Genomic DNA, 57,671 nt, shown 5'->3' on the forward strand with positions numbered 1-57,671 from the left:
CCTAACAACCTGTATTCGACCCCAGGTAAATTACCGGTCTCACGTAGGGTGGACGGCGCGTGGGCCGCCCATCCTGCGCTTGTCAGTTTCTCGAAAGCTTGCGCGAGTAACAGTCACTCTCGGGCATATCTGATGTCCTCGAGTTAGGAGACCGAAATGGACTTGAGCAAGTTAACTTCAAATGGGCATACGTACGAGGCAACGCTGCTAAAGCAAGGAGGGGCCAGGCCGGGGCAGGCTGCTAGCCGCGAGTTTGAGCAATATCTACATGCGGCATCCGCCGACCAGGCGGCACCGGCGACTCAGCAGCCTGGCGCCGCCCTTCCGCTGCCACACCCGCCTGGATCGGGCGCCGTCGCTATCGGGCGTGCCGTTCCGCTGCCACACCCGCCGGGATCGGGCGCCGTCGCTATCGGGCGTGCCGTTCCGCTGCCACACCCGCCGGGATCGGGCGCCGTCGCTATCGGGCGTGCCGTTCCGCTGCCACACCTGCCGGGATCGGGCGCTGTCGCTGCCGGGCGTGCCGTTCCGCTGCCACACCCGCCTGGATCGGGCGCCGTCGCTATCGGGCGTGCCGTTCCGCTGCCACACCCGCCGGGATCGGGCGCCGTCGCTATCGGGCGTGCCGTTCCGCTGCCACACCTGCCGGGATCGGGCGCTGTCGCTATCGGCCGTGCCGTTCCGCTGCCACACCTGCCGGGATCGGGCGCTGTCGCTGCCGGGCGTGCCGTTCCGCTGCCACACCTGCCGGGATCGGGCGCTGTCGCTGCCGGGCGTGCCGTTCCGCTGCCACACCTGCCGGGATCGGGCGCCGTCGCTAGCGGGCGTGCCGTTCCGCTGCCACACCTGCCGGGATCGGGCGCCGTCGCTAGCGGGCGTGCCGTTCCGCTGCCACACCCGCCTGGGTCGGGCGGTGTCGCTACCGGGCGTGCCCTTCCGCTGCCACACCCGGAATCGGGCGGCGCTGTCGCTGCCGGGCGTGCCGTTCCGCTGCCACACCTGCCGGGATCGGGCGCCGTCGCTAGCGGGCGTGCCGTTCCGCTGCCACACCCGCCTGGGTCGGGCGGTGTCGCTACCGGGCGTGCCGTTCCGCTGCCACACCCGCCTGGGTCGGGCGGTGTCGCTACCGGGCGTGCCCTTCCGCTGCCACACCCGGAATCGGGCGCCGTCGCTACCGGGCGTGCCGTTCCGCTGCCACACCCGCCTGGGTCGGGCGGTGTCGCTACCGGGCGTGCCGTTCCGCTGCCACACCCGCCTGGGTCGGGCGGTGTCGCTACCGGGCGTGCCCTTCCGCTGCCACACCCGGAATCGGGCGCCGTCGCTACCGGGCGTGCCGTTCCGCTGCCACACCCGCCTGGACCTGACGTCAGCGTTAAGGAGCCTGCCGTCGGGCGTGGTCTGCCACACATGCCAGCCCGGCATATTTAGGGGTTAGGCCAATAGAAGGGGTCGCATCTCGGCGGCCCCTTGCTGCTGATCTTGCGTCCAGCTTCTATCCAGCTTTGAGTTTGTTTTCCGGGGTGGGAGGCCCTGCGCAACCGCCGTTTCGAGTCGCTCGGTCTCCCCGTCTCTATGTGTCTGTTTAAGCCTAATCCGGTCGAACCGCCTTGCCCAGTGGTGTGGGGGTCGGCGCCGCGAGGCGTCCCCCTCCCGATCTACGGCCCCAAATGTAGCCGTTCAACACGCATCATTGGAGCGTCTGGTCGTCGCGCATCCTTCCTGTTCGCAAACCGTAGGGATTGATCCTTACGGCCACATCAATCAGATCGAGTTCAAGACGCAGGGTTTCAGGTAGGGTGGAGAACCTTCCGCGGCAGCGCAATGTTTCGGCTGTTGCGGGCGAACTAAAGTTGTGTGAAGCCGGCAAGGCGGTATTGGCGCGGGAGTGGTTCGCCAGTCGCGGCAGAGATGCCGCTTTAGCGAAAGGAGAGAATTCGGGTCGGGGCTCGCAGTCACTTCAGCGGCTGAACTTCAGGTCCGGCTTGTCGCCGTCCCAACCCTGCACACCTCCGGGGGTCTCGCTGAACCGAAGGCATTTGGTGCCCATCCTGCCGGTGATGCACACGGTTTCGCCCATCACGGTCCAATCGACAGTCAACGTGAACGGCATGGGGCCGCTTACGCTGCCGGTGCCGTCTTTCTTGAGAGTGAATTTGAGTGTCTTGCCGTCCGGTGTGTTGACCGACCAGGGGCGTCCGTCGGCAAGTACGGCCGCAGCCTTCCGTGCGGGCAGGAAAGCCTGGCTTTCAGCAGCAAATGAAGGACTTGCGACTAGAAGCGCAAGCAGTAGGGCTCGCAATCTCTTTCTCATTTCGATCTCCTATTTCCGCTCGATTTCCCGACTTGCGAATGACTGGCCAGCGACTGCCCGAAAGCAGACCGGCCGGACAATCTGACGATCCCAGCTATTGTTGCGAGGCAGCTGCCCCCTTGTCGGTCCAATCCGGCGGCAGGCCGAGTTGACCTGCAATCGCTCCCCTAATGCCGGGAGCCGATCCGAATGCCTTGCAGGCCTCATACTTCGGAGCGCCGCCAAGCGAGGCTTTGATCTTCTGCATCGATGGCATCAGCATCGTTTCCTTGAACGGGTCCTTGCCGCCGATCAGCGTGCGGCTGAAATCGGCTCCGAACGCCGAAGAGAGGGAATACGCATCTCCAACGGTGGAGACGCTGGCCTTCGTCGTCAGCATGTTGGCGCCGCGCGACCAGAGCATGGCCGCCTTCTGCGATCCATCGGCGCCGACGGCCTCGGCTTCGACCGCCAGCCCTCCAAGGCCGATCGGAAGCCTCGGCATCGGAATCTGCGCCACCAAGCCGCCAAGCGATGCGACGGTGGAGGTCGCCGCGGCTGCCCGGTTGGTTGCCACTATGTCGGTGACTGCCGCGTGGACGACGAGGTCTGCCGGTTCATTCGGAGCCGCGATCCTGAAGCGGTCGCTCAGGCCGGTGCATAGCGCCCGATCGATTGCGTTGGTTACGAGCGCCAGATCCTTGGGAGCGAATGCGCCGTCACCGCCAGTTCGTACCGTTGTCGGCACGATGCGCACGGTACGCGCGGCAAGAACCGGTGCTGGATCCACGCGCAGCTTCGCCTTTGTCAGGGTGCTTCCGGACGGAGTCATTCCCGTGTAGGAGCTGAGGGACAGACCCTCATGCAGAGGCACGTTCGTGCAGGAGGAAATGAACGAACATGTAATTGCGCAGAGCACCCGCAGGCGCATGTCATGTAGCTGAAACCTGGAGGCCATCTGCAACCTTCCGAACCGGGACCACAGTTCAGCTTCTAGCGACGCGAGAGTTAATGGCGGTAAAGGGAGTGTAAAGTTGGGTAAATCCGGAGACGGGCGACCAGCCGGCCGCTCAATCCTGAGGGCCGGTGTCGTCCGACTGGCGAAATGCCTCGGGTTTGCGCGGAATTTCCAGAGTGATCGACAGGCCGCCCGTATCCGGCAGCGACGCATAAACGCGCCCGCCGTGCCGCTCGATCGCCTGCCTGGTGATCGCGAGCCCCAGACCGTACCCGCCTCTCGGCACTGCATGGCCCCCGCGGGAGAACGGCTGGAAGATGCGCTCGAGTTCGTCGCGCCTGACACCTGGCCCCCGATCCATGACGGAGACCTTGAGCAGATCGGAAGTCGTCTCGCAGAACACGGATATCTGCGAATGCTCGGCGGTGAATTTGACGGCGTTGCGGACTACGTTTTCGAGCGCCCTGTAGATCAATTCGCCTTCGACCTCGGCGAGGAAAACGCCGTCGACGTTCGGCGTGATAGACACCTCTCTCGCCTGTGCTTCGAAGGCGGCATCGCCCAGAATTTCGTTAAGGAGGTTGATCACATCGAGCGCCTGCGTCTTCAAGGGAAGGCCGGATCTGACGGTTAGTCTCGCAAGCGTCAGGACCTCGCCGACCAGAAGATCCAGCCGTTCGACTTCCCGGTCGATTCGGTCAAGCATTGAGCCGAGTTTCGACGGGCTTTGCCTCAGAACTCCGACGACGGCCTGAAGACGCGACAAAGGCGAGCGCAGTTCGTGGGAGACGTCATGAAAGAGCCTCTGCTGTGCATCCTGAAGCTCCTGCAGTCGCGCGGCGGTCGAATCGAAATCATGCGCAAGCGCTGTCACCTCGTCCTTTCGACCCGCCATTTTATCGCCGATACGGACATCGAAGCGACCATGCGCAAGCGCGCTCAGACCATCGCGAAGATGGAGGACGGGGCGTATGAGATATCGGGCAAGCGCCGCCGCTGCGATCGTGCTCGAAATCAGTATGGCTATCCATGGCATGAACGGCGCAAAGCTGTCGAAAACGAAGTTCGGTTGGACTGCCAGGGCCATTGCGTAGCAAATCCCGTCCCTCTCGACGAACCTGGTGTCTGCTGTATCGGCTTCCGAACATGCGCCGGTTTGCGCGAGTTTCGAAATCGTCAGGCCAAGCGGCAATGTCTCTTCGCTCGTGCGAACGAGACGCGTGGCCGCTTGCTCGCCATCCTTTGCCAGCACGCTTGCAGTCAGGTTCAGAACGAGCGCGCGCCGCTCGTCATCCAGTTCCCGCGCGAAGGGAACGGTCTGAAAGAGATTGACGATGATGATTATGGTCGCGACGGTAGCCGCCATCGTCAGCCAGATGATCGTGAAAAACCTCCAGAAAAGCCGCGGCATCGTCAACCCAGAAGAAATTGATAGCCTTGGCCGCGGACGGACTGAATCCAGGACTGTCCGTCTTCCCGCAGTCCGAGCTTCTGGCGAACGCTGCTGATATGGACATCGATACGGCGATCGAACGGCGTCAGCGGCTTTCCGAAGGCACGCTTCGAAATGTCCTGCTTCGCCACGAGTTGTCCCGCGTTGCGGGCGAGGACCTCGAGCAGGCTGAACTCAGTGCCGGTAAGCTCCAGAGGCTGCCCGTCCCATTCGGCGGTTCTGCTGCCTGGATGAATCACCAGCCGTCCTGCTTTTATCGTGTCGTTGGATGGGCCGCTTGCGGGCTGGCTCGCCCGACGAAGGATCGCACGCAATCTGGCTGCAAGCTCTCCCGGTGAGCAGGGCTTCGGCACATAGTCATCGGCACCCAGATTGAGGCCCGATATGCGGTCGACATCATCGCCTCTTGCGGTCAGCATCAATACGGGAACCTGGCTCAGCTTCCTGATCCTCTGGAGCACCTCGATCCCGTTCATCCGGGGCATCATGATGTCGAGCACGATTATGTCGACGGAGTTGCCGGCGGCAGCGGCAATCGCGGCGCGGCCGTCGGAGTCGGTTGCCACCTCGTATCCTTCTTCTGTCAGGTATTCCTGCAGAAGTGTCGTCAGCTCGACATCGTCGTCGATGAGGAGAACCGTGTTCATCTGCCTCGTCCGCCGTTCATTCTTACACCCATACGACACAAACGCTGGTGTGCGACCGGATTTTACCCAGCTTAACACTAACTTGACCGCACTTAACGTTCGTCCGGCTATCTAAGTGCATGGTGTCATCGGCTGAGTTCCAGAGCGGCCTGAGCGCCGTCTGCGCGGCCGGCCGAATGAACGCTTTCGACCTGATGCGGCGTGGGGAGAAGGCGCCGATGACCTGACCCGCTAGGATGGTATCGTTGAGAATACAGGCCACCTCACTCGCCGCCGCCCTTTTCGGAGTGGCGCTCATGCTGCTGCCGTTTCCCAGCGTTGCCGCCGACGAACCCGAGGCGCCCGCCCTCACGGTCTCTCTGGCGGCGCCGGCGCAGCGGGAGTGGCCGGAAACGGCCCCTGCCGGCGGCTGGCTCAAGCCATGGCAGGAAGGGGTCATCGCATCCGAAACGAGCGGCCTTCGCATAACCGACGTTCTCGCCGATGTCGGCTCCGCCGTGAAAAAGGGACAGACGCTCGTCCGGCTCTCGCAGGACAGCGTGCTGGCCGATCTTCGCAAGCAGGAAGCAGCGGTCAGGACCGCCAAGGCAAATCTGGCAAAGGCTACGGCGGATGCCGACCGGGCGCGGCAACTGCGCCCGTCGGGCGCTCTTTCCGATCAGAATATCGTCGAGCGGCTGACCACCGAGGAGACGGCGAAGGCGAGCCTCGAATCGGAAGGAGCCGCCCTCGAAAGCCAGAAGATCAAGCTCGAACTGACGACCGTCACGGCCGTTGACGATGGGCTCATAACCTCGCGCTCCGCCGATCTCGGCACGGTTGTCGCCTCCGGCACCGAATTGTTCCGTATGATCCGGCAGCAGCGCATCGAATGGCAGGCGGAAGTTTCGGCGCGCTACCTTCCGCGTATCTCGGCAGGATTGAACGTCGACATCGACGGGCCGGATGGCCAGCTCATTCAAGGCAAGGTAAGGCTGGTCGGCCCCTCGGTCAGCACCGGCACCGGGCGCGCAATCGTCTACGTTGCCCTTCCGATAGACGTTCATCCGCGCGTCGGATTGTATGTGACCGGCAAAATCGAACTTAAAACCACGGCGGCCCTTACCGTACCCGAAACGGCAATCGTGTTCCGCGACGGGATCAACTACGTCTTCGTGGTCAACAAGAACAAGCGTGCGCAAAGGGTGCGCGTGGAGACGGGCCGCCGCAGTAACGGCGAAGTCGAGATCCTTTCCGGCGTAGATCGGTCGTCGCAGGTCGTGACCTCGGGCGGAGCGTTCCTGTCGGACAACGCTCTCGTGAAAATTGCGGGAGAAGGCTGATGAACTTCTCCACCTGGTCCATCCACAATCCCGTACCGGCGATACTGCTGTTTGCAATGTTGAGCGTCGGCGGGCTGCTGGCATTCAAGAATCTGCCGGTCCAGAACTTCCCCGACATGGACCTTCCAACCATCAGCGTTGTTGCCACGCTCGACGGCGCGGCGCCGACGCAGCTCGAAACGGAGGTTGCCCGTGTCATCGAGGACAATCTCGCGTCGCTGAGCCATCTCGACCACATCACGACGACCGTCACCGACGGGACGGTATCGATCAAGGTGTCCTTCAAGCTGGAAAAAAACAGCGAGGAGGCGCTGAACGAGGTTCGCAATGCCCTCGACAGCGTGAAGGCCGATCTGCCGGCCCAGATGGAATCGCCAAGCGTCACCAAGGTCACCGTGCAGAGCGCCGCGTTGGTGACCTATGCCATCCGTTCGGCCAACCTCAACGAAACCGAGCTTTCCTGGCTTGTCGACAACGACATGACCAACGCGTTGCTCTCGGTGTCCGGCGTAGGACAGCTCAACCGTGTGGGTGGGGTAGATCGCGAGGTTCATGTCGACCTCGATCCGGCGACGATGGCCTCGCTTGGGGTTACGGCAGCCACGGTGTCGGCGCAGTTGAAGTCGGTCCAGGCGGATACTTCAGGCGGTCGCGGCGAAGTCGGCAGCACCCGCCAGACGCTGCGCACGCTCGGCGCCGTGGCCTCGGTCGAAGATCTGAAAGGGCTTCGAATCCCTCTTGCCAATGGCCAGCAGGTTCGTCTCGACGATATCGCATCCGTCAAGGACAGCTATGCGGACCGATCCTCGATGGCCTATTTCGACGGCCAGCCCGTGATCGCAGTCGAGGTCAAGCGTTTCAACGGTTTCTCGGACACCAGCGTTGCCGCCAGCGTCGACGAGGCCATGAAGCAATTCGCGGCCGCGCATCCCAACGTACAGATCGATGAAGCCTACAGCACGGTCGGGCCGATCATCGAAAACTACAACGGTTCCATGCACATGCTGTACGAGGGAGCGATCCTCGCGGTCGTTGTTGTCTGGCTCTTCCTTCGGGACTGGCGTGCGACGATTCTGTCGGCAGTGGCATTGCCGTTGTCGGTCATCCCAACCTTCCTCGCCATGTACCTGGCCGATTTCAACCTCAATATCGTGACGCTGCTCGCCCTGTCGCTTGTTGTCGGCATCCTTGTCGATGACGCCATAGTCGAGATCGAGAACATCGCCCGCCACCTCAAGATGGGCAAGAAACCGGTCGAAGCCGCGCTCGAAGCCGCCAACGAAATCGGCCTGGCGGTTATCGCCACCACCTTTACGCTGGTGGCGGTCTTCCTGCCGACGGCGTTCATGAGCGGTATACCGGGGCTTCTGTTTCGTCAGTTCGGCATCACCGCTGCCGTTGCCGTCCTCGCCTCGCTCGTGGTCGCGCGTCTTCTGACGCCGATGATGGCCGCCTATTTCATGAAAGCGCATCCGGCAGAGGAGAAGGATGGCCGCATCATGCGCGCCTATATGGCGATCGTGAAGGCGGCCCTGAGCCACCGGAAAACCACCGTCGTCTTGACCGCTGTCGTCGTCGCGTTTTCGCTTTCGACTATTCCCTTCCTCAAGACAGGGTTCCTGCCTGCATCCGACAATGCGCGGACCCAGATCACGCTGACCCTGCAGCCCGGCGTGACCATCGGGCAGACGGAGGCAATGACCCGGAAGGCGGCGGACATCGTCGGCAAGCTGGGCGACGTCACCGACGTTTTCTCGTCGATCGGTTCGGCTTCCGTGGGCGGCGGCCCCGATGCCTCCACCACAAGCAGTGTCGGAAGTGCCACGCTGGTCGTGACGCTGACGCCCATCGAAGAGCGGAGCCGCAAGCAGTCCGAGATCGAAAACGACATCCGCCAGGCTTTATCGGTTCTCCCCGGCGTCCGTGTCGAAGTTGGCGGCGGCGGCAACGGAACGAAGCTCGATATCACCCTTGCCAGCGACGACCCGACAGCGCTCGACGGCGTCAGTACACCGCTTGAGGAACAGCTCCGCACGCTTAAAGGTATCGGAGCGGTCACGTCGAGCGCGTCGAGGCAGGCGCCCGAAATCCAGATCATTCCCGATTTCGCGCGTGCGGCCGCACTCGGGGTGACATCCAACGCTGTCGCCGAAGCCGTGCGCGTGGCGACAGGCGGAGACTATTCTTCCGCGCTGCCGAAGCTCAATCTGCCGCAGCGGCAGGTTCCCATCGTCGTCCAGTTCGCGCCAAAAACACGCACGACCCTCGACGACATCAGGAACATCAGGGTCGCGGGCGCCAATGGCAGTGTCGATCTCGGTTCGATCGCCGACCTACGCATCGGCGGCGGTCCCTCCCAGATCGACCGCATCGACAGAATGCGCAACGTGACCTTCTCCGTCGAACTCAACGGCCGCATCCTGGGTGACGTGAACCGCGAGGTAAAGGCGCTGCCGGCTCTCCAGAACCTGCCGGTGGGGGTGACGCTGGTCGACCAAGGCGAGCTTCAGCGCAGTTCGGAACTGTTCCAGAGCTTCAGCCTGGCCATGGCGATTGGCGTGTTCTGCATCTATGCGGTTCTGGTGCTGCTCTTCCACGACTTCCTGCAGCCCTTCACTATCCTGATGGCGCTTCCGCTCTCGCTCGGCGGCGCGTTGCTGCCGCTGGTGCTGACCGGAACCGCTTTCTCCATGTCGGTCGTCATCGGACTGCTGATGCTCATGGGCGTGGTGACGAAGAATTCCATCCTTCTCGTCGAATACGCGATCATGTCGCGCCGCCTGGGGATGTCCCGGTTCGACGCTCTCATCGATGCCTGCCACAAGCGGGCGCGGCCGATTGTCATGACCACCATAGCCATGGCGGCGGGAATGCTTCCGGTCGCGCTCAACCTCGTGGGCGGCGATTCAAGCTTCCGCCAGCCCATGGCCATCGTGGTGATCGGCGGGGTGATGATGTCGACCCTGCTGAGCCTCATCGTCATTCCGGTGATCTTCACCTTCGTCGACGATCTGCTCGAGACGCTCAAGCGGCTCTTAAATCGGCCCGGTCCGCACGACGAAACATCCGGCCAGGAACCCCATGCCTCCGACGGTCGCGAAGTGCTCGCCTTCGAGCGCAGCCCGGCAAAACGCGGGCACGGCTGAAGATGACCGGCTTCGAGGACAGTTCCCGAGGAACACCTCCGGCGGCCGGTCCGGGCGGTGTTTGAATCAATGAGAGGGACCATGCGCAGCGTTGTCGTCATCGTGCTTATCTTCGCGGCGATTGTCCTTGCGTTTTCGCAGGTATGGCTGCCGAAGCTGCTGGGTTGGGGCTCAGGCGTCGTCACCGTTTCGGGACTGTCACAGCCCATGCCCGTTGCGCGGTGACAAGCGGCGGGAAGGTCAGACATCGGCGGCTTTCGTAGAAGAAGTCGAGGGTCGAAGCGGGTTCTGCGTCGGCGATTGCGAGCGGATGCACACGACCGTTCCCGGCGTCGGCTGAAGCCGATGCGGATCCGCAGAAGTAAATACCTGAATAACCGGATCGCAGGACCATCGGCGCATCAAGCGCCGCATTCCTGTCAATGCTCGGCTTCAAATCACCGGCATCAGCCGCGATCATGAGCGCTCACGCTGGGCGCGACAAGTGTCTCGAAGCGTTAATAGCACAACACACGAAGACCAAATCCGTGTGGGTATACCTCGGTTGTTGCGTTGGAAAGCCGCCGAACCCTGCGGGACTCGGCGGCCTCTGCTCGCCTCGCGCTAATGTGATCCGTCCGATCGCCGGCTCAATAGGATATCTCACCATCGAGGATCCTCGCCCTGCGGTAAGGATTATCGCCGACGGCGGACACTGGAGCCGCTACGACTGCTCGCACTGCCGAACCGGCGAGATTGGCTGTCCCAATCGTCGCCATCCTCATTTGACCTGCGAAGGTGGCCTGCCCTGCTTCCAAAGACTGGCCGGCCAAGCCGCGCCCGAGAAGACGAATCATTTCGGGGCTGTCCGCAAACGCATTATGACCGAGCGGATCGCGTGGATCGACAGCGCTCGTGTTGATCACAGTGATGCCGAGCCGCTTGAGATCGGCCGAGTGAGGAGCGAGATCGGCGTCGCCGAGAGCTCCGACGCGATTGACGCCGCCCGAGATCAATCGTGAAATCCCTAGCGCCTTGTCCTCAGTCGAGGTGAAGATCGTGAAATGCGGCAGCTTTGGCCCCATCTCGATGACCTGGCGACGAAACACGTCCACATCGATGTCCGGTGACGCCAGGATGACATTGTTGATTTTGGCTGGAATTGTCCCGTTGCGCATGCCGACGCCACGCAGCGCCTCCGCCGTAAGCCAGGCTCCCATAGAATGGGCGAGTATCGTCACTTCGCCGACGTCGGGGCTTTCGGCGGCCTGAAGGATCATGTCTTCCAAAGCCCGACGCGAATAGTTGGTGCTGTCCTTGTCATAGAGATAGCCGGACACGCTGGCGCGCGAAGGCCAGGTGAAGAGTATAGGCGCTGCATCCGTTCCGGAATCATGAACGATCTGAGCAAAGCGGAAGACCGCATCAGAATAGCTGCTGTTGAAACCGTGGACGAAGATGACGGCCTGCCGTTTGGCGTTCCGGTTCTTGCGAAACCACCGCAGGACATTCTGTTCCGATGCGACTTTGCCGACCTTCAGGACCGCAAAATCCTTCTCGGGATTCGCCGGAACGTGCGAGGGCCACTGGACCTCGCCGACTTTGCGATTTCGATCTGGAGGAATGGAGATAACGATGCTGTTCAATGAGATCGCCGTTCCTCTGTCGCCAGAATAGAGCCGCCCGGGATCCTCGACCGGCTTGCGGGTCGTCGCGACCAGCATGTCGACCTGAGCGGCATCGCCGCCGGGGGCGAGCGCAAGCGGCTTGAGCACGCTCTCTGGCCGCGTCGCGCAGCCAGCCAGGACGCACAGGACAAGTGGCGGCAAAAGCAATGCACGGCACCAGCAGCGAAATGCCGTCACGTCATGCCTCCTCGGCATCGGGGCGAATCCGGAACCAGACGACGTAGAGCGAAGGCAGAAAGAGCAGGGTCAGCACTGTCCCGACGATGATGCCGCCCATCATTGAATAAGCCATCGGACCCCAGAAAATCTGCCGCGATATCGGGATCAGGGCAAGCGTGGCGGCTGCGGCCGTCAGCATGATCGGCCTCATGCGGTGCTCCGTTGCCTCCACGACTGCTTTCCATGGAGACATTCCAGATCCACGCAATTCCTCGATTTGCACGACCAGGATGACCGAATTGCGGATGAGGATGCCGATGAGGGCCAGCACACCCAAAAGGGCGACGAAGCCGAGCGGCGCGTTGCTGAGCAGCAGCGCTGCCACAACGCCAATCAGGGCTAGCGGCGCGACGGAGAAGACGAGGAACAGCCGATGGAAGCTCTGGAGCTGGATCATCAGGAGCGTTGCCATGGCAAACAGCATGACCGGCGCCACCGCCAGGATAGGACCCTGGGACTTGGCGCTTTCCTCCACAGACCCGCCGACCTCGACGGAGTAGCCGGCGGGCAATGTCGTCTTGAACGCCTCGACCTTTTCGGCAAGCGCCGCCACAATGGTTGCTGGCTGCGTCGCATCCTTGATGCCGGCCTTGATCGTGATGGTCGGGATCCGGTCGCGCCGCCAGATCGTCGGCTGTTCGAGTTCGTAACGGAACGTCGCCACGGATGACAGCGGGATGACCTTGCCACTGCTGCTCGACAGTTGAAGATCGAGCAACGTGTCGACGGATCCGCGCTCCTCTGCTTCGGCACGGCCGATCACGTTCACGAGATAGATGTCATCCCTGACCTGCGTCGCGGTTGCTCCCTCGACGATGCTGTTCAGCGCGGTGGCGATATCCTCCGAGGAAACGCCCAATTGTCGCGCCTTGTCCTGCAAGACATCGATCTTCACCACGCGCGCCGGTTCGTTCCAGTCGAAGGCAAGATTGGTCAGCGATGGCTGGGAATCGACGATCGAGCCCAGCTTGCCCGCGAGATCGCGAACCGTCTGGATATCCGGACCCGATACCCGATATTGAACCGGCTTGCCGACCGGAGGACCGATATCGAGCAGTTTCACGTAGGCGTCGGTGCCCGGAAACGTCTGATGCAGGTAATCTTGCAGGTCCTTTCTAAGCTTGTCGCGGACGTCCAGCCCCTTGGTCACAATGATGGTCTGCCCGAAGGTGATGTCGTTCGGCTGCGGATCGAAGGAGAGGATGAAGCGCGGTGCGCCCCTTCCGACATAGGTCGACCAATGATCGATATCGGGATTGCCGGCGAGCTTCTCCTGTTCGAACCGTGCCATCTGCCGGCTGGTTTCGCTGATCGAGCTGTTGTGCGGAAGGTTCCAGTCGACAATCAGTTCCGGCCGATCGGAACTGGGGAAGAACTGTTGCTGGACCAGCGACATGCCTGCAACCGACAAGGCGAAGGCCGCGACCGTCACGGCGATCGTCACCCATCGCCAGCGCAGGCAAAGATGAAGAATGCGGGCGAAGCCGGCTGCAAACCAGCCCTTGTGATCCGCATGCTTTTTCATCGTTTTCGGCAGTATCGTCACGCCGAGCAACGGCGTGAACAGAACCGCGACCACCCAGGAAACGATGAGCGACACGGCAATGACGACGAAAAGCGAGAAGATAAACTCGCCCGCGCTGCTGCTGTTGAAGCCGACCGGGACGAAACTCGCGACAGTGACAAGCGTACCGGTCAGCATCGGAAAGGCGGTCGATGTGTAGACGTGGGTGGCGGCTTTTTCGAGGCTGTCGCCGACCTCGAGCCGGGCTACCATCATCTCCACGGCGATCATGGCGTCGTCGACGAGAAGACCAAGGGCGATGATCAGCGCCCCCAGCGAGATTCGCTGCAGCGAAATGCCTGTGTATTGCATCACCAGGAACGTGATGGCGAGAACCAGCGGAATTGAAATCGCCACCACCAGTCCAGCCCTCATCCCGAGGCTGACGAAGCTGATGGCAAGCACGATGGCGATCGCTTCGAACAAGGCATGCGTGAAGCTCGATACCGCCTCATCGACGACTGCCGGCTGGTCGGACACACGCTCCACCGCCGCGCCGACCGGAAGATCCTGGGTAATTTCGGCGATCATCTTTTCCAGCGCCTTGCCGAAGTCGACGAGATTGCCGCCGGCTTTCATCCCGACAGTCAGGGCGATCGCCGGCTTGCCGTTGAAGCGAAACAGGGTGGTCGGCGGATCGACATAGCCGCGGGTGATGGTTGCGACGTCGGTCAGCGGAAAGAACCTGTCGTTGACCCGCAGGTTGATCGCTCGCAGGCTCTCCTCGGAGATGAAGCGGCCGCCGACACGCAGCGCGATACGTTCCGGTCCCGCCTCGATGAATCCTGATTGGGTGACGGCGTTCTGCGCCTGTAGAGTGGAAATGATCGAAGACCGGTCGATGCCGAGGGCAGCGATCTTGCGGGTCGAGAATTCGAGAAAGATCGCTTCATCCTGCGCCCCTGCGATCTCGACCTTGCCGACATCTGGAACCGCCAGAATCTTCGTGCGGGCGCCCTCGACGAGATCGCGCAATTGCCTCTGGCTCAGCCCATCACCCGTGAAGGCGAAGATGTTGCCGTAGACATCGCCGAAGCGGTCGTTGAAGAAAGGCCCGACGACACCCGAAGGAAATTCAGCCTGGATATCGGCGATCATGTTGCGGACGCGCAGCCAGGTTGGCTCGACATCCCGGGCCTTCGTCGATGGCAGGAGATCGACGAAGACGATCGTCTGGCCGGCCGTGGTCAGGCTGCGGGTATGCTCGACGGATTCGAGTTCCTGCAGCTTCTTTTCGATACGGTCGCTAACCTGCTGCGTAACTTCCTGTGCCGATGCACCCGGCCATTGCGCCTGGATCACCATGGTCTTGATGGTGAAAGATGGATCCTCCTCGCGGCCGAGCCCGACATAGGCAAAGATGCCCGCCAAGGCAAAGGCAATCATGAAATACCAGACAAGGGAGCGATGCTCGAGCGCCCAGTCAGAAAGGTTGAATTTGTTCACTGGGGCAGCTCCTGTGCAGGTCTTATGCTTTGGCCGTCCGCGAGTTCATTGGCGCCGGCGACGGCAACTTCTTCTCCGTTCTGCAGCCCCGACAGGACCCGGACACGAGCAGCCCCGGCGGGCCGGGCTTCGAGCCGGACCGGTCTCAGCGAGATTGTGAGTTTGGCCCGATCGATCACCCAGACATGGTCGGCGCCATCCTGCTCAAGGATTGCGGAGGCCGGCAGCACGATCGCGCTGGTCGTCGCTTCGCTTGCCGCCGTCGCCGTGACGACGGAGCCGAGACGGAAAACCTCGGGTGCCTCGTTCAAGGCGATCTTCAACCTGTGGGTGCGGGTATTGGCGTCGGCTTCCGGGCCGATCTCTCGCAGAACGCCCGCCGTCCGAACCGTGTCGTCAAGCTGAAGAGCGATGTCGAAGCGCGCCCCAGGGCGTAGCGAACCGACCTGGGCTTCGGGCACATCGACGACAACATCACGCCGATCCAGGCCGGCTAACCTCAGGACCGTCTGACCGGCCGTGACCGTCTGACCGACCTGGACCGAAGTGGCGGTCACCACGCCGTCGAATTCGGCTTTCAACCGCGAATATCCAAGCTGCTCGCGTGCCTTGTCGAGACGAGCCTGCGCCTGTCCCACATCTGCCTCGGCCGATTTGAGGCCCTGCTCCGCAACTTCGGAATCGGCAACGCTGCCGGTATTTGCAGACGCGAGATTGCGCTTGCGCTTTTCGGTGGCTGTGGCGTTCTCGAGCTGCGCCTCGGCATTGCGCAGATCAGCCTCGGCGCTCGTGACGGCAAGCTGCAGCGCCAAGGGATCGAGCTCGGCCACAACATCGCCCCTGTGCACCAGATCGCCGACCTCGACGCTGCGCGATATGACGCGGCCCAATGCCCGGAATGCCAGATCTGTTTCAACCCGCGCCTGCACGACGCCGGCGAAACTCAAAACAGCGGGCTGCTCCGGTTTCGCCGTGACGACGTTGACCGCTCGTGGTGGGGCCGCTTTCGCGGCTGGGCTTTGCTCGCAGCCCGAAAGAAGCAACAGCACCAGAACGGCCTGAAGCAAGATAAGGATCGTTATCACCTGAACGAACCGGCTTGAGATGCGTGAACGGAAGCTGGTCATGTCACTTCTCCTGCCAGGCCACAGCCTGGCCTTGCTTGAGAAATTTTCCGCCGTCGGTGACGATCAGATCTTTTGGCGCAATCCCACCGGTCACGATGAAATCGGCTGTTCGATAGCGGGCGACCGCGACCTTGCGAAGCGAGACCGATTTGCTTGCCGCGTCGATGACCCATACGGCCGGCTCACCCCCGGCGGAGGCCATGGCGCTCCACGGCAGGATCACACCTTCCCGAGACGGTGAATGGAATTCACCCACCACCGACGTTCCGAGCGACCATTGCGCCTCTTGCGGCAGCGCCACCTTGACGCGGATGGTCCCGGTGCTCGTATCGATGACTGGAGAGACTTCCCGGATTTTGCCCCGTGCCGTGCGCGCCCGATCACCTACCGGAGCAACCTCGACTTCACTCGTCGGTCGGCCTGGGAGGAAGAAGGCTTCGAACACCTCGAAAGAAGCGTCCCGCGGGCCATCGCGCGCAAGCGTCAGCGCCGGCTGCGCCGCAGAGACCACCTGGCCTGCTTCGACGCTGCGTGAGGTGATGACGCCATCTGCGTCGGCTTTGAGCTCCGTATGGGAAAGAGCATCCTGCGCCGTCGCTAAACTCGCCTGGTCGACCTCCAGAGAGCCCTGCGCTGTCGTCAGCGCCTCTCGCGCCGCATCATAGGTGGACTGAGCGATTGCTCGCGATTTCAGCAACGTCTTGTAGCGTTCGAAGGCAAGCGCCTTCTGCTTGACGGTGGCTTGTGCCGACTGCAGGCCCGCCCGGGCGGAATCGACATCGGCGCGTTGCTCGGTGTCGTCGATGCGCATCAGGACGTCGCCCGCACGCACCCGTGATCCGACATCGACGCGGCGTTCTCTCACCCGGCCGCCGGTCCGGAAAGACAACTCGGATTGAACCCGAGCCTTCACTTCCCCGGTGACCGCGGCGCCCGGCTGGTATTGAGTCAGCGAGGCGGCAATTGCTTGCACCGGCTGCGGTGCCGTTTGGCTTGAGGTATGGTCTTCGCAGCCGACCAGGGCGGCACAGGCGAGACCCAGAATGAGTGCGCGAAATGTGTTCATTGCTCCAGGCACCGTTGCATCAGAGGAAACGGTGGGCTAGATATCGCTGACTGACTAGTTAGTCAATGGATGTTTTGGCCAAAATCGTGTGAGCAGTTCAACGAAGGATGTCAGCTATGGAAAAGAAACTTTCTCGAGCAGAACAGAAAGCGAGGCGCCCGCACGAGATCCTCGATGCGGCGTTCGAGGAGTTTGTCGAAAAGGGATATGCAGCCACGCGCGTCGAAGACGTCGCCGCGCGCCTGGGCGTCACAAAAGGCACGGTCTATCTGTATTTTCCGACGAAGGACGCTTTGTTCGAGGCAACGATGGGACATGTCTCGGCGCCGTTCGAAGACGTCAGAGCTTCTATCGATGCGCTGCGAGGCTCTCAATCCGACCGTTTGCGCCAATTGCTTCTCCTGGGATACGACAAACTCGCCGGCGACAGGAAGACGAGGGAGTTGTTGCGCCTCCAATTGGCTGAGGGATCACGCTTCCCCAACATCATCGACCGGCATTACGGCGAGTTTATCGCACCCCTGCTCGACGCAGTTCGCGCGTTTATCGAGCAAGGCGTGGCTTCGGGCGAGTTTCACCAGAGCGCCGCTGCAAATATGCCGGAAGTGGTGATCAGCTCGGCTGTTCACCTCACGATCTGGAAACTGATCTTCGCAGACAGAAATCCTATCGATGAGGCGGCCTTTATCGAGGCACATATCGATCTCGTCCTAAACGGTTTGCTGCAGCGGAACAGTTGAGGTTTGTGCCAGCTTCAAAGGCTGGGTGATTCCGCTTGAATGGCGACCAGTCCAGTGCAATTACGCAATGGTGTACTTTTTCGTGCGGGTCCGGCACGCCGGCCTGTTATCGAGTCCCGTGGTTGGCTGCGCAATGACTGCCCCAGTTCGTCACGGACGCATTGTCAAAGAACTGAGCGTAGCCAGGAAGCGCCTAAAGGCACAGCATTCCTCCTAGCAGCGACGAGATCGGTCGCAGGCTATCTTTCGAGACCGGTAATTTCCCTGGGGTCGAATACAGGTTGTTAGGCCCGCGTAGTCCATGAGCGCCGCTTTGTTCGGAGGGAAAGCGATGGCGGTGGAATGGACGATCACGATCGAGGGCAGGAACGAGTTCGGTGACGTTTGCCGGAAGGCGGTCCGCATCGACAAGAGCTGGGAACGTCTGTTTGACGGCGACCTCGACCTGTCGATCGAGGACAGCAAAACCATCATGGCGGCGCTGCAGAGCGCGGTCGTGAACCATGAGGCGGAGACGTATTCCCTCTTTCGTCGGGTCTGCCCGGATTGCCACAGGTTTCGGCCGGTCAAGGACTACACGACGCGACGGATCCGGACTGTCTTTGGCATCGTGGAGGTGCGCAATCCTCGTTGGATGCTGTGTCGGGATTGTTACCCAGGCATGGTCGATGCCTTTGCGCCGCTGCGGGAGATCTGCCCGGATCGAGCGACATCCGAGCTGATGGAACTGACGGCGCGGCTGGGGAGCATGACGCCGTACCGGCAGGCTGCGAGAGTGCTTGCCGAATTCCTGCCCGTTGAGCCGACCGAGACGCATGCCACCGTGCGCAAGCGAACCATCAGGATTGGCGAACGGCTCGACGATCAAGTTGCTGAGGAAGAATTGCACGCAAGGGCGCAAACGGACGAACGACGCCAGCTTGAAATGCAGCTTCCCGGCGATCGACGCAAAGAGTTCGTCATTAGCATCGATACTGCGCATGTTCGCAGCGCCGATTCCAATTCCGCGCGCAACTTCGAGCTCGTTGTGGCCCGATGCGGCCGCGGCGGGCGGGGCGAAGGCGGCGGTCGCTATTTCGTGACCGGCAGCACCGACCAACGGGCAATCCGGGATCGCGCCCTTCATGCCCTTCGGGAAGTAGGCTACCGCGGCTTTGGCGATGTGACGGTGATTTCGGACGGCGCCGAAATCCTGAAGCGGCTACCCCGCGCAATGCCGAAGCCGAGGCCCACATCATCGACTGGTTCCACATCGCCATGAAGGTCCAGCCGATGCAGCAGATCGCCGATCATATGGCTCGATCCCGATCGGGTCTCTCTGAAGCGCTTCCCGCAATCGACCTGACATCAGAGCGGTGAAGTGGCGCCTGTGGCATGGGCGGGTCGATCGCGCGATCACCGATCTGGAGCAACTCTTGGAGAGGGTGAAGGCTTCGCAGGGAGACAGCGAGTTCTCCGTCGCCCGACTTCAAAGCCTCGGCTTGCAGCTCCTGACCTATATCCGTTCGAACCGCGGCGCGATCGTCAACTATGGCAAGCGCTACCAAGCCGGCCTTCGCGTCGCAACGACTCTGGCTGAATCGGCGGTGAATTCACTTGTCGGCAGGATGGTCAAGAAACAGCAGATGCGGTGGTCGCTCCACGGTGCTCACATGCTTATGCAGGTCAGGACGGCAGATCTCAACGGCGAGCTTCGCAATCGATTGCGGGCACCGTTCCGACAGCCAGAGCCGAACGTGCCACCACTATTCAAGCCCAAACCGCCTCTCCTGCGCGCCGCCTAACCCCAGAGAAGTTACCGGTCTCTGATCTCCCGCTTCGCCGCACCGTAGGATCGAAGCTTGTCGGTGATCATCACACGCGGCGAACGGCCTTGGCCTTTCAGAAGCTTTCGCATCAAGCGCTTTGCCGCCTTGACATTGCGACGGCTTTGCACCGACGCGTCGAGAACAAACCCGTCCTGATCAACGGCGCGCCAAAGCCAGTGTTTCTTTCCACCGATGGTGATGACAACTTCATCGAGATGCCATGTGTCGCCGAGCTTGCCGGCCGATCGCTTCCGGATATCATTGGCAAAGTGTCTGCCAAATTTCTCAGCCCAAAGTCGCACGGTCTGGTGAGAGACGATGACGCCACGAGCTGCCGGCATATCCTCGACCATCCGCAGGCTGAGCGGAAACCGGAAATAGAGCCAAACGGCATGGGCAATCACCTGCGCCGGAAATCGGTGGCGACGATAATCACGGGAAAATCTGGTCATGCCGCCAGATCCCACATTTTGATCGATGCTGGTTAACGCTACGGTGCCCTCCCAGATCTTGTTTTCACAGCGTTAAGTTTACGGTGCCCGTCAGCTTGTCGAAAGCCAACCCGCCTAGCATGAGTCATCCAGATGACACTGACGGTTAAGCGCCGTCTCGCGTATCCCGTCCCTCGACGATCAGAAAACTCCACTACAGGTGAACGGCTATGGGAATTTGCTTCTCCAAATCCTCCGGATCGACTCGACATGCCACATATGACACGGAAGAGTCGCCGCGAGAATCCACGGCGTCGGCCTTTGAGAGCAGCATATCAGCGCTGAGGGTCTCCCTGGGCACGCCTGCCGACAAGTTGCGATGGGGCGGAGATGCGCCTCTGGAGCAACATCAGATCCAGCAGGCCGCCTACCATATGGGAGCGTGTCTCGTCCATGACGACGTCACGAGCCCGATAAGACTCGCGACAGCGGGGCAAACAGTTCACGACCTCCGCCTGCTGCTCAAGCATGGCCGGGGAAACGTTAAGGTGGACGACATTCCCTCGCACGGCCACAACGGCATCGGATCGTCGGTTGCAATGATGGCACCAGACGGCAACAACAAGGTTGCAGTGGCCGTAGTCATGGGAGCGGCGTGCTGCAATCAGACCGCTCCCCTTTCCGCTATCGTCCACGCCCCACACATGGCGGCCGACGAGCGGAGCATGACCTCTATTGCTTCCGTGTCAATGAAAGAGATAACCGAGGAAGGTGATGAGATCCCAGTCAAGACGGGTCACACCTGGAACGAACTGCGGCGCGGAAGCCGCGACCCGAGGTCGACCGTGGTCATGGATGCCTGGGCCAACGGTCCCGCTGTTCGGTTGAAAGACAGCGCATGGAGCGGAGAGCCGGCCGAGGAAGGTCCTTGGTCGATGGACAAAAGCACCGCCGAATTCCTGAAAAGCCGTCTTGAGGGGTTGATTCCGTTCGTGCATCCGGACACAAATGAATACACTGCCAACAATTTGCGCCGGAGGCAAAACGCACCCGTATCGTGGGAAAAATATGCAGAAGTACAAGTGATCTCACCCGAGTTCGCCGATAGTGTGCGCAACGCATTGTCCCGTGTTCCTGAAGACCAACAAAGGGAAATCGCATCACGGATGATTCAGGAAGCCTACGGAATGGATCCTTCCTCGTGCACGCACCAAGACGCAGTGGAATCAGTTCTAGTGGCCGCCAACCAACTGGACTCGCTGCCCCGGCCTCCTGTCGAGCCGCCGGAATACTGAACGGCAAGAGGATCGAATCGGGCACCGTAAACTTAACGCTGTGAAAACAAGATCTGGGAGTGAGGCTTTGGTTCATTCGGCGTGAGGGCGCGCGATTTGGCGCCATGCTTGCATGGCAGTTGCTCGCAGTTCTCGATGGTGGATGGATGGAATATCGTGGCGGGGAACGTTAAAGAGGTTGGGCGATCGGGTCGTGTACGGAAACGAAACGCTGAAGATGTCGCGCTGACTTGAAGCGCTTCATGATCCTCTCCCGCCGTCGGACGGGTTGATGAGAGTTCTCCGCCCGATTGTTCAGGCCCTTGTGCGAGCGATGCTCGACGCCTGGCATGATCTCCCGCTTCGCTGCACCGTAGGATCGAAGCTTGTCGGTGATCTTCCATGGTGTGTCCCCTTCTTGACGCCCACGCTTCGAGCACCAGCATAGTCATGTTCCGCGACGGCTCGGAGGGCCGTTCCACACCACCACTATTATTCGCGCTATTCAGCCCGGGCATCATCGGCACAGGGCTGGTCGCCGTGCCTGTGCTGGCAGGATCGGCAGCCTATGCCATACGCCACCCGCGGGTGGAAAACCGGACTGGAGCACAAGCCGCGCGAGGCGGTCGGGTTCTACACAGTTATCGGCCTTGCCGTTCTCGTCGGCCTCGCGGTCGGCTTTCGCCAATCGATCCGATACGGGCGCCGCGCCTGCTGATGGCGAGCTCCGCCTCGGAATCCCATGCCAGATGATGTCGGTCGCAGTGGGGAGGCCCGACATTCGCGAGGCGCCCGCACCAAGAACCAGGCGCACGCTTGCGGTCTCGACGCAAACAGGCCGGTGAGCTCGCCTTGATCTACTTTCGGCATGTTAGGCGGGCTCCATCCCGGCGGCAGTGCGACCTCCAGACATCGTGCGAATGTCTACCATATACAGACCAACCTCCACGTGAGGGCCTGTTGTATCGAACAGAGCGACCGCGGAGGCACGTGCGCAACTCTGACACTCATGTTGTCGGTGGCGCATGGCCGAGCTCCGCTGCCTTACGAGGTTGTGCCGTGGTTAGCGCGCTCCAGAAGCGGTGGACTCCGCGCGTCGGCATTTGACGCAAGTCTTCGATGTGCCGAGCGCGGCGAAGCTCGACCTGAAAGAAGGACGGGTGATGGTCGATTCGAAACGTCTGGAGCTTCCAGAAGATGACGGCAGCATATTTGGGCGTGAGCTTCGTGTTGCGCCGGTAGTAGTCGAGCGCGCCCGACAGTATGGGATTGATCTCCTTCGTGGCTAGCTGTTCCAGCGCACGGATGCAGGAATCCAGCTGCATCCGCTGGGTAAGCTTCGCGAGATGCCGCTTCGCCTCCTCCGGCGAAAGGCGCCGACCTTTCTCGAGGACGGCGACGTCGAATTGGAGTAAGCAGTGCGAGCCAACCCAGAGCGTCGCCTCGGTATATGATTGGGGATCTCGAAGTGGTAGCAGAGGTCCTGTTGGCCGCAGAGCTCGCAGGATTCAATCGGTGTCTCGTGGTCCGCCGTGTTTTCGGTGAAGGACCACTCGGTGAATGCGGCAGGCAGGATGTCAGCCAACGAGAGTGGCAGAATACTGTCGCGCACTTCGCTGGCTGTAGCCGCCCACCGCCCATCAGACCCCGTTATTTAAGCTCGCTTACCTTAGCCTATTTCCTAATTAAGCCAAGCTGGCATTGCTTAAATAAGGCCGTTGGCCATAATGGGGCGTACATGGCCGATCCCGAACCCAATCAGCGGCTGGGCCGCTTTGTCGAGACAACCGTTGCTGGCGAGATGGTGCGAGCTTTCGTGCCGCCGCCGCTGCCGCCGGCTCCGTCTATCGATGTGCTCGCGCTGCTGGACCGCCTGAGCATGGCCGAGCGCGCGCTGGGGCGTCTCGACGGCATCACCATGCTCCTGCCGCGCCAGGAGCTCTTCCTCTACATGTATGTAAGGAAGGAGGCGGTTCTCTCTTCCCAGATCGAGGGAACCCAATCCACCCTTTCAGACCTCCTCCGCTTCGAGACCGAGGCGCAGGCGGGCCGTCCGCTCGACGACATCCGCGAAGTCTCGAACTACGTCGATGCGATGATGTATGGACTGGAGCGGCTTGAAGACCTGCCTCTCTCGCTCCGCCTCATCCGCGAAATGCACGCCCGGCTCCTGCAAAGCGGGCGGGGCGGCACGAAAAGCCCTGGCGAGTTTAGGCGTTCGCAGAACTGGATCGGCGGCACCCGCCCGGGCAACGCGCTGTTCGTCCCGCCCCCAACGACGGAATTGGACGCGTGCCTCGACGCCCTTGAGTGCTTCATGCACGAGGAAGGATCTCGGCTGCCGGCGCTGATCAAGGCGGGCCTCCTGCACGTGCAGTTCGAGACGATCCATCCGTTCCTGGACGGCAATGGCCGAATTGGTCGTTTGCTGGTGACACTCTACCTCTGCGTCCACGGCGTGCTGCGGAAGCCGCTGCTCTATCTAAGCCTCTATCTTAAGACCCATCGTGCCGATTATTATCGGTTGCTTCAGGAGGTCCGCGAACACGGCGCCTGGGAGGCCTGGCTCGACTTCTTTCTCACCGGCGTTGCTGACACGGCAAACCAGGCCTTCGACGCGGCAACCCGGATCGTCGAACTGTTCAAGCAAGACCGCGAACGCATAACAGGCGAAAGCGAACGCGCTGGCTCGGCACTACGCATTCACGATCTCCTTCAGCAGAACCCTTATCTCACCGCCAACCTGCTCGTCGAACGAACGGGACTGTCAGCGCCCACGGTCAACGCCGCGCTTGCCGATCTTGAGCGCCTCGGCGTCGTCGAGGAGGTCACCGGCCGGCGGCGCGGCCGGGTCTTCGGCTATCGACGCTACCTCGCCATCCTCAGTGAGGGTACAGATCCTCTGCCTGCGGCGGGCTGACCAGACAATGCCCGACTACGATTTTCATCAGCTCTCGCCGTATGACCTAGAGATAATGGCGCGCGACCTTCTGCAAGCGCACTGGGGTGTGACCATCGAAAGTTTCAAGACCGGAAAAGATGGCGGCATCAATCTTCGGTACGCGCTTGGAACTGCCAAAATCGTTGTCCAGGTTAAGCATCTCCTGAGGACCGGACTCGCCGGGCTGCTGCGCGAGTTGAAAAAGGAAGCTGTCAACGTCAGGCGGCTTCAACCGAGTCGTTATGTCCTCGTGACGTCGGTTCCTCTCGGCGGTCAACAAGGATGCGATTGTCGCGCTCATTGGAGCCGACGTTCTGAAACCAATCGATGTTTCTCGGCCAGGAAGACCCCAACAATCTGCTGGGCCAGCATCCCACGATCGAGGGCAACCACTACAAGCTGTGGCTGACAAGCCGGGCTGTTCCGACCGCGTCTTGCATAACGCCGCCGTGACGCAAAGCGAGTTCAAGGTCCGCCAGGTTCACGACGAGGCGCGCCGCTATTTACAGAGCGGGGCCTATCCCCAGGCGCTGATGATGCTGAACGACCATCGAGTCGTGATCGTCGCCGGACCACCTGGAGTCGGCAAATCGACGCTCGCGAACCTGCTCCTCTACGAGCACCTTGAGCAGGGCTATCAGGCCATTCTGATCCAGCGCGACATCGAGGAGGGCAAGTCCCTCTTGCTCGCTTCCCCAGTTTCTTTTTCTTCAAAGGCCCGGGCATCCATTTCGCCTAAGTAGGTTAGCCTAGTCGGTAGCCGGCTAAATTTCTTTTGTGTATAGCGCACGCAGGCTTCCCAGACGAGTCCGAGTCGGCTTTGGTCCAAAATCCGTCAATCTGTGGACAGCAACCACGCTTCGCAATTTCATACGCAGTAGGCCCTCCCTTTCGATTTATTTTGCCAAGCGTCGGTGATTTTCTCCGCAGCGCAAATTGCTTATGAAGCGCTCTCATTGGGCTTAATCCCACCCAGCTCGCTGTCCTCCTGCAATTGTGCGATTTCTGGTGGGACAAGGAGCGGAAACCTTTTCCAAGCAAGGAGACCCTCGCACAGCGGTTGAGCCTGAGTGAACGCCAGGTCCAACGGTACATTGCGGAACTGGAGCAGGCCGGATTGGTCCAGCGGATCGAGCGCCGTAGCAGCAATGGGGGCAAGCTCAGCAATACCTATGATTTGAGCGGACTTGTGAAGCGCCTTCAGGAACTAGAACCTGAATTCCGCGAAATCGAAGAGTCGGCCAAGGCAGCCCGCAAGGCGGTGACGAAGCGTGGTTACAAGGCGTCGGCGAAACCGAGCGTCGGGGCCGCACGATGATCCCCTGGAGCCCGATGGATAAAAAGAACAAGAGCGAGGGACTGCATGAGTTGGGCGCTATTTATTGACGAGTCAGGCCAAGATCGCCGGAATTCGCCATATGAAGTGCTGGCAGGCGTTGCGATCGAGGACCGAAAGATATGGCCCCTCATCCGGCAACTTTCCGACGCTCAGCAGCATATCTTCGGGATGCGTCTTTATCAGGCCTACGGCCAGGAGGCGAAAGCCAAGGAGCTGCTCAAACCAAAAACTTTCAGACACGCTGCACAATTGCCAGCCTTCGAGCAGAACACCCGCAGTCGCCTTGCGCGGGAAATCCTTCTTGATGGGACAGCAGTGACGCGCGATCGGTTGACTGCGCTCGGCCAGGCGAAGATCGCCTATTGCGAGTTTGCGCTCAACCTTGCTCGTAGCCACGGAGCACAGGTCTTCGCAACTATGGTCCCGCAATCAGCACCGCGACCACCAAGCGATGAAGCGATGCGCAAGGACTACGCCTTCCTATTCGAGCGCTTCTATTACTTTTTGAATGGAATGCCAGACGATCCGATGGGATATCTCGTGTTCGACGAGCTCGATAAGGCACAGAGCCATGTCTTGCTTGGACAGGTGTCGAACTATTTCATAAGGACACGAAACGGCAGGGTGCGCGCCCGACTCATTATCCCGGAACCCTTCTTCGTACACAGCGATCTAACGACGCTAATTCAGCTGACGGACATCGTCGCGTATGTGATCAGTTGGGGTTTGCGATTGAATGGCATGACGCTGCCGGCCAGACCCGAATTGGCGGGACTAGCTGATCGCGTAAAGCGAATCCGATTCAGTCGCGAGACCGAAGGAGGTGAAAAAATCTGGGGGATTAAGCACATTCGGGATCTGAGGCCCATCGCTGTCAACCCGGCATAAAAAAAGGCAATGCCCACGTTTCCGCGTACAAAGCCTCCGAGGAGACATCTATGTCATGGGGGGGCGAATGTCAACTTTATAGCAGATCGCCCAGAGTACCGGCGGCGAGACGACATAACGTCGGCGACGGTCCGGCAGGTCAAATCACGCCTCAATTGTATGCGCAACCACAAAGGCCGCAATATGATCGTTTTCAACGATCTCAAACATGATTTGCTCGAACCGAGCGGAGGCATCCTGATGGCGCCTACGACGTTCGCGGCGACGTTGGAAGCCCATGGTCTCTACAGCACCAAACAATTCGTGCTGCGCTTGAGCCCGCGTGTTCATGAGCTGGTCGACGCCCTCTCCTCAGGCGACTTTGGGAGTCACGATCCTGCAGACCTCATCCAAGCCTACTCGACCTACATCCACGAGACTGTCCACTGGTGGCAGCATGTAGGCTCGACCGCTGGCCTTATTTTCAGCCTCTGCTACCCAGCACAATTTTCAAGCAGTCTCGAACATCTTCAAAAGGCGATCGCGGAAATTGGGCCGAAGAAATCATTAAAGCGATGGGCTGATGATGCGCTACGCCATGGCACGGCGCCCTCGCCCGAGGCGCTCGCGGAAGCGAACATTGCCGTCAACAATGCGCTGGACATCGAGTTCTACAAATTCTTCGCGCACAGCCCACACCGGTCATCCGAGCTTAGGCAGAACCAGCATTTTGAGAACGTCGGTCATTCGTACCGTATCGCCTAACCCCAGAGAAGTTACCGGTCTCAACCGAAAGCAGGCTGGGCAGCATACGCCGGTAATGATTGGCCCAGGATGTTGTCGAGCGATGCCTGGCCAGCATCACCCCTCATCGTATTGAAGCCGGTCTGGCCGTCTGCCTCGGCAATAGAAGCTTCCAGCAATGCGAGCGTGCTTGATGAAAGACGAGCGCTCACCCCGGTCAACCAGTCGTCGAGATAATGTTGCCGTTGCGAACGCACCAGGCGTTCCAGTTCCTTGTGCGACGGGCCGTATATACTACGGTCCCGGCACCACAGACAAACCTGCTCGAGCATGGCGCCAACCGATTGCCCGGTCGGACACAGTTCGCCAGCGACCATAATGTCAGCTCTTCCCGATCGGACCGTTTCAGGCGTCGAAAGCCGAGATACTGCAGAATCTCGGGACAATGCCGGCGCGAAGTCCGGCCGGAGAAATCATACTGGTTCACTGCGTCACATTCGACGCCAAGCTGCTCGGCCAACCAGGAAACGCCGTCGGTCGGGATCGAGGCAGGGTCCTGTACAAAGAAGCCGTGTGCGGCGAAGAACTTAAGCTGAACCGCCAATCCCAGTCGCGCCGGGGTCGGCTTGCCGTTCACAAAATCCATGTCGGAAAAGCTCAGGCTCCAACGCCCGGAAAAATCCTCATTCGAAATACTCAAACCCATCAGCCTACTCCATAATTCGGAGCAGACTGTCATTCCCCGCAAATCACTCGTCAATTAGCGAGACAATGTTCCCACAACGTTCTTCAACTTGGCCAAAATCCCAGCTTCGAGCCGACAGGGCCAAGAATGGATGTCAGATCGTCCCGCTTCGGGAAAGAACGAACGCGCCCTGCCCGAAATAGTTAAGCAGCAGGCACGGAAATGCGATCGCCAGCCAAGCCAGCACAATCTGCCGGCGGCCAAAATGACCGAGATCAGCGTAGAGCGCTTCAGCCCCTGTTACGGAAAGGCTCCGCGGGCGGCATACTGCCTTGCCGAAGGAGCCACAAATGCTGCGCATCTACACGGGCCAGAACGGCCATCTGACAGCAATTGACGGCTTGCCGGAGGCCGAAGCTCTCGGTGCTCTCTGGCTCGACCTCCTCAACCCGACTGTTGAGGAAGTGAAGCTTGTTAAGGCGCATCTGGCCATTGATATCCCGACGCGCGACGAGATGGCGGAAATCGAGTTGTCGGACCGTCTTTATCATGAAGACGGCGCCGAGTTCATGACGATCACCGCGGTCGCGAATATCGAGGGCGAGGACCCTGTCAAAGCGCCGGTTACGTTCATCATCAAGGGCCAGACGCTCGTCAGCGTTCGCCATGCCGACCCGAAGCCGTTCTTGAACTATGCGGCGAAAGCACAGCGCAGTAGCGGCCCTCCCTGCACATCCGGCGAATTGGTGATGCTGGGTCTGATCGAAGCGATCATCGACCGCTCGGCCGACACGCTTGAGCGCATCGGCGACGAGATTGATGCACTCTCACGCGAAATTTTTCGCAATAAATCCTCGAGCGCATCAAAAAACACGCGCAACCTTCAATCCCTTGTCGAGCGAATCGGCCGGAAGGGTGAGCTGCTGACGAAAATTCAGGAGAGTCTCGTGAGCATCGCGCGGCTCGTCGCCTACCATAGCGCGAGTGACTCGACCAGCTCGGCAGTCGCGTCGTCCGGTCGCAAGTTGCAGAAGGAAATCCGGCAACGTATCAAGCTCGTCCAGCGCGATGCCACGTTCCTCAGCGACCATGCGACCTTCCTGTCCAACAAGATCAACTTCCTGCTGGACGCGACGCTGGGTCTCATCAATCTGGAGCAGAACCAGATCATCAAGATTTTCTCGGTCGCTGCCGTCGTGTTTTTGCCGCCGACGCTGGTTGCCTCGATCTACGGCATGAACTTCGATGCCATGCCCGAGCTAAAATGGCTTCTGGGCTACCCTTTTGCGCTGGGTCTGATGGTGCTCTCCGCCGTGGTTCCGTATCTCTTTTTCAAGCGGCGCGGCTGGCTGTGAAAGGAAATAGGCTGGTTCGGGGGCGCTTACTGAAAGTCCCACCTCCCGGAGCGGTCGCGCCAGAGCTTAGCCGACGAGGCAATCATAGGGCGCGCTTTGCGCGGCGAGGACGGGAGGGTTGGCCGCTTCTTCCGCTGTCCGCTCTGGCGACGCCGGCGGCCGCAAGTTCAAGCACGAGCTTGCGGCGAACGGCTTCAGGAAGCTGCGACCAGTCGTTCACCGGGATCATGAAGGCTCCGGGCCCGCCGATCGTCACTCTGAGAAACGTGCAAACTTCCCGCCTTGTCAGAAGCCCAACTCCGCCGCGGGGCTCCGAAAAGTCATAGAGGACGTCCTGCGGCGGGAAGTCCCCGAAAGCGGCCGGACGACCCACCTCCGGGACGGGGCCGGAAAGGTCAGGCGAATACGGAGAAGGCGCCGGTCATGGCCATGGTGCAGCGGCCGACCGACGTCACGCCCGGCGCTCCGGCCGGTGACGCGCGTGCCGCGGTCGTGACCGGTCTCTCAGCGCGAGCAAGCGAACGCGTCATTGAAGCGCAGATCGATCGAGAGCTCATTTGATGAGCGACGAGTGGAAAGCATTCATGGCCATTGGTCAGAGCTTTGCCAAGCACGAGACCGTGAAACATTCCAGTGGTGAGTATGTTCGCGACGCCGTCCACGTCAATTCGGTGGAGGGCTTCAACTCCCGCGTCCGCCGTACCATCGCCGGCGTCTTTCATCATATCAGCCCGCAGCATGCCGACCTGTATTTCCACGAGATTGGCTTCCGATCGTCGCGGCGCGTGGTGTCTGGGAGCGCCCTTCGGAAAACCCGGCATGGTCGAGAAGTCTTGAGAACCATCTGGTCGCGCGTGCCGCCGGCGCTGCAACTCCTGAGCGTCTTTCGCGCCGCCACGGGGCGTCAGATGCGCCGAAGCCCGGACGGCGGAATCATCATCAAATCAACCGTAGCTGCCTTTGGTTGATAAAGGCCGCGCAGGATTTTGAACTGCTCTTGTCCTGACCCCAGAAAGTTGGAGCAGTGGTTCCAGGTTGACAGCCTTCAATTCGATGATCTCGGCCTCGAGGCGGTCCACGGCAAGGTGTTCGACCGCTATCCGGCGCTGTACTACAAGTGTCATTCCCGACTGCACTATCGTCCAACCCTGCATAATGGGTAGCCGGCAACCTCCTGAAGAGGCGGAAGAGCCGCGGCAATCGCATCGAGACCGTCCCTAAAAGGAGCCGGCCCTGACTGCAGGATAAGCGGCGACTTGATCTCGACGATGCGGTTGTTGTCTGACCACTGGAATCGCTGCCCGACCGGGCGGCTCCTGATCCTGTCCGGCACGACCTTCTTGACGCACAAGGAGGCAAGAATGATATCTGGGTGCGGCCGCGATGAGGCGCGATTTCGACGGTGACCAGATCGGCTCGCATGAGGCCTGATCGACAAGATTGCCTGAAGACAGGGGGGCCGCCGAAAGGTCAGCGGCCAGCGCCGAGCCGTTCCATCTCGTCTTGAACCCTGCTGATCAGGTGACCGGTTTCGGCGTGGAGCAGTTTGAGCCGGCGTAGCTTGGAATTCAAAGATTCAGCCATTTCACCCCTTTCCGGTTCGGACGGCTGTGCCGACGCCGTGGAGGATCCACGAAATGCTGACATTGAGAATCCCGGACAAATTTGCAAGCCGATGCGATCCGGGCTGTGATCGATCGCTTTCCCATGCGTTGATAGTCGCCATTTTCACGCCGAGCCGCCACGCAAGCTGTTTGACGCTCAAGCCGCTTGCCTCCCGCGCTCGGGAAAGGCGACCGCCGCTCGTATCAAGATCCGGCATTTCCTCGTAAATAGTCGTGGTGTCGGTCACCCGATTTGCCTCCAATTTTCATTGAATCCACCGCCGTCGGCTGGCGCGCGACTTCTACGACAATGAAGCAGCGCGGACGGTATCACATGGCGATGCGGGCTATACCCTATTGAGACAGTTAGGCTGAATTCTTCAAAACCGGAACATCAGAGCTGCGATCTTTCCGGTAGCGCCGTTGCTGAGCTTCTGGGTAGGTATCCGCTGCTGCAAAGCGCCGCTTGCCAGCAATGCCACTATTTTCTGTGCCGCGACGAGGAATTTTTCTCCCGTACGGGTTCAATTCTCGAATCTTATGGGCTAAATAATACCTTCCATTCGAAAAATAACGTCTTTGCGCACATTTTGTGCGGAGGCGTGAATTTATGATATGAAAAACGGAGTCGATATATTGGAAAATATTAGCTACGACGTGACTGGCAAGATAAACTTAAACAATATTTATAATAATTCGGAGCCGACAGCTTACTTTTCCACTTTGTCTCGCCTTGGCTATCGGATTCCTCAGGAAGCAAAACCTCAATTCCAACGATTGATCGAAGCACGGCGGAGCGCCACCGAATCCGAACCGGCCAAGGTGATCGATCTTGGTTGCTCTTATGGGATCAACGGCGCGCTTCTTAAGCACGGACGTTCGTTGGATGAACTCTACCGGCTCTACGGAGTGGCGGCCGACGATCTCGAGGCGCTTCTTCAGCGGGACCGTGACCTCTATGCCAAACCGACGGATGCCGCGCTCGAAATTGTCGGTGTCGACCCAGCAGATCGCGCGATATCCTATGCGGTCGATGTGGGCATGCTCGACGCAGGTGTTGCGACCGATCTCGAAAAAAGAGACCCGACGCCAGAAGACACGGCCGCGATCGAAAACGCCGACCTCATCATTTCGACCGGCTGCGTCGGCTACGTTACTGAGACTTCGTTGGAACGGCTCCTGGAGACGAGCCTCGACAGTCGTCCGTGGATGGCGCATTTCGTGCTGCGCATGTTCGATTTCGGAGGCCCGGAAGAAATGTTGGGCCGGCACGGCTATGTCACGGAGAAGCTGGAAGGACTGTTTCGACAGCGGCGTTTTGCTTCCGTCGAGGAACGGCAGCATGTGCTCGACAATCTCCGCCAGCTGGGGGTCGATGCCGCCGGCGCGGAGGAGAACGGTTGGTACCTCGCCGAACTGCATGTCGCACGACCGGAAGAGGTCGCGAAATCTATGCCCCTCGGCGAGATTCTAAACGGCAGTGCAAGACAGATTCTGTAAATTTAGGAGTCGCGAGACATCGTCACAAACTTGGGTTGAATTGCACGGCCGAGTTTTAGAAGGCAGAGGCAAGAGGTTGAGGAAGACAAGCGTCATTGACGTCTCAGGGCGATGGCTAGATTGCCTTCGCGCGGGTGAAGATTGCCCGCCTTAAACGCTTGGTTGCTGTGTTGGCGTAGATCAAGAACGCAACGGCACGCGCCTATTGCTGTGTGCCTGATTTTTGAGTTTGAATTCTTCCTCAGCCCGCCACGCAGATCCGGGCCAATGCAACCTTGAGCCTGGCATTTTGTCCTTCCAGTTCGCCAAGACGCTCACGTTCGGCGGCGACCACATCTGGATTCGCGTTGGCAACGAACTTTTCGTTCGAAAGCTTGCCGGCTATACGAGCGATCTCCTGCTCGGTTTTTGCAATCGCCTTCTCCAGGCGAGCCTTTTCGGCAGACAAGTCGATAAGACTGCCGAGAGGCAGGCAGACCGTTGCCTTGCCGACGACGATTTGGGCGGCTCCCTTGGCGCGGTATCGAGGAGCGAAATCGCCTCGACGCGCGCCACTTTGCCAAAACGCCCGACGGGATCGCACGCCCAAAACTCTGCTCAGGGAGTGCCGGCATTGGACGGACGGACCTCATTTCTTCAGTCAACGTGGCCCTTTCAAGCCTAGGGCAGCCGACCGTCGTTGACATGCCGGCGCAAAAACCAGCCATCAACCCATAATGTTCCAAATTAAACTGGCTCGACGAAAGAGCCGTCTCCGTTGCTCCGGTCTCGGTGTTGAGTTCTCTCTGGGCAAGGAAACGGCGCGAGATGGGGGTTTGATGGTGCAAGATCCAGCGCCGGATCAGGAAGGCCATCGCGGAAGCAACGGATCGCCTTGCTAGTGGACGCCTGGACCAATCTGCTGCTGAGGAGCGCGGGGGCTGCCGCCCATTCTCCATTATCCCGCGAACAATTCTTTGTACCCTGTCGTCACCATCCAGTTCGCCCGATCGAGATGGCTTCGCGCGGCTTTGCGGGCGCGCTCCGGTTCCTGTACCGGATCGATGCCGAGGATGACTCCTGCGCCATCTCCTCATAGCTGGCATCATCAGCGGCCGCATCCAGGAACCTCAGGTACAGCGTGTGGTGCTGCTTATCGTACGTGGTCAGGCTGTCGGACCATGGCACTTCTTCCTGGATTGCCGGTTTCGTTCCGACTTTCATGGCAGTTCGGTACTCCATCATTATTTCAGTGGGATATTCCTTCGACAGGTTAGCCAAAGCAGACAGCAATCATAGTCCTAAATGACAATCCCTGACCTCTCCGCAAATGTCCCGCCGCGGCCGTGCTTCGGGACAGCTTCAATGTTCTGCCGCCCTGCCCAGGCTCAACGGCGGCAGATCCTCGAGTTCCCTCCGTGTGGACGGCGTGCGCGCGAGGCGCGGCAAACTTGCAGCGATGCCGAGATGCACGGAATTCATGAGCGCGGGTCCAAGCTCTCAATCGCTGCGCAGAATCTTTGCTTCGAGCGCGGCTGCCACAAAAGCACGCCGTGCGACTGGTGGATGAGCCTCACCTCGCAACACCTGCAGACAGGCGTCCATTGCTGCCTTGCGCTTCGCGGTCTGACGATGGAGGTGCCGCAGCAGGATGTTGGACGCGTCATTGACATCGAACACGACACGCTCCGAACTGTGACGGCTGAATTGAACAACGACTGGCCTTTCAAATCTGCTCGAGCCGGTCATCACTCCCCCCTCTACACCCAGCGGCGACAGCCTCGCTCGCATTTATTCCTTAGCCGAAAGATTCGGCTGCACCCTCGCAGCTAAACTTGGCCGCTGGCGTCCAAGAGATCGTCATGAGCGCTGTCTGGTTCATGTCGGGGTGGCGCGGATTGGCTAGCTCAATCTCGACAATGTCGCCTTGCGCCAGTGTCGCACAGTTTGTGCAAGCCTACGCCTGCACCTTTCCGCTGCCCGCCTTGCACGCCGCGATCCACTGCATGGCGGAGGTTGGGTCTTCCAATATCGCAACTCGCTTTGCAAAGCCGACAAAGGCATTGCTGGCAGCGTCTACCGGTATGTGCCCGGCATATGCATCACAACATGCCCTCAGGGCGGTCTCGTAGGTCAGGTCTCTGCGATCCTCGGGCCACTCATTGAGAAAATCGATAGCGTCCGCAAGACTGGCAATCTCTTGCACGATATAGCTGGCTCGCTTCACGAAAATGGGGCTGCTAAAAGCCTCAGCGTTCATTCGTTCTCCTCCACCTGTTGCACGACCCGGGCCGCATCAACGCCCGCCGACCATTGCAGAAATGTGCTGTCAGGGCGATGACGATTCAAGAGGAAGAAGATGCGTGATCTGCATCCTCGGTAAGCAGTTCGGCTGCGCATCACCGCGAAGTCCGGCGAAGCCTGCTCAGGCATCTATCTTCCTTCCTGGCCTGATCTGAGGAGAACATTACCCCCCGGGTGTCGTCATTCTCTAACGGCGGATGAACCACACAAATTGAAAGCCCCGTTTAACTGCCGAGCCACGATATGACCGCCTGCGAAGTAAGGCCCGCATGAACTCCCCCGATGACCGCCGACGCAACCTCGCGGCTTCGTGGGATCTGGCTGGCTGACACTATTTGCCAAGACATTCCTGATGCGGCGGCTATGCACGGAACTGAGCATCTGTTCAGGGCCATGGGTGTGCTATACGGCTTTGATGGCTATTGGTTCGATGTTGCGCCGGCGCTGGCTGCCGGAAAAGAGCTTTCCATCCTATGCCTATCTGCCGGGCAGGCAACCGCATCCCGTGCGCGATCCCGCGGGACATAGCTACAATAGCGAAGCCATGCCGTTGGCGGCAGAGGCGTCGCTGGACTCAGACATTTTCCTTTGGGGTCTCGACCTCTTCAACCATGGTTATTACTGGGAAGCCCATGAGGCGTGGGAGGGTCTGTGGCAAGTTGCAGACCGAGGCGCTCCGCTTCGGACGCTCTTCAAGGGACTGATCCTGTTATCGGCGGCCGGCGTGAAGATCCGCGAGGGCAAGCAGGCGGCGGCGATGCGTCATGCCGGACGCGCCGCGGCGCTCCTTCGTCGGCTGAACACGGCGGATCATACCATCGAGCGTGCGCTCGGCATGTCACCCGCAGCGCTCGCCGAATACGCAGAAGCCGCGGCACGGATTCCGGCAGCCTTGCAGGCGACAGCGCTCGGTCAGCCCCAACCCGTGTTTGACTTCATTCTCGGACCAAGCTCCGGCGAAAGGCCGAATCAGCTCGCAAAAAAACAGTCATCCGTAGAAGTCGCCGGGAATAGACCGGACCCGTTGGGCCAACGTCACTGACGAACGACGAATGCCAGGTTCCACTCACCTGAGTGTATTTTCGTGGAGCGCGGAATTTCGTCACGTTGTTTTCGGAATTACAAAAGCTCAAGATGGCATGGCTGCATATCGGTTCCGGCGCCTGGCAGCCGAAACGATTTCTGGGGCGAACGCCTATTAGCAATGGCTTATGGCGATACTTATGCTGCCGAGACATTTATTGCCTTCAGCCACAACCATCACTATGTAGCGAGGCTTCGCCTGCTGTCTTCAAGCCAACCGGAGAAATTCATGACAGAAGAAGCCGACCACAGCCTCTACGCCCTCATCGAGCTTACCGCCGATGTCGTCTCAGCCTATGTCTCGAACAATCCGGTCCCAGTGGGCGATCTCCCCGCCCTGATCGGCCAAGTACATGCGGCACTGAATGGAACGGCCGGCAGCGTTTCCGCAGAACAGCCGCAGGCTCTCAAGCCTGCTGTTCCGATCAAGAAGTCGGTGATGGCGGACTACATCATCTGCCTTGATGATGGGAAGAAGTTCAAATCGCTAAAGCGCCATCTGTCGACCCACTACGGCCTCACGCCGGACCAATATCGCGCCAAATGGGGCCTGCCGGCGGACTATCCCATGGTCGCGCCGAATTACGCCGCTGCGCGCTCGGCCTTGGCCAAGACCATGGGTCTCGGCCGCAAACCAAAAGAGTCGGAAACGCCGGCGCCGGCGAAGCGGACCGGCAAGAAGGTCGCAGCTTGACTTTATCTCTCGAGGGTCGTTCTGGAGCGCGCAGCTGCTATCGGCATGATCCGCGCAGAATAGGAAAAGGCGGGGGACCTAACCACGCCTTACCTCGCGTTCATTCGCTCTTGCCGGGACGCAGGAGAAAATTTCAGCCAGTCTTCGCACAACCCACGCATCTACAAGGATCGCATCGTTGGCGACTACGCCGTCAATGGCACGCACCACCATATCAGTGGCGGATCGGCCGCAGCCCGGCATGAAGCTGCAAGCAAGGCTAATCGGTTCCGTCACCGCGTACTCCAGCTGAACATCGACATCATGTGCGCCAACAGCCCGCAGGCCAAGGGCTGCCTCGAACGCGCTAACCTGGCGCTGCCGTCTTGTGAAGAAGCTACGCCTGGCGACATCAGCACAATCGACGCGGCGAACGCCTACGCGGCCGAGTTCGCGCCAGTACGCCAGCCAGCATGGCCGAGACGTTCCTCGGAGTGTCACCCGTGCGACCATGAGTGAAGCAATCCGCAAAGCCGGTCCATTCATGCACCTCCCTCAAGAGATCTGGCACCTCGATTAACGGATAGAGCTCAGCTGATCTCGGCATTCAGGCCCTCGGCTGCTGCGGGAACTTCGCCAGCTGCTGACGCGACGATAAGCGTTCCCCCTTCGAGACGAACACCGTCGAGCTTTCCGGATCGTGCCCTATGCGCCAAGGCGCTTCAGGTTGAAGTCGAGCATCTGTCGCGCTTCGGTAAACCACGCGCGCCGTCTTCTTGGAGACCAAGCCCGAGGCGATCTTCATCTTTCAGGATGGTGAACGCTGACCGCGGCATCAGGTGCGCTCGTCGATCGGTGGGAAGGATCGGCTGCCATCGACCCAAATGTCCGCAGATCTAAGCCGGTCTCGCAAAGCCGCGAGCGTTGCAATCTCATAGAGACGGCGGTCGGGCTTCTCCTGCCCGAGAATTAGCCGTCGATCAGCTTGGCTGAGTTCGGTGACAGGGAGCCGAGGGCACGACCTTGGTTGCGGTTCGAAAGATCGAAACCGTCCTCGAGGTACTCGCGCAGCTTCTCATAAAATCGCCGCTCCTCATGTCGCGCCGAACCATACGGCAATATCGGGGACCGACTTGCCTTCGTCCGCCAGATCGCAGAACGTCTCGTACTGGTCGACCGAGTGCATCCGCTTTGTTGTCGGCCTTCAGACATGGACGTCTTCAACCGGACACGTTTGAACGCCACGGCGGGTTGTCTCATAACAAACCACGATCCCGCGCTCCAGCAGCATTTCTCTTACCAGGCGCAGGCTGAAGGGGCCGGGAAACGATGGCGCTTGTAGCTGACAGTCGCGGTGTTCATGCCGTCGTCTATGCCGCAAACCCGTCGATTCTGCGAAGAGTCCTAAGCTCGCGTCTGATGAGGACAGCGTATCGCAAGTCCCACGATCCGGGTCAGGGCCGCTTGATCACATCCCGTATTGTCGGGCGCGCAGCCGATGTGGCGCATCATCAGGCGTGCGCCAGAGACCTTGGCACGAGCCTTGCTGCACCTTGCTTAAGTGGAAACAAAACCACGAGCTCGCGCTGAGCCGCATTGATGGAGAGGTTGCATGTCCGGTATTGCGGGCGCTTTTGTGTTGCCTTCAAGTCATTCACAGGAGACGGTTTATAATCGGCTCAAGCACATGGTTCCGAAGCTTGACAATCGTGGACAAGCTGGGTTCGGTCTTGCAGCGTTCATGCATACAAAAGGAATTCGATATGTAAGGTCGTGTCGGCCAGCACGCGAATTGGTAACCATCGATTGCGATGGGCAGGACGCGAACTTCAGGCCTCATGTAGCGATTGCACATATTCGCAATCCATCTTCCCAGGAAAACGGTGGCAGCGTCGCCCAGCCCGTTGATAACCATAAAGCCGGCTGCCGCCATTTGGCCCTTTCCTCAAATGGGGCTTTGGTCAACGCTGATGAACTTCGGAAAGAATTGCTCGCGCAAGGGCATAGCTTCGATAGCACAACGGATGCAGAGCTTCTGCTCAAGTTGATTGAGCACCTTTGCCAAAGAGCTTATTGGAAGCATGCTCTCCCGGTCAATTACGAAAGTGTATGTCGTGATATCGATGACCGAATTGATGGGGCCGTCAGTGCGCTTGTGTTGGATGGCGAAGGAAATCTGATCGCTTTCCGCAATAGTAGTGGTTTACGTCCTTTGGAATTCATGCAAACCGAAGATGGATCTATACTTTTTGCTTCTGAAAATTCAGCTTTTGCCGGACTACAAGGCAAAACGGAGGAAATTTCCCCAGGCCACATCAAGTATTTGGATGGAAAAACAGGAGAATGCATTGATAGCTTCGTGGGCCATGCCCGACACAGCCCTAAGCTTTGCGTCTACGAAACGCTTTACATCGGAAATCTCGAAACGTCGATACGGGGCCAATCTCACCTGGCCACGCGGCACAATATAGGCGTGACTCTGGGTAAAACTATTTCGCCGAAAGTGGCAGCAGAGATGGGCTCTGCCCCTATTGTCGTTTCCTCCATGCCGCATACCGGGGGCCCGTACGCCGACGGCTTGTTCGCATCTCTGGCAGAGAAACACGGTGCTTTCGTCCAGCGACGTGAAGTAATCGCAACACAACTCCAGCAGCGGACACTTATAGGTATCGTTGGCACGCGCTGTGGCGCTGATCGAGCCTTGCGAGAAAGTGGTCACCATTCATGGTCTGCACTGAGATGCACAATCCCTGCAGGTGGGCGGACGAGACGCGGCACTGCGCGGCCGTGTCCATCAAGCCCTGCAAGGTGCCGGCTTCGACAGCAAAGTCGTGACAGACGGCGCATACGGCGGCATGGAACCCGAGAATATCTGCAACCGCGGAAGCACCCGCGCGGGCGTGCAGCTCGAAATCCATGCCGGGCTTCGACTGATGATGAAAGGGGATGCGGCCGCCTACAACAAATTTGTCGCGGCGGTTCGATCAGCGTTGTAGAAGCCACTTTCCGAGTTCTTTCTTCGGACTCGAAAATTGTTTCCCCTCTCTACGGTCGCGCCGATCTCGAAATTCCTCCGAGCGATCCTGAGCTGCTTTCGTGCCCAATTTCCGTGGGAGACAGCATATCTGACGCTACTTTTCGCCCGCGCCAGGTTGTAAACTTAAGCCCAAAAGAGGTGCGGGGTGGAATACCAAGAGTCAAAAGGGTATCCGACGGCAGCAGTCAAGAATCTGAGGCACGAACTCGCGTCGGCCATCTCAGATTCAGTGCCAACGATGTTCCGGCACTTTGCGCTCGCCTCGGACTTCGACATGGGGATCGCGAGGAATCGTTCAAGAGCAAGTATAAATACGCGGAGCGACGGCTTCTGGAGAAATCTGCAGCGGAATTGATCCCTGTGGCCGCGCGGCTGCTCGAAGAGTCCGAGTCCTACAGTTTGCCAGAAGCGCTTGTAAAACTCGAAGAGTCCAGCCAGGCTACCGTATCCGAACTCACGCGCCGGCGGGTGATGTCGATATTCGACAGGAGATCACTTTCATCGGAAATGGAGGAAATCGAATTTATAAGGCGGGTTTGGCCAACGGAGAAAATGCCTTCCACTCTGTACGTCGCGGGCTCCGGCAAGACGTTCGATGACGACTTGTTCAATGCAATCGTGCGGAATAACGATTGGGACAATCGCGAGATTTTCAACGCGGCTGGTTTCCTGATGTGCTCCCAAAAGCAGTTCTTTCGCTTCGTCGAGGAGGTCGCCAGTCCGCTGGTGCAATCGCCGGAGGTTCAAGCGGAAATCGCAGCAGCGATCAACGATCACCTCAGACACGATGGGTATCGCTTGACGATCGTCCGACGGCTATCAGGTAGCCCGGTCTACCAAGTCCAACCCGCGGCTATTGGTAGCCCCTCCGACAAGGCGATTTCGGAAGCGCTAGCAGCGTTCGATCCCGGATACCGTACATGCGAGGTGGGAGCAGGCGCTTGATCGTCGAGGCACCGATCCCGAGGGCGCGATCACGCTGTCCAGGACCCTTCTCGAAGATGTCTGTAAATGGGTCATTGTCGAGGCTGGCGAATCCTACGACGAGAAGGATGACCTCCCCATCCTGTATCGAAAGCTGGCCAAGATTCTGAAGCTCGCCCCTGACGACCACACCGAGACAGTGTTCAAACAGATTTTAGGCAACTGCCAGTCCGTTGTCGAATCCCTCGGATCTCTCAGGAACAAAATTTCAGACGCACATAGCCGCGGGCCTAAACGCGTGAAACCTGCACCGCGTCACGCACAGCTAGCCGTCAACCTGTCGGGTACGATGGCAACATTTCTGGTGTCGACGTGGGACGCCATGAAAGCCAAGAACGAAGGGAAATAGATGCCCGGTTTTGACGAGGAAGCAATCAAGGATGACATCGCCCACGGCCGCATAGGCGCGATATCCCTCGATACTACGGTTTTCGACAGGCACGAGTGCAATCTCGATGCGAAAGCCTTCGAGGGATTGGAGCAGGTCAAATCCACCAAGGTGTCCGTGCTGCTGTCGGAGGTGAAGAAGTCCGAGTTTCCGGATGCGCTCACTCTGATGAGCTTGGAAGCGTGGGCGGCCTCCAAGGATACGAAGGTCTTGGTCGTCAGCAATGACAAGGGATGGCAGTCTTTCGCGGATGCCTCTGAGAGACTGGTCTGTGTGAAGGACCTGAGCACCGCACTCGAGTTGTTCAGCCCACAAGTTGCGCAGGAAATCTCCAACCAGGTTTTGAAGCTGCTCAGCGATGGCCAAGCTCCAGCGATGCAGGGTGCTATCGAACGCGAGCTGTATTGGTATTTCGAATCTTTCCCACCCGAAATCGACCGGGATGCGTCCCACGAATACGAGATTGAGAGTGTCGAAGCTGTTCCTCAGTATTGGAAAGTTGCAGATCCGGCCGATCTTAAAGTCTTGAATTCCGACGACGAATTCATCACGATGTCGATCAATATCTCGGCTCGTATAAATATCTCGGTTTCAGTGCGATTTTACGCTCCTGACTATGCGGATAGAGACTACATTGACTTCGGTGACCACAATGTCGAGCAAGAGGACACGTTGATCTTTCCCATCGCCGTCAAGTTTCATCGCAATTTCGAGGGCGAACCTGAGGCGGATTCCGTCGAGGTGCTGCCCTTTCCTTACACAACCCGCTTTCACTGCCTCTGATCCCGATTGGGACTATGAAGAGTAGGCGCAAGTTCTCAGTACTCGCACGGCAGGAAAATCACATCTGGAAAACGAAATGAGCTCGATAGTTATGGCGTCAAGAATGTCATGCCGATCAACGAGGCGAAGCGGCTTTGCCCGGAGCTCGTTCTGGTTCCGCAAAAGCCGGATTTGTATCGGCGGGCCCATAATGCGCTCTTATCGGAAATTGAAACGGTCATTCCGATCGACACGGCGAAGTCGATCGATGAGCTGACGTGCCGCCTCGACGAAGCGCGCCGATCTGACCCGCTCGCTCTGGCGGCGAAGATCAAAGCGACAATTGCCGAAAATGTCGGACCATGGATCACTTGCACGATCGGGTTTGCAGCCAACCGGCAGCTCGCGAAAATTGCATGCAAGGCTGGCAAGCGCGATGGCGGCCGGAAGACCTTCCGGCTGCGCTGCTCGCCGTCACAATGGAAGACATTCCAGGTGTCGGCGGCAACATGGCGAAGCGCCTCTATCGCGCCGGCATCTTCACGACGGACCAGCTTTACAATGTCCAGGCGAAGCATATGCGCAAGCTATGTTACTGGAGAGCGCCTTTGGTACGCCCTGCACGGTTATGACATCCAAGCACCCGCCTCGAGCCGTGGCATGTTCGGACATGGCCGCGTGCTGCCGCCGGAGTCGCGGACGATCCCGGGGTCGGCTCCGGTAGGGGGCGAAATGACACTTTAAGCATGCACAGGGACTTCGACCTCAGTCGGATGGACCGTCGCCGACGGGAAGTGAATGTGTTTCCCATTCGCTCTTAGGGATTTCCGTGCCCAGCGAGAATTCGAAGGCAACCACCCTTTCCAAATCCTGGGTTACCTCGCATTTGAATTTAATGTCGTACCAATGGCGTTTGCTTCTGAGCGCCGCGCCATCCGCCTGGAGTGTAAGACCGGAAAGCTTTGTGTCGGCCATGGCGTAGGCAACGACGAAATCCGGCTGGAAGTCGGCCTTCCATATATGGACCTGTTCCATAGCTTCGACGTTGCAGAGTTGGATAATACGATCATCAGTGCCCAGTTGTCTTAGCGCAACCAAAGCTTCCTTGCTTCGCGGGTCTGCCAGCACTTTCGCTGAGAATAACTCCTTGGCCCGAACCATACCATTTCCCTGAGGAGCCAACTCGTTGGCTATCGCTGGTTTTGTATCTTGCTCAGGTGCCCGGTCAATCGGTGTGGGCAACGAGATAGGCTTGCTGTCGCTTTGAGTAACAGCAGGCTGTGCGGTTGCTGCAGCTTGCGGTTCACTCAGGATTTCGACGGTGATGCTTTGTTCGGTTGGCGGAGGCGGCGATTTCCTGGTTGGCAAGAATCCAACGGCTAAGACGGCGATCAGGTGCAACGTCACGGAGATTGCAAGGCTCAGCGCTATTGCGTTAGGGGCATACCGGCCATTTTTTTCCTGTATCGGCAAGGTTACAGCTCTGATGGCCGTGGACCTGGACCAAGCTCAGATCGGCTAAAATGCTCTTTTCCACTTCCGAATAAAGCCGAGAAGAATGCCCTCCGAAGCTTCGCGTTCGCCATCGGCCTCTTCCGCAACATGCAGCGACTGTTCTGTCGCCCGATATCGCTGCACGACGTCTGCGACGGTGTTCTTGCTGATACCAAGGTCGCGGGCGATCCAGCGGTAGCTTCGCCCTTCATCAATAAGTGCCAGGACCTTGGGTGCTAATCGGTCGGATTTTGGTCGGACTCCGATCTGTCTTCCGAGTTGCCGCCCTCGCGCCTTTGCTGCGGCAAGCCCGGATTTGATTCGTTCGCTGATGAGATCACGCTCGAATTCGGCAATGCCGGAAAGCAATGTCGCCAGCATCCGGCCATGTGGGGACGCTAGGTCGAAGGCCATGCCGTTCATGGCGATAACGGAAACTTTCCAGCTTTCGAGTTCACGCAGCGTGTTGAGGAGGTCGATCGTCGAGCGACCCCATCGAGAAAGTTCGGTCACGAGGATGACATCGATCTGCCGCGACTGGGCCAGGGCCATGATTTTGCGTCGCTCAGCGCAATCGAGCTTCGCACCAGAACCAGTTTCCTTGAAGATTCCAGCGATATCGTAACCGGCGGGACCGGCAAAAGCCGTCAGGTCCCGCTCTTGCCGTTCACAAGACTGATCGGCCGTTGAAACTCGGCAGTAGATGGCGGCGCGCTGTCCCAATTGAACCCTCGTAAATTTTGGTGCCGGAAGGCCTTGATTTGCATGGGCTGAGTGTTGTCCAAAACAGACTATACTTCAATAGGGACAATTGCGGCATGCCAAGGCGACATATTCTCAGCGAGCGACAGCGCTCGGCACTCTTCGATCTGCCAACCGATGAATTGTCCCTGCTTCGGCATTACACACTGGGCGACGACGATCTTGGACACATCCAGGAACGCCGCAGGCCGGAGAACAGGCTGGGGTTCGCCCTGCAGCTTTGCGCGTTGCGATATCCAGGGCGCGCGCTGGCTCCGGGCGAGGCGATCCCGCATGAGGTCTTGTCGTTCATCGGGGCTCAGCTTGGCGTCCCGGCCGATGCGCTGCTCACCTATGCCGCACGACGGCAGACCCGCCAGGAGCATATGGAGGCGTTGCGTGAGATCTACGGCTACAAGACTTTCGCGGGTCGTGGTGCCCGTGATCTGCGGGACTGGCTTTTCGATCAGGCGGAAGAGGCCCGTTCGAACGAGGATCTTGCGCAGCGGCTGGTTGCGTTGTCGTGAAACTCTGACGATCTTGCCAGCGGTATCGACAATCGAGCGACTATGTGCAGACGCGCTGGTCGCCGCCGAGCGGCGGATCGAGACGCGGATCGCGGAAAAGCTCGACAATAACGCACGCGAACGGCTTGATGGGCTGCTGACCGAACTGCTCGATGCCAATGTCAGCCGGTTCATCTGGCTTCGCCAGTTCGAGGTCGGCAACAATTCCGCAGCGGCGAACCGGCTGCTCGACAGGCTGGAGTTGCTGCGTGGCCTGACTCTTGATCCGCAGCTTCTCGCCGGTATCCCGCCGCACCGTGTCGCACGCCTGCGTCGGCAGGGCGAGCGCTATTTTACCGATGGCTTGCGGGACATCAGCTCTGATCGGCGCTGGGCGATCCTTGCCGTCTGCGCCGTGGAATGGGAGGCGGCGATCGCCGATACGGTGGTCGAGACCCATGACCGGATCGTCGGAAAGACCTGGCGCGAGGCGAAACGGCTGCATGAAGAACGGATTGCCGATTCCAAGGCAACTGTCACCGATACGCTACGCGCCTTCACCACACTCGGAGCTTCCCTGCTCGAAGCCCGCAATGATGGTCTGCCGCTGGAAATGGCGGTCGCCAAATCGGTGGAATGGGGTCGGCTCGAACAACTGGTCGCGACCGGTGCCCAGCTCAGTACCCTGGCGGACGATCCATTGGCTCATGTCGGACAAGGATATCATCGCTTCCGCCGCTACGCGCCGCGCATGTTGCGGTGCCTGAAGCTCAAGGCAGCATCGGTAGCCCAGCCCTTGATTGCGGCGGCAAAAGCCATCGGCGAAAAGCAAGCGTCACCATCGGCGACCGACAGCTTCTTGCGGCCGAATTCGAAATGGCACCGCCATTTGAGAGCACAAGACCAGGGCGACAATCGCCTTCGGGAGATGGCGGTCCTGTTTCACCTGCGGGATGCCTTCCGATCCGGTGACATCTGGCTCGACCATTCGCGCCGCTATGGCGATCTCAAACAGGTGTTGGTGCCGATGATTGCGGCACAAGCTAACACAAGACTGGCAGTGCCCCTCGATCCGCAAGTATGGCTGACTGATCGGAAGGCTCGGCTCGCCGATGGCCTGAAGAGACTTGCACGAGCAGCGCGCGACGGAACCATCCCTCGTGGCAGCATCGAGGATGGAACGTTGCGCAAAGCTGCCAATGTCCCGGTTCTGGGGCATGGGAACGACCGCATCGAGCGATGGCCAGTTCTTCCCTTCGGCCCGGCAGGGCGAGGCGATGAACATGGTCAACGCCAAGTATGGAAACGAACCCGGCCTCAACGCTTACACTCACGTCAACGACCAGTTCGCGCCGATCGCGTCACAGACTTTTCCCGCGACAGTCAGCGAGGCCCCATACATCCTTGACGGCCTGCTGATGAATGAGGCCGGTCGTCAGGTTGGAGAGCAATATGCCGATACGGCCGGCTTTACCGATCACTTGTTCGGGACCAGCAGCATGCTCGGATACCGTCTTGTCCTGCGCATCCGCGATTTGCCTTCGAAGCGCCTTTACGTGTTCAATCCCGCAGGGACACCCAAGGATTTGCGCAAACTGGTCGGCGGCAAGATCCGCGAGGAATTGATCATCGCGAACTGGCCCGACCTGTTCCGCTGCGCCGCTACCATGGCTTCCGGCAAGATCAAGCCGAGCCAGTTGCTCCGCAAGCTTGCCTCCTATCCACGCCAGAACGATCTGGCGGTTGCGCTGCGAGAGGTTGGCCGCGTGGATCGGACACCTTTATTATAGAGTGGATCCTCGACACGGACATGCAGCGGCGTGCCCAGATCGGCCTCAATAAGGGCGAGGCCCACCATGCTCTCAAGAATGCGCTGCGCATCGGTCGCCAGGGTGAAATCCGTGACCGAACCACCGAGGGCCAACATTACCGGATCGCCGGACTCAACCTGCTCACCGCAATCATCATCTACTGGAACACCCTCCATCTCGGCCATGCGGTCGCAGAGCGCCGGAATGAAGGACTTGATGTGCCGCCCGAACTTCTGGCGCATATCTCTCCGCTGGGTTGGGCATTACTGACCGGCGAATATCTCTGGCCCAGGAAGCAACGGCTTAGAGTGTCATTCCGCCCCCAGCCGGAGCCGACCCCTGTTTACTGCGGGCGCTGGAGGCGGGGTTGTCGTGCTGGCCCTGCATGCGGGCGTTGAAACAGCGTCTGTTGCACCGAATCGGCCGTCAACCACACGTTGTCGTCGTCAGGTTCTCGACAGCTTCCCGGTGTCAAATCCAAGCCGTGGTCGGCGCTCCCAACCAAGGTGGTGGCAAGGCAGCGCACATAGCCGAACGTCGATCAAGTCACGATCTACGATTGCCTCATGCTGCATGCCCTGCGGGATTGAAAAACGGAGAAGAATATGTGCGATGCAAAACTGAAAACCGTGCTTTCGCTTCTTTCGCAGGTGCCCAGACAGTTAGATGCTCTCTCGTCCAACGGACCAGCGACGGATGCAAATTGCGTTAAGCTAAATACGAACGAGAACCCGTTTCCGTTGCCGAAGAGCGTGATGCAAAGTGCGATTGCTGCGATCGAACACCAGTATCTTTATCCGGAAGACGACAACCTCAGCTTAAGGGAAGCTGCCTCCGACGCTTACGGACTTTCCAAAGATCAGGTGATTGCCGGCAACGGTTCGTCGGAACTGCTCGGCCTCATCTACAGAGCTTTCCTCGTCCCAGGAGATAGAGTGGCGATGCTGTCGCCCGGATTTTCGTTCAACCGAAAACTTGCCATGTTGCAGGGTGCTGAGTTTCTCGAAATCGCATCGAGCGAAGCTCATTCTTTGCCGATAGAAAAACTGCTGTTCGGCCCCGCAAAAGACGCGAAGTTCATTCTGTTGGCTAATCCGAACAATCCGACCGGAACATTCGTGCCGGTGGCCGAAATCGAACGCCTTGTGGAGCTAGCAGATCGCTTGATCGTCTTGGACGAGGCCTACGTCGACTTTGCACCCGACCATGCCCTGCGCCTCGTCGATAGACATTCGAATCTTTTGATCTTGAGGACTTTTTCGAAGAGCTATGCTGCCGCTGGCGTGCGAGTCGGCTTCGGTTTCGGTCATCCAGAAATCATTGGCAGGCTGCGCAACATCCAGAACGTCTTCAACATGAACGTGATCGGGCAGGCGGTCGGGAAAAGCATCCTTGCGCATCGCCACGCCTACGAAGAGAACCACAAGCACATCAAGCATGAACGACAGCGAGTGACCCTGGCGCTGTTGCAACTTGGCTTTTCCGTAACACCCTCCCACGCAAACTTTTTGCTGGCCCGTGTGCCGGCGGGACAGGAGGGCTCATGCTGGCAAGCAGCATTGAAAGAGCAGAAGATACTTATCGCCAGCTTTCCTGACAGATATTTGAAGAACTGCATTCGCATCAGCATTGGCACCAAAGAGCAGATGGATAAATTCCTTGCTGCCGCCAAACACATCTGTGTGAGCTTTAGGAGGAAATTGCGGTGCGTATAAGCATAAAGGTGTCTGAATTCGCTTTGCATGGGGGATGCATAAGGTATTACGCACCGATGTGTTATGAATCCTGGTGTTCACGAGTAGTATATATTTTGTCTAATTTGGAGAAGAAGCAATTGAATAAAATTTTCCCTTCGGGCTTGACCTTCGGCATCTTCGATCATCTGGACGAAAACGGCGATGATATCGCCCAACAATATGCAGATCGGCTGAGCCTAGCAGAGGCGTGCGATGGCTATGGCTTTTATGCGTATCATCTCGCAGAGCACCACTGTACGCCGCATGGCAGAGGTCCATCACCGAATTTGTTCTTAGCGAGCGTCGCCCAGCGAACCCGCCGCCTTCGTGTTGGTCCCATGGTAATGCTACTTGCGCTCTATCATCCGCTGCGTGCGTTCGAGGAGATCTGCATGCTTGATCAGTTGAGCGGCGGCAGGCTCGAACTCGGCATAGGGCGCGGCTCTGCCCCGACTGAATTGGGATACTTCGGGGTTGCTGTAGAAGCAGCACCAGAACAGTATGCGGAGGCCAGCGAGATTCTCATCAATGCGATGAAAGGCGGGACGCTTTCTTATCAGGGCCGCCACTTTGAGTTGAAGGACGTTCCGTTGACGTTGAGACCTCACCAATATCCCCATCCGCCGACATGGATCGCCACCAATCGACCCGAGCCGGCTAGCTGGGCCGCCGCGAATGGGGCAAACATCGCCTGCGTTGGACCTTGCACATCTGTTCGCAGCGTTACCGACGCATTCCGCGCCGCTCGAATGCACGATGCTGACGTTGGCCACCAAGCGCCATTTCTTGGATTGCTCCGAATGGTGGTGATAGAGCGTTCTGAAACAGATGCGTATTTGCTCGCAGCACCTGCCTATGGACGATGGCTCAAGAGCTTCAAATTTCTATACGAACTTAATGCCATTCCCACTCCACCAAACTTGCCGCTGGACTTCGATGCAGCAATTGAAAGTGAATTGTGCGTCGTGGGAACGGCAGCTTCTGTCCGACAAGCTCTCCTTGATCAGCTGGAAGAGGCAGGTGCTAATTATCTTCTGTGTCAACTGGCATTTGGGGATTTGCCGCTGGATGCGTCGCTATACACCGCATCGACCATTCGATCCGAAATCATGGCTCGAGTTGGCGCATCGTGAAATCCGTTGCGATGCGCGATAACAAGGGCAGTGCGGCCCCGCTGTTCTCAGGCCACGGCCTTGAGCTCGGGCTTGTTGACGTAGGCCCAGGGCAGGAGATCGTCGATCTGGCTGTTGGGGCGACCCCAGTCGGCGAGCGTGGAGCGAATCATTCGAGGGACTGATGTGGCGCAAGGATCGGTTCGACGCGATCCTGGTCGAGACCACCGGTTTCGCCGATCCCGCGCCCGTCGCCCAGACCTTTTTCGTAGACGACGATGTTCGCCAGAAAACCAAGCTGGACGCCATCGTCACCGTGGTTGACGCGAAACACCTGCGGGGCGTGGTCTGCGGTTGAAGCGACCACTTGGGTTTCCGGTATTCTTTCCGGTCGGGGGTGCCATATCCAATGCAGCGGAAGCGATCGAAGAGGTTTTTCGAGAGACGCTGTTTCATTTTCAGTTGGCGACGGAGTTTTCTGCGGGTGAGATTTCACCGTTGGGTTTGGAGCAGCTGATGCCTGTGCAGGAGATGGCACTTATGGCGTGTGAAAAGGTCCCGCACTACTTTTCATCGTGATGGCTATGACAGTGTGTGGGTGTTAAGGTTTTCTGCCACACGGTGGACTTTCGCGGCGGGTCGGCAGCGTCTGCTCCCGGGGGAAAAGCGATGACATTGCCTGAGTCTCAGGAAAAACATTGCCCCAAATGCCAAATTGTCATTCCGCTGACAGCCGTGGTCTGTCCCGTTTGCCGTTCCGATATCGGAAAAGTGACGCGGGGCCAAACGCTCGCCGGGTTTGCCAAATTTACCAGGGACTGGATCGGCTTTCCTGCCGCCATGTTGACCACGATCATCGCACTGGTTGGCGCCGCGAGGGACAATGCGCTTGCCTCGTCCAGGCGGATGGAGCGCGGTTAACTCTGGACTTTGTACGGGGAGGCACCCTCAACGTGGGTTCGGACGACACGCCTGTGCCGCAGCGAGCCAGCGAAATTTTCATCCATATCCGCTTCGTGCGCTACACCTTGGTCAACGACGGACTGTCTCCTGCCACAGTCAGACCGGAGCTGACGTGCTCGAGCATTGAAAATGGATGCGGGACGCAAAGCCGACAAACTAGGGGTCAGAACAAGAGCTGCTCAAAATCGTACGCTAAGAGCGAACGAAGCATAAACTGAGCTTGCTTGTGTCTCACGATTGGCGGCGTGCGACGTCTGATCCCAGTGGATAACCGTCGCAGCAGAATAGCTGCTATTTCCACATCCAGTCTGCTCGGCAACATTCAGCGGCAGTTGGTGTTGTGTGCGGAGTTGAGCAGTGGCCAGGCGCAAGATTCTCAAAGCTCAGGATCGACGGGAGCTTTTCGATATCCCGGCTGATGAGGATCCGACACTATTCATTGTCCGCGGCTGATCGCCTCGAGATTGACCTGCGGAGGCGCGAGCACAATAAGCTCGGCTTCGCTATTCAGCTTTGCGTTATGCGACACCCAGGTCGGGTGCTCGCGGCAGGCGAAATTCCGCCCCGCGCGATGCTGAAATATGTCGCCGACCAGATCGGCGCCGATCCCACTGTGTTCACAACCTATGCCCGCAGGGAAGAGACGCGTCGCGATCACATTGCGCGCCTGATGATCTGTCTCGGCGTCAGAAGCGCGACAGCTCAGGATCGTCGCGCCGCGCTGTTGTCGGCAATGGAGGCGGCCGCAATGTCCGACAGCGGCGCTTCGATTGTGAATGCCATCGTTGCCACGCTGCGAGAACGCGGAGCACTGTTGCCCGCGGCAGAGATCATCGAGCGAATGGGGCTTGCGGCTCGTGCCATAGCTCGCCGCCGCGCGGAGGGGGCGCTTATCGAAGGTCTGGCCCCTGAGAAGCTGCGGGCGCTCGACAAGCTGCTCGAGGTTGATGCGGCGATCGGCCAGACCCGCTTCCATTGGTTGCGGTCGGCGCCGGAAGCGCCCGCGGCTCAAATCTGATAGGACTGACCGAGCGGATTGCATTCCTGCGCACGCTCGGAATCGATCCCGGTTTACGGGCGCGCGTGCCTTCCGGGCGGTGGGACCAGATGGTCCGTGAGGGCAATTCCACGCCGGCGTGGCTGGCCAATGACTTCAATGCGAGCCGTCGTCACGCCCTGATTGTCGCGCAGGTGATCAAGCTCGGCGAGAAGTTAACCGATGACGCCTGACGATGTTCATCAAGCTGATCGAACGGCTGTTCTCCCTGGCGCACAGCCGCAAGAAACGGCGGCACATGGACCATCGGACAGACACCTCCAAGGCCCTGCGTCTTTTCCTCGATACGATATCGGCGCTGCAATCGGCCAACGATCGGGGTCAGGACGCACTTGAGGTGGTCGACCAGAAGGTCGGCTGGCACCGGCTGCTTCGGATGAAGCCGGAGCTTGCAGCAATGGTCGAGGAAAATGAGGCATCCCCGCTGGTCGTGGCGGCCGAGCAGCATAGTGGCGTCATCAAATACGCGACGGCGTTCCTGACAACCTTTACGTTCCGTTCAGCGCGCCGCCACGACTCCTTGCTCACAGCCATTGCGATGCTCCGAAGGCTTCATTCGGAGGGACGGCGTGCCCTGCCCGAGCGTGTTCCGACCAGCCATCTCAGTCCAACCGATCGGAAACTGATCTTTGGGCAGCAGAAGCCTGATCGCCGGCTCTATGAGATAGCCACGCTCGCCGCATTGCGCGAGCGCCTTCGCTCGGCGGATATATGGGTAGAGGGCAGCCGCTCGTTCCGCCCGATCAACGAGCACCTCATGCCGCGATCTACGTTCACCACGATGAAGGAAGATGATCGGCTTGGCCTTGGTGTGGGCAGTGACGTCGCCGCCTGGCTGAGCGAAGTAAAGCAGGTGCTGGACTTCAATCTGAAGCGCCTGGCCTATCGCGCTCGCGCTGGTAAGCTCGAGGGTGTTCGCCTCGAAGCGGGAACGCTGATCGTGACGCCGACCGTCGGCGACGTTCCTGCGGCAGCCGAAGAACTGAACGCAGAGATCAGCGAGATGTATCCGCTGGTCGAAGTTCCTGATCTCCTGAGGGAAGTGCATGATTGGACGGGCTTTGCCGATCACTTCACACATGTCCGCACAGGCGACGCCCCACGGAATGTCTCTGCCATGCTGGCCGGCATCCTGGCCGATGCAACCAATCTCGGTCCGAAGCGAATGGCCGGCGCATCCAAGGGCATCAGCGCCCATCAGATTGGCTGGATGCGCACCTTCCATGCCCGATCAGAAACCTATCGCGCCGCTCAGGCCTGCATCACCGACGCACATACCGATCACTCGCATTCCCGCCTGTGGGGCAACGGAACGACCGCGTCGTCCGACGGACAGTTCTTCCGTGCGAGCGACCGAGCGGCAAAACGCGGTGACGTCAATCTGCACTATGGCAGCGAACCGGGATCGAAATTCTACAGCCATTTGTCGGACCAGTACGGCTATTTCAGTATCTTGCCCATCAGCCCCACTGAAAGCGAAGCAGCCTACGTGCTCGATGGCCTGTTTGACCAGGATACGATCCTGGATATCCAGGAGCATTTTACTGATACTGGCGGCGCGAGCGATCACGTCTTCGGGCTGTTCGCCCTTATCGGCAAACGCTTCGCGCCTCGGCTACGCAACCTCAAAGATCGAAAGTTCCACACATTCGAGAAAGGCGACGCCTACCCGGCGCTGACGAACCACGTCGGCGCACCGATCAACACCGCATTGATCCTTGACCATTGGGATGACCTGCTACATCTGGCAGCGTCGATCACGACGCGCGCCGTCGTCCCCTCGACAATCCTGAAGAAGCTCTCGGCATCTCCGAAGGAAAGCCAGTTGGCCAAGGCGCTGCGGGAACTCGGCCGGATCGAGCGATCACTGTTCATGATCAAATGGTATTCGAGCCCGGCCTTGCGCCGACGGTGCCAAGCCGGCCTCAACAAGGGTGAGGCAGCGCATAAGCTCAAGCGTGCGGTGTTCTTCCACGAGCGCGGAGAAATCCGTGACCGGTCATTCGAGAGCCAGGCATTCCGCGCTTCCGGTCTCAATCTCGTCGTCAGCGCCATCGTCCATTGGAACACCGTCTATCTTGACCGCGCAGCCACGCACCTGCGCATGGCGGATCGGACTATCCCGAATGACCTGCTCAAACACGTCTCGCCGCTCAGTTGGGAACACATCAATCTCACAGGCATCTACACCTGGGATTCTGAGCACCAGATGCCCGAAGGCTTCAGATCGCTTCGCTTGCCAGCACCGATCCGACGGGCGGCATGATGTTCATGCTCCGTTCGACCTTAGCGTACGATTTTGAGCAGCTATCGCGGTAGGGATGCCCATTGCTGGGCACCCCCCGCACAGATCCGGACGAGCGGAATTCCCGCATCCGGCTCCTACCTCGGGTGTTTGACGGCAAAGCGTACACGCGGCCAAGGGTGAAGGATACGCGGTCGCGGGAGCCAATCATTGGCTAGCCGTATCATTCGCTCCCAGATCAAGCGATGTCTCTGGCTCCTCCGCCGAAGCGTCTGGGCCCAGAGCCGGATGGTGTGGTCGCGAAAGGCACCGAGCGACCGGAAGTTGGTCGGTACGGCGTGATACGCATAATAGCCGGTAAGCACCTGCTTTAGCCATCGTCCCTGCTCGGGAATGGGCCAATGCATGCGCCGTCGCAACTCGTTCTTGATTTCCTTCAGTTTCGCCACCCTGCGGTCCCTCCGGCTTTTCCGAAGAATCTGGAACCGGCCCTGCCGGGTCCTCCCGCAAATGTGGGTGAAACCAAGGAAGTTGAACGTTTCCGGTTTGCCAAGTCCCCTCCTGCGGCGGGCTTGGGCCGCATAGCGGCCAAACTCGATCAGTCGGGTCTTGTCCGGATGGAGTTGCAACGCAAACTCCTGCAACCGTTCCCGCATCATGTCCCAGAAGCGCCGGGCATCGGCTTCGTATTGGAAGCCAACCACGATATCGTCCGCGTAACGCACGATGATCATGTCGCCGGTGGCCTCACGTCGTCGCCAGCGATCGGCCCAAAGATCGAAGACGTAGTGCAGGTAGATATTGGCAAGCAGCGGCGAAATCACCGAACCCTGCCCGGTTCCCCTTTCACTAACCGTGACGATCCCCTCTTCCAGGACACCCGCCCTGAGCCATTTGCGGATCAGGCGGATGATGCGCTTGTCGCCGATGCGATGCTCCACGAAACGGATAAGCCAATCCTGACTAACCCCGTCGAAAAAGCTCGCAATGTCGGCGTCTAGAATGTAGCTCACCTTCCGCGTTTCGATCCCGACAAACAGTGCGTCCAGCGCATCATGCTGGCCGCGCTCCGGTCGGAACCCATAGCTGAACCCGAGGAAGTCCTCCTCGTAGATTTGGTTCAGCACCGCCGCCGTCGCCCTCTGGACGATCTTGTCTTCAAGGGCGGCAATCGCGAGCGGCCGCTGCCGTCCGTCTGGCTTCGGTATATACGTCCGCCGTGACGGTAGGGCACGATACGCTCCCCGTTGAACCCGACCGTGCAGGTCCGCGATCCTTTGATCGAGGTCTACCTCGTAGGTTCGCCACGTTTGTCCGTCCACGCCGGGGGCCGCGTTACGCTTGAGTGCGTAGAACGCTGTCCTCAGCATCTCTGGATTGACGTGGTGGAAGAGCGCGGTGAACTTCTCCTTCTTCCTTTGCCTCGCGGCTTGCCGTATGCGGTCCAGCGCATGGGACACACTTTCCCGGTCCTGTGTCCGGCGCGTGCTTTGCTGATCCGCATTCCCCTTGGTTCCTGCCCTTGGCTCCCCTCGCTCCGCCATCGGTACTCCGACTTTGTTCGCAAGGTTCGTAGCTACTATGGCAAGATCTGACTCCTCGAGATCGTTCATCATCGGCTTCGGCTCCTCGCCTTCCCGATGCGGACCAGGCATGGTATCCCACTCTGGCCAATCCCGAGGCCTCCCGGTTCCCGCGCAAGGAGCGTCCGTGCATGCCAGGGTCTCAGACCACGTCGGGTTGAGCCGGCACTCGCGCTGTCGCGCCGACTCATATTGCCTTCCGCACACAAGACGAACGTCGGCACCCGAGAAGCGTCAATTTCGTGGTTCAATGGCTGGCCTACACGCTCCCCTGTCAACGCTTCACGGGCGGCCTCACGACCGACCGCGCATGACTCGGGGTCAATGTGGATCGCTACTCCTTCATTGCAATGGACTTGCACCATCTACTCCTTGCCGGTCTCCCGGCGCACCTTGTTCTGACCCCTATAAGCATCGGCGTCGAACCGTCAGCGCGCCATCAGTCTGGCGTGTGCATGTGGGTTCGGCAGCCTCAGTGCCATCGCCAAGGAGATACGCTTTGCCAAGATGATGATCAGAAAGCGGCTAAGCCCCGAAGTGGAAGCGATCGCCGACCCTGGGATCAGCCTGAAATCCTTGATGGCTTGGCAAAGGCACATTCGCCGACCCAGCCGTGTGCATTCGCATGTCCGATCTCCGGCAACTGCCATGCGTCCGCGCCAAAGAAATGCGTGTACGATCATCGACGTCAGGATTGCGTTCAGTCCCATCGCAATTCCCGCAAACAGCCCAGCCACGGGGTTCACGGAATAGGCGCGAGCCGTCCCGATCCCATGGGAAGCCAGGCCCACCGCGAATCCCCTTGCGGTGAAATCCTTCACGCGCATCGCATTCATGAGCGGCGTTACAATCACGGCGCCGCAGCTTCCGGTGAGGACGACGACAGCCGCGGTCAGGGCAGGATTTCCTCCCAGGCCGGAGGAAATTGCCATTGCAATCGGCGTCAGGCAAGCGACTTCCGAGCGGTTCACCGCTTCCTTCGACCCATGGAGCAGAAGCCTGAGCCTGACAGTGGAACGGATTCCGAAGGTCAATTTCGACTAAAGTTTTTCGAAGTCCCGGAGGGTCGTTCCTAGCTACGGCGAACTGCGTCTAGGCGGTCGATTTGCTCTTTAAGTTGATAGAGCGTCGTATAGCCAAGCTCGCCTAGACTGACAATTTCTATTATCATCCAAGCGACCCACTGGCTAAACTGAGCTACGTCTTTCTCAGTGATATGCTTATGAGCTCCACGATGAACAGCCTGAGATCTAAGGTCATAAAGGTCAGCAATTTGCTTTTTGAGCGATCCATATTCAGAAACGCCAACAAACCGAAATCCTCCGTAGACCAGTATGCTTGCAAGGCCGGACGAAACGGACTGCGTCACCCGTTCCTTCTCTAGAGAGAAAAACGCCTCCACGCAGCTCCAATATTTGACAATCCTCATAACTAGGGACGAGTCGCGGTGCGCATCTGAGAACCAGTAAATCGCCCTTTCGGTCGCTTCCTCGATCTCTGTCTTCTTGTTTTTCTGCAAGGTCGCCAATGCGAGTTGGATCATACGCATGGCATCAGAGCCATCCGACAACTCGGTGTCTACAGAAAATGGTTGCCCTCTTGGGGATGCATAATGCGTCGCAACATGATCATCGGTTTCGCTCCAGGACATCCAGATTGAGCGCCCCGGCGCGTCTTCTGGAGTCATGCCGGTCCCAATTCGGAAGGCTGCAGCACCATTCTCGTACTTGGCAGCGGCAGCGATCGCAACCAGACCAGCCGCCAAGATGGCCTGTTCGGAAAATAGACGTCGCGCTGTTTTTTCAGTTCCGGACGCCGAGCCGTTTAGCCACAACGTGCCCGGACGAACATCCAGTATAGATGGGTCTGGATGTTTGTCATAAGATATTCCTGCCAAATCTAAGACTGACGCCGGATTTCGCAATAATTTCATCGAGCCGAGTTCGAATGAGTTTGCCTCGTACAATTTCGCACCAAAAATTGGAACGATGAAGAAATGGCGGCGTATCTCTTTAGAGACCACTTCAGAAACAGCCATGAGAACTTCTTCAGGATTTTTCGGCTGAAGGGACCTAGATAACCAATCTCTAATTGCATTCCTCCACGCGCTCCAAATGTCAGAATAATCGGCCCGTCCGTCGAAATAATCATGCTCGTATATGATATCAACAACATTCCTAAAATTTTCCATCCCGAAGTCAGTCAGATACAAGCGCCGATTTTTATCCAAGCGAATCTCTCTGACCAGCGTTCGATCTTTTGGTATTTCGCTTATAGACTTGGGGAAGATAAACGACTTATCCGTGAATATTCTTTCGGCGCTCGAAAAAAAAATTCTAAGTTCTTTGGGCGTGAATGGTTTCACCATGCGATCCATCGTATTTTGCGGAGCACCGCATTCTTTATTACGCTGAAAAAGTACGAGGGCGTACAGATAGCAGCAGGGGTTCGGAAGCTCGGCGCCAGCTGAGCCTGAACTCATTCCCGCGGTCAATCCCAAGAGGTCGGTATTCCAGACCACATTATCTGTCTGGAACACGGCAAGAAATTCAAATCCCTCAAGCGACACCTCGGAGTCCACTACGGCCTAACGCCGGAGGACTATTGGGCCAAATGGGGGTTGGCGCGACTACCCGATGGTGGCACCAAACTATGCGGCTCAACGATCGGCCCTCGCAAGGTCCAGCGGGTGAGCGAACGACCGAGGCAGCCCGTAGCCGTGTCTCGACATTCGTTTCTCGTCCTCCGAGGTGACGTCATGATGAATTTGTTGGCCGATGAACAGGTGAGCACAAGGTTCGCGCCCCTCTGGGGAACAAATCTGTAGACCGACGTTCCTCACTGCATCTTATGCGACTTTGACCCTGTAGCAGCTAAGTTAAAATGTCCGGATCTGGCAAAGTAGGAATGTCGCCCCTGCATTTGCCTTGCCAATCTCCCCGCCTTCGAGCGCACAGGAGATTGCAGGTTGGGACTGGTTCTGATGAGCGAACGCGAGCTGCAGCGGATTGAGGTTCTGT

The 57,671-nt window shown here is 59.1% G+C and carries 41 protein-coding genes and 19 pseudogenes (1 of these 60 cut by a window edge); 33 read left to right on the plus strand and 27 right to left on the minus strand.

What is annotated here, in order from left to right:
- Window positions 1–253: 253 nt before the first annotated feature.
- Complete coding sequence (locus ACZ89F_RS23415; RefSeq protein ID WP_476094430.1) at window positions 254–1,435, plus strand: hypothetical protein; 1,182 nt, start codon at window positions 254–256, stop codon at window positions 1,433–1,435.
- A gap of 522 nt (window positions 1,436–1,957) precedes the next feature.
- On the opposite strand, the gene ACZ89F_RS23420 is transcribed toward ACZ89F_RS23415, so the two are convergent.
- The 4 genes from ACZ89F_RS23420 to ACZ89F_RS23435 all read right to left on the minus strand — a co-directional run bounded on the left by ACZ89F_RS23420 (window position 1,958) and on the right by ACZ89F_RS23435 (window position 5,348).
- Window positions 1,958–2,311: a hypothetical protein gene (locus ACZ89F_RS23420; protein WP_476094431.1), complete on the minus strand. Its 354-nt coding sequence runs from the start codon at window positions 2,309–2,311 to the stop codon at window positions 1,958–1,960.
- Between the two features lie 94 nt (window positions 2,312–2,405).
- The gene (locus tag ACZ89F_RS23425; protein ID WP_476094432.1) at window positions 2,406–3,248 is read right to left on the minus strand and encodes a DUF3313 domain-containing protein; all 843 of its coding nucleotides are present in this window, start codon (window positions 3,246–3,248) and stop codon (window positions 2,406–2,408) included.
- A gap of 112 nt (window positions 3,249–3,360) precedes the next feature.
- Window positions 3,361–4,659, minus strand: a complete 1,299-nt coding sequence (locus ACZ89F_RS23430; protein WP_476094433.1) for a HAMP domain-containing sensor histidine kinase — start codon at window positions 4,657–4,659, stop codon at window positions 3,361–3,363.
- A 2-nt stretch (window positions 4,660–4,661) separates the two neighbouring features.
- Window positions 4,662–5,348, minus strand: coding sequence for a response regulator (locus ACZ89F_RS23435; RefSeq protein ID WP_292594481.1), 687 nt, complete (start codon window positions 5,346–5,348; stop codon window positions 4,662–4,664).
- Between the two features lie 236 nt (window positions 5,349–5,584).
- Here ACZ89F_RS23435 and ACZ89F_RS23440 point away from each other — a divergent pair, with 236 nt between their 5' ends.
- From ACZ89F_RS23440 to ACZ89F_RS23455, 4 genes and pseudogenes are all read left to right on the plus strand, one after another.
- Window positions 5,585–6,670, plus strand: a complete 1,086-nt coding sequence (locus ACZ89F_RS23440; RefSeq protein ID WP_476094434.1) for an efflux RND transporter periplasmic adaptor subunit — start codon at window positions 5,585–5,587, stop codon at window positions 6,668–6,670.
- Window positions 6,670–9,816 (plus strand): efflux RND transporter permease subunit, encoded by a 3,147-nt coding sequence (locus ACZ89F_RS23445; protein ID WP_476094435.1) that lies wholly within the window; start codon window positions 6,670–6,672, stop codon window positions 9,814–9,816. The genes ACZ89F_RS23440 and ACZ89F_RS23445 overlap by 1 nt, the downstream gene beginning before the upstream one ends.
- Before the next feature lie 81 nt (window positions 9,817–9,897).
- Window positions 9,898–10,041: a hypothetical protein gene (locus ACZ89F_RS23450; RefSeq protein WP_258120006.1), complete on the plus strand. Its 144-nt coding sequence runs from the start codon at window positions 9,898–9,900 to the stop codon at window positions 10,039–10,041.
- A gap of 93 nt (window positions 10,042–10,134) precedes the next feature.
- A pseudogene (locus tag ACZ89F_RS23455) lies at window positions 10,135–10,277 on the plus strand (IS6 family transposase); the annotation flags it as partial.
- A gap of 168 nt (window positions 10,278–10,445) precedes the next feature.
- Here ACZ89F_RS23455 and ACZ89F_RS23460 read toward each other — a convergent pair.
- The 4 genes from ACZ89F_RS23460 to ACZ89F_RS23475 are packed head-to-tail and all read right to left on the minus strand — an operon-like array spanning window position 10,446 to window position 16,905.
- Entirely contained in the window at window positions 10,446–11,678 is a 1,233-nt protein-coding gene (locus ACZ89F_RS23460; RefSeq protein ID WP_476094436.1) for an alpha/beta hydrolase, read from the minus strand.
- Complete coding sequence (locus ACZ89F_RS23465) at window positions 11,662–14,712, minus strand: efflux RND transporter permease subunit (RefSeq protein ID WP_476094437.1); 3,051 nt, start codon at window positions 14,710–14,712, stop codon at window positions 11,662–11,664. The genes ACZ89F_RS23460 and ACZ89F_RS23465 overlap by 17 nt, the downstream gene beginning before the upstream one ends.
- On the minus strand, window positions 14,709–15,839 hold the full coding sequence (locus tag ACZ89F_RS23470; protein WP_476094438.1) for an efflux RND transporter periplasmic adaptor subunit: 1,131 nt from the start codon (window positions 15,837–15,839) through the stop codon (window positions 14,709–14,711). Before ACZ89F_RS23470 ends, ACZ89F_RS23465 begins: the two co-directional genes overlap by 4 nt.
- A 1-nt stretch (window position 15,840) precedes the next feature.
- Window positions 15,841–16,905, minus strand: coding sequence for an efflux RND transporter periplasmic adaptor subunit (locus ACZ89F_RS23475; protein ID WP_476094439.1), 1,065 nt, complete (start codon window positions 16,903–16,905; stop codon window positions 15,841–15,843).
- Window positions 16,906–17,012: 107 nt separating this feature from the next.
- Between ACZ89F_RS23475 and ACZ89F_RS23480 the strand changes: the two genes are divergently transcribed.
- Together ACZ89F_RS23480 and ACZ89F_RS23485 are read left to right on the plus strand one after the other, a co-directional pair.
- The gene (locus ACZ89F_RS23480; protein WP_476094440.1) at window positions 17,013–17,645 is read left to right on the plus strand and encodes a TetR/AcrR family transcriptional regulator; all 633 of its coding nucleotides are present in this window, start codon (window positions 17,013–17,015) and stop codon (window positions 17,643–17,645) included.
- Window positions 17,646–17,976: 331 nt separating this feature from the next.
- A pseudogene (locus tag ACZ89F_RS23485) lies at window positions 17,977–19,429 on the plus strand (ISKra4 family transposase).
- A 23-nt stretch (window positions 19,430–19,452) separates the two neighbouring features.
- Here ACZ89F_RS23485 and ACZ89F_RS23490 read toward each other — a convergent pair.
- A pseudogene (locus ACZ89F_RS23490) lies at window positions 19,453–19,905 on the minus strand (IS6 family transposase); the annotation flags it as partial.
- A 527-nt stretch (window positions 19,906–20,432) separates the two neighbouring features.
- On the opposite strand from ACZ89F_RS23490, the gene ACZ89F_RS23495 reads away from it, so the two are divergent.
- Window positions 20,433–21,179, plus strand: a complete 747-nt coding sequence (locus tag ACZ89F_RS23495; RefSeq protein ID WP_476094441.1) for a type III secretion protein — start codon at window positions 20,433–20,435, stop codon at window positions 21,177–21,179.
- 72 nt (window positions 21,180–21,251) lie between these two features.
- Here the strand turns inward: ACZ89F_RS23495 and ACZ89F_RS23500 are convergent.
- Window positions 21,252–21,555: pseudogene (locus ACZ89F_RS23500) on the minus strand (DDE-type integrase/transposase/recombinase); the annotation flags it as partial.
- Window positions 21,556–21,653: 98 nt separating this feature from the next.
- Between ACZ89F_RS23500 and ACZ89F_RS23505 the strand changes: the two are divergent.
- A pseudogene (locus ACZ89F_RS23505) lies at window positions 21,654–21,860 on the plus strand (divalent metal cation transporter); the annotation flags it as partial.
- Between the two features lie 305 nt (window positions 21,861–22,165).
- Here the strand turns inward: ACZ89F_RS23505 and ACZ89F_RS23510 are convergent.
- A complete protein-coding gene (locus tag ACZ89F_RS23510; protein WP_476094442.1) occupies window positions 22,166–22,483 on the minus strand; it encodes a hypothetical protein in 318 nt (105 codons plus the stop codon).
- A 413-nt stretch (window positions 22,484–22,896) separates the two neighbouring features.
- Between ACZ89F_RS23510 and ACZ89F_RS23515 the strand changes: the two genes are divergently transcribed.
- The 6 genes from ACZ89F_RS23515 to ACZ89F_RS23540 all read left to right on the plus strand — a co-directional run bounded on the left by ACZ89F_RS23515 (window position 22,897) and on the right by ACZ89F_RS23540 (window position 27,070).
- Window positions 22,897–24,078 (plus strand): Fic family protein, encoded by a 1,182-nt coding sequence (locus ACZ89F_RS23515; RefSeq protein ID WP_476094443.1) that lies wholly within the window; start codon window positions 22,897–22,899, stop codon window positions 24,076–24,078.
- A 55-nt stretch (window positions 24,079–24,133) separates the two neighbouring features.
- Window positions 24,134–24,508 carry a hypothetical protein gene (locus ACZ89F_RS23520; protein ID WP_476097348.1) on the plus strand — a complete coding sequence of 125 codons (375 nt, stop codon included), beginning with the start codon at window positions 24,134–24,136 and terminating at the stop codon, window positions 24,506–24,508.
- Complete coding sequence (locus ACZ89F_RS23525; protein WP_476094444.1) at window positions 24,501–24,842, plus strand: ATP-binding protein; 342 nt, start codon at window positions 24,501–24,503, stop codon at window positions 24,840–24,842. The genes ACZ89F_RS23520 and ACZ89F_RS23525 overlap by 8 nt, the downstream gene beginning before the upstream one ends.
- Before the next feature lie 212 nt (window positions 24,843–25,054).
- Window positions 25,055–25,417, plus strand: a complete 363-nt coding sequence (locus ACZ89F_RS23530) for a helix-turn-helix domain-containing protein (RefSeq protein ID WP_476097349.1) — start codon at window positions 25,055–25,057, stop codon at window positions 25,415–25,417.
- A 45-nt stretch (window positions 25,418–25,462) separates the two neighbouring features.
- The gene (locus ACZ89F_RS23535; protein WP_476094445.1) at window positions 25,463–26,326 is read left to right on the plus strand and encodes a DUF3800 domain-containing protein; all 864 of its coding nucleotides are present in this window, start codon (window positions 25,463–25,465) and stop codon (window positions 26,324–26,326) included.
- Between the two features lie 183 nt (window positions 26,327–26,509).
- The gene (locus ACZ89F_RS23540; protein ID WP_476094446.1) at window positions 26,510–27,070 is read left to right on the plus strand and encodes a hypothetical protein; all 561 of its coding nucleotides are present in this window, start codon (window positions 26,510–26,512) and stop codon (window positions 27,068–27,070) included.
- A gap of 65 nt (window positions 27,071–27,135) precedes the next feature.
- Here the strand turns inward: ACZ89F_RS23540 and ACZ89F_RS23545 are convergent.
- Window positions 27,136–27,755, minus strand: a pseudogene (locus ACZ89F_RS23545) (DUF4158 domain-containing protein); the annotation flags it as partial.
- 151 nt (window positions 27,756–27,906) lie between these two features.
- Window positions 27,907–28,044: pseudogene (locus tag ACZ89F_RS23550) on the minus strand (KUP/HAK/KT family potassium transporter); the annotation flags it as partial.
- Window positions 28,045–28,084: 40 nt separating this feature from the next.
- Here ACZ89F_RS23550 and ACZ89F_RS23555 point away from each other — a divergent pair.
- Window positions 28,085–29,089, plus strand: a complete 1,005-nt coding sequence (locus tag ACZ89F_RS23555) for a magnesium transporter CorA family protein (protein WP_476094447.1) — start codon at window positions 28,085–28,087, stop codon at window positions 29,087–29,089.
- 26 nt (window positions 29,090–29,115) lie between these two features.
- Here the strand turns inward: ACZ89F_RS23555 and ACZ89F_RS23560 are convergent.
- Window positions 29,116–29,339, minus strand: a pseudogene (locus ACZ89F_RS23560) (DUF1194 domain-containing protein); the annotation flags it as partial.
- Between the two features lie 92 nt (window positions 29,340–29,431).
- Here ACZ89F_RS23560 and ACZ89F_RS23565 point away from each other — a divergent pair.
- Window positions 29,432–30,057, plus strand: a pseudogene (locus ACZ89F_RS23565) (IS1595 family transposase); the annotation flags it as partial.
- A 617-nt stretch (window positions 30,058–30,674) separates the two neighbouring features.
- Here ACZ89F_RS23565 and ACZ89F_RS23570 read toward each other — a convergent pair.
- A complete protein-coding gene (locus ACZ89F_RS23570) occupies window positions 30,675–30,941 on the minus strand; it encodes a helix-turn-helix domain-containing protein (protein WP_476094448.1) in 267 nt (88 codons plus the stop codon).
- A gap of 367 nt (window positions 30,942–31,308) precedes the next feature.
- Between ACZ89F_RS23570 and ACZ89F_RS23575 the strand changes: the two genes are divergently transcribed.
- Window positions 31,309–32,193, plus strand: coding sequence for a class I SAM-dependent methyltransferase (locus ACZ89F_RS23575; protein ID WP_476094449.1), 885 nt, complete (start codon window positions 31,309–31,311; stop codon window positions 32,191–32,193).
- A 241-nt stretch (window positions 32,194–32,434) separates the two neighbouring features.
- On the opposite strand, the pseudogene ACZ89F_RS23580 reads toward ACZ89F_RS23575, so the two are convergent.
- From ACZ89F_RS23580 to ACZ89F_RS23600, 5 genes and pseudogenes are all read right to left on the minus strand, one after another.
- A pseudogene (locus ACZ89F_RS23580) lies at window positions 32,435–32,751 on the minus strand (valine--tRNA ligase); the annotation flags it as partial.
- A 379-nt stretch (window positions 32,752–33,130) separates the two neighbouring features.
- A pseudogene (locus ACZ89F_RS23585) lies at window positions 33,131–33,414 on the minus strand (DNA -binding domain-containing protein).
- 258 nt (window positions 33,415–33,672) lie between these two features.
- Window positions 33,673–33,921, minus strand: coding sequence for a DUF982 domain-containing protein (locus ACZ89F_RS23590; protein ID WP_476094450.1), 249 nt, complete (start codon window positions 33,919–33,921; stop codon window positions 33,673–33,675).
- Between the two features lie 208 nt (window positions 33,922–34,129).
- Window positions 34,130–34,432 (minus strand): DUF982 domain-containing protein, encoded by a 303-nt coding sequence (locus tag ACZ89F_RS23595; protein WP_287100351.1) that lies wholly within the window; start codon window positions 34,430–34,432, stop codon window positions 34,130–34,132.
- A complete protein-coding gene (locus tag ACZ89F_RS23600; protein WP_476094451.1) occupies window positions 34,429–34,605 on the minus strand; it encodes a hypothetical protein in 177 nt (58 codons plus the stop codon). The genes ACZ89F_RS23595 and ACZ89F_RS23600 overlap by 4 nt, the downstream gene beginning before the upstream one ends.
- Window positions 34,606–34,891: 286 nt before the next feature.
- Between ACZ89F_RS23600 and ACZ89F_RS23605 the strand changes: the two genes are divergently transcribed.
- Window positions 34,892–35,518, plus strand: a complete 627-nt coding sequence (locus ACZ89F_RS23605; protein ID WP_476094452.1) for a DUF309 domain-containing protein — start codon at window positions 34,892–34,894, stop codon at window positions 35,516–35,518.
- Between the two features lie 270 nt (window positions 35,519–35,788).
- Window positions 35,789–36,253 carry a Ros/MucR family transcriptional regulator gene (locus tag ACZ89F_RS23610; protein WP_476097350.1) on the plus strand — a complete coding sequence of 155 codons (465 nt, stop codon included), beginning with the start codon at window positions 35,789–35,791 and terminating at the stop codon, window positions 36,251–36,253.
- 433 nt (window positions 36,254–36,686) lie between these two features.
- Here ACZ89F_RS23610 and ACZ89F_RS23615 read toward each other — a convergent pair.
- Window positions 36,687–37,244 (minus strand): annotated as a pseudogene (locus ACZ89F_RS23615) (Tn3 family transposase); the annotation flags it as partial.
- A gap of 231 nt (window positions 37,245–37,475) precedes the next feature.
- Window positions 37,476–37,559, minus strand: a pseudogene (locus tag ACZ89F_RS23620) (IS6 family transposase); the annotation flags it as partial.
- Window positions 37,560–37,844: 285 nt separating this feature from the next.
- Here ACZ89F_RS23620 and ACZ89F_RS23625 point away from each other — a divergent pair.
- The 4 genes from ACZ89F_RS23625 to ACZ89F_RS23640 all read left to right on the plus strand — a co-directional run bounded on the left by ACZ89F_RS23625 (window position 37,845) and on the right by ACZ89F_RS23640 (window position 42,147).
- Complete coding sequence (locus ACZ89F_RS23625) at window positions 37,845–40,214, plus strand: AbiJ-related protein (protein WP_476094453.1); 2,370 nt, start codon at window positions 37,845–37,847, stop codon at window positions 40,212–40,214.
- 133 nt (window positions 40,215–40,347) lie between these two features.
- Complete coding sequence (locus ACZ89F_RS23630) at window positions 40,348–40,602, plus strand: abortive infection family protein (protein WP_476097351.1); 255 nt, start codon at window positions 40,348–40,350, stop codon at window positions 40,600–40,602.
- Window positions 40,603–41,424: a PIN domain-containing protein gene (locus ACZ89F_RS23635; protein ID WP_476094454.1), complete on the plus strand. Its 822-nt coding sequence runs from the start codon at window positions 40,603–40,605 to the stop codon at window positions 41,422–41,424.
- Window positions 41,425–41,481: 57 nt separating this feature from the next.
- Window positions 41,482–42,147 (plus strand): Y-family DNA polymerase, encoded by a 666-nt coding sequence (locus ACZ89F_RS23640; protein ID WP_476097352.1) that lies wholly within the window; start codon window positions 41,482–41,484, stop codon window positions 42,145–42,147.
- Window positions 42,148–42,168: 21 nt separating this feature from the next.
- Here ACZ89F_RS23640 and ACZ89F_RS23645 read toward each other — a convergent pair whose 3' ends face one another.
- The gene (locus ACZ89F_RS23645; RefSeq protein WP_476094455.1) at window positions 42,169–42,876 is read right to left on the minus strand and encodes a DUF930 domain-containing protein; all 708 of its coding nucleotides are present in this window, start codon (window positions 42,874–42,876) and stop codon (window positions 42,169–42,171) included.
- 45 nt (window positions 42,877–42,921) lie between these two features.
- Window positions 42,922–43,620, minus strand: a complete 699-nt coding sequence (locus ACZ89F_RS23650) for a recombinase family protein (protein WP_476094456.1) — start codon at window positions 43,618–43,620, stop codon at window positions 42,922–42,924.
- A 95-nt stretch (window positions 43,621–43,715) separates the two neighbouring features.
- Between ACZ89F_RS23650 and ACZ89F_RS23655 the strand changes: the two are divergent.
- The 7 genes and pseudogenes from ACZ89F_RS23655 to ACZ89F_RS23685 form a co-directional block, all read left to right on the plus strand.
- A pseudogene (locus tag ACZ89F_RS23655) lies at window positions 43,716–46,254 on the plus strand (Tn3 family transposase); the annotation flags it as partial.
- Window positions 46,255–46,560: 306 nt separating this feature from the next.
- The gene (gene hisC / locus ACZ89F_RS23660; protein WP_476094457.1) at window positions 46,561–47,670 is read left to right on the plus strand and encodes a histidinol-phosphate transaminase; all 1,110 of its coding nucleotides are present in this window, start codon (window positions 46,561–46,563) and stop codon (window positions 47,668–47,670) included.
- 119 nt (window positions 47,671–47,789) lie between these two features.
- Window positions 47,790–48,824, plus strand: a complete 1,035-nt coding sequence (locus ACZ89F_RS23665) for an LLM class flavin-dependent oxidoreductase (RefSeq protein ID WP_476094458.1) — start codon at window positions 47,790–47,792, stop codon at window positions 48,822–48,824.
- A gap of 154 nt (window positions 48,825–48,978) precedes the next feature.
- Window positions 48,979–49,152, plus strand: a pseudogene (locus tag ACZ89F_RS23670) (GTP-binding protein); the annotation flags it as partial.
- 5 nt (window positions 49,153–49,157) lie between these two features.
- A complete protein-coding gene (locus ACZ89F_RS23675) occupies window positions 49,158–49,382 on the plus strand; it encodes a hypothetical protein (RefSeq protein WP_476094459.1) in 225 nt (74 codons plus the stop codon).
- A gap of 90 nt (window positions 49,383–49,472) precedes the next feature.
- Window positions 49,473–49,724, plus strand: coding sequence for an Rcat domain-containing protein (locus ACZ89F_RS23680; protein ID WP_476094460.1), 252 nt, complete (start codon window positions 49,473–49,475; stop codon window positions 49,722–49,724).
- Between the two features lie 399 nt (window positions 49,725–50,123).
- Window positions 50,124–53,089 (plus strand): annotated as a pseudogene (locus tag ACZ89F_RS23685) (Tn3 family transposase).
- A gap of 116 nt (window positions 53,090–53,205) precedes the next feature.
- On the opposite strand, the gene ltrA reads toward ACZ89F_RS23685, so the two are convergent.
- The 3 genes and pseudogenes from ltrA to ACZ89F_RS23700 form a co-directional block, all read right to left on the minus strand.
- Window positions 53,206–54,684, minus strand: a complete 1,479-nt coding sequence (gene ltrA / locus ACZ89F_RS23690; RefSeq protein ID WP_476094461.1) for a group II intron reverse transcriptase/maturase — start codon at window positions 54,682–54,684, stop codon at window positions 53,206–53,208.
- Between the two features lie 641 nt (window positions 54,685–55,325).
- Window positions 55,326–55,589: pseudogene (locus tag ACZ89F_RS23695) on the minus strand (LrgB family protein); the annotation flags it as partial.
- A gap of 134 nt (window positions 55,590–55,723) precedes the next feature.
- Window positions 55,724–57,019, minus strand: a complete 1,296-nt coding sequence (locus ACZ89F_RS23700; protein WP_476094462.1) for a hypothetical protein — start codon at window positions 57,017–57,019, stop codon at window positions 55,724–55,726.
- Between the two features lie 109 nt (window positions 57,020–57,128).
- On the opposite strand from ACZ89F_RS23700, the pseudogene ACZ89F_RS23705 reads away from it, so the two are divergent.
- A pseudogene (locus tag ACZ89F_RS23705) lies at window positions 57,129–57,344 on the plus strand (Ros/MucR family transcriptional regulator); the annotation flags it as partial.
- A gap of 275 nt (window positions 57,345–57,619) precedes the next feature.
- Window positions 57,620–57,671, plus strand: a pseudogene (locus tag ACZ89F_RS23710) (ISNCY family transposase) (its annotated part continues 1,334 nt past the right edge of the window); the annotation flags it as partial.

It is taken from the genome of Mesorhizobium sp. USDA 3734 (assembly GCF_056279665.1).

What these genes read in the sequence shown, in the direction of transcription:
- ACZ89F_RS23420 (WP_476094431.1), bottom strand. Translation starts at nt 2,311, where the DNA reads ATGAGAAAGAGATTGCGAGCCCTACTGCTTGCGCTTCTAGTCGCAAGT.
- ACZ89F_RS23425 (WP_476094432.1), bottom strand. Translation starts at nt 3,248, where the DNA reads ATGGCCTCCAGGTTTCAGCTACATGACATGCGCCTGCGGGTGCTCTGC.
- ACZ89F_RS23430 (WP_476094433.1), bottom strand. Translation starts at nt 4,659, where the DNA reads ATGCCGCGGCTTTTCTGGAGGTTTTTCACGATCATCTGGCTGACGATG.
- ACZ89F_RS23435 (WP_292594481.1), bottom strand. Translation starts at nt 5,348, where the DNA reads ATGAACACGGTTCTCCTCATCGACGACGATGTCGAGCTGACGACACTT.
- ACZ89F_RS23440 (WP_476094434.1), top strand. Translation starts at nt 5,585, where the DNA reads ATGGTATCGTTGAGAATACAGGCCACCTCACTCGCCGCCGCCCTTTTC.
- ACZ89F_RS23445 (WP_476094435.1), top strand. Translation starts at nt 6,670, where the DNA reads ATGAACTTCTCCACCTGGTCCATCCACAATCCCGTACCGGCGATACTG.
- ACZ89F_RS23450 (WP_258120006.1), top strand. Translation starts at nt 9,898, where the DNA reads ATGCGCAGCGTTGTCGTCATCGTGCTTATCTTCGCGGCGATTGTCCTT.
- ACZ89F_RS23460 (WP_476094436.1), bottom strand. Translation starts at nt 11,678, where the DNA reads ATGCCGAGGAGGCATGACGTGACGGCATTTCGCTGCTGGTGCCGTGCA.
- ACZ89F_RS23470 (WP_476094438.1), bottom strand. Translation starts at nt 15,839, where the DNA reads ATGACCAGCTTCCGTTCACGCATCTCAAGCCGGTTCGTTCAGGTGATA.
- ACZ89F_RS23475 (WP_476094439.1), bottom strand. Translation starts at nt 16,905, where the DNA reads ATGAACACATTTCGCGCACTCATTCTGGGTCTCGCCTGTGCCGCCCTG.
- ACZ89F_RS23480 (WP_476094440.1), top strand. Translation starts at nt 17,013, where the DNA reads ATGTCAGCTATGGAAAAGAAACTTTCTCGAGCAGAACAGAAAGCGAGG.
- ACZ89F_RS23510 (WP_476094442.1), bottom strand. Translation starts at nt 22,483, where the DNA reads ATGCAGCTGGATTCCTGCATCCGTGCGCTGGAACAGCTAGCCACGAAG.
- ACZ89F_RS23515 (WP_476094443.1), top strand. Translation starts at nt 22,897, where the DNA reads ATGGCCGATCCCGAACCCAATCAGCGGCTGGGCCGCTTTGTCGAGACA.
- ACZ89F_RS23520 (WP_476097348.1), top strand. Translation starts at nt 24,134, where the DNA reads ATGGCGCGCGACCTTCTGCAAGCGCACTGGGGTGTGACCATCGAAAGT.
- ACZ89F_RS23535 (WP_476094445.1), top strand. Translation starts at nt 25,463, where the DNA reads ATGAGTTGGGCGCTATTTATTGACGAGTCAGGCCAAGATCGCCGGAAT.
- ACZ89F_RS23540 (WP_476094446.1), top strand. Translation starts at nt 26,510, where the DNA reads ATGATCGTTTTCAACGATCTCAAACATGATTTGCTCGAACCGAGCGGA.
- ACZ89F_RS23555 (WP_476094447.1), top strand. Translation starts at nt 28,085, where the DNA reads ATGCTGCGCATCTACACGGGCCAGAACGGCCATCTGACAGCAATTGAC.
- ACZ89F_RS23575 (WP_476094449.1), top strand. Translation starts at nt 31,309, where the DNA reads ATGAAAAACGGAGTCGATATATTGGAAAATATTAGCTACGACGTGACT.
- ACZ89F_RS23590 (WP_476094450.1), bottom strand. Translation starts at nt 33,921, where the DNA reads ATGACCGGCTCGAGCAGATTTGAAAGGCCAGTCGTTGTTCAATTCAGC.
- ACZ89F_RS23595 (WP_287100351.1), bottom strand. Translation starts at nt 34,432, where the DNA reads ATGAACGCTGAGGCTTTTAGCAGCCCCATTTTCGTGAAGCGAGCCAGC.
- ACZ89F_RS23600 (WP_476094451.1), bottom strand. Translation starts at nt 34,605, where the DNA reads ATGCCTGAGCAGGCTTCGCCGGACTTCGCGGTGATGCGCAGCCGAACT.
- ACZ89F_RS23605 (WP_476094452.1), top strand. Translation starts at nt 34,892, where the DNA reads ATGGCTATTGGTTCGATGTTGCGCCGGCGCTGGCTGCCGGAAAAGAGC.
- ACZ89F_RS23610 (WP_476097350.1), top strand. Translation starts at nt 35,789, where the DNA reads ATGACAGAAGAAGCCGACCACAGCCTCTACGCCCTCATCGAGCTTACC.
- ACZ89F_RS23625 (WP_476094453.1), top strand. Translation starts at nt 37,845, where the DNA reads ATGTCCGGTATTGCGGGCGCTTTTGTGTTGCCTTCAAGTCATTCACAG.
- ACZ89F_RS23635 (WP_476094454.1), top strand. Translation starts at nt 40,603, where the DNA reads ATGCCCGGTTTTGACGAGGAAGCAATCAAGGATGACATCGCCCACGGC.
- hisC (WP_476094457.1), top strand. Translation starts at nt 46,561, where the DNA reads ATGTGCGATGCAAAACTGAAAACCGTGCTTTCGCTTCTTTCGCAGGTG.
- ACZ89F_RS23680 (WP_476094460.1), top strand. Translation starts at nt 49,473, where the DNA reads ATGACATTGCCTGAGTCTCAGGAAAAACATTGCCCCAAATGCCAAATT.
- ltrA (WP_476094461.1), bottom strand. Translation starts at nt 54,684, where the DNA reads ATGATGAACGATCTCGAGGAGTCAGATCTTGCCATAGTAGCTACGAAC.
- ACZ89F_RS23700 (WP_476094462.1), bottom strand. Translation starts at nt 57,019, where the DNA reads ATGGTGAAACCATTCACGCCCAAAGAACTTAGAATTTTTTTTTCGAGC.